General features: G+C 71.1%; 51 protein-coding genes and 1 pseudogene (2 of these 52 running past the window's edge). 30 read left to right on the forward strand and 22 right to left on the reverse strand.

From position 1 onward, the window contains the following. Positions 1-19: the start of a hypothetical protein gene (locus ACH4TL_RS40055; protein ID WP_398328755.1), read on the reverse strand. Its footprint begins 308 nt before the window's first position; only the first 19 of its 327 coding nucleotides appear in the window; its start codon is at positions 17-19; its stop codon lies beyond the left edge, outside the window. Between the two features lie 235 nt (positions 20-254). Here ACH4TL_RS40055 and ACH4TL_RS40060 point away from each other — a divergent pair, with 235 nt between their 5' ends. Further along, on the forward strand, positions 255-1106 hold the full coding sequence (locus tag ACH4TL_RS40060; protein ID WP_398328753.1) for a helix-turn-helix domain-containing protein: 852 nt from the start codon (positions 255-257) through the stop codon (positions 1104-1106). Between the two features lie 11 nt (positions 1107-1117). Beyond that, positions 1118-1327: a DUF397 domain-containing protein gene (locus ACH4TL_RS40065; RefSeq protein ID WP_398328750.1), complete on the forward strand. Its 210-nt coding sequence runs from the start codon at positions 1118-1120 to the stop codon at positions 1325-1327. 12 nt (positions 1328-1339) lie between these two features. Here the strand turns inward: ACH4TL_RS40065 and ACH4TL_RS40070 are convergent. The 8 genes and pseudogenes from ACH4TL_RS40070 to ACH4TL_RS40105 all read right to left on the reverse strand — a co-directional run. Further along, positions 1340-1611, reverse strand: a pseudogene (locus tag ACH4TL_RS40070) (glyoxalase/bleomycin resistance/dioxygenase family protein); the annotation flags it as partial. Between the two features lie 5 nt (positions 1612-1616). After that, entirely contained in the window at positions 1617-2063 is a 447-nt protein-coding gene (locus tag ACH4TL_RS40075; protein WP_398328747.1) for a PIN domain-containing protein, read from the reverse strand. Continuing rightward, the gene (locus ACH4TL_RS40080; protein WP_385446193.1) at positions 2060-2326 is read right to left on the reverse strand and encodes a hypothetical protein; all 267 of its coding nucleotides are present in this window, start codon (positions 2324-2326) and stop codon (positions 2060-2062) included. Before ACH4TL_RS40080 ends, ACH4TL_RS40075 begins: the two co-directional genes overlap by 4 nt. Positions 2327-2393: 67 nt before the next feature. Continuing rightward, on the reverse strand, positions 2394-3824 hold the full coding sequence (locus tag ACH4TL_RS40085; protein ID WP_398328744.1) for a purine-cytosine permease family protein: 1431 nt from the start codon (positions 3822-3824) through the stop codon (positions 2394-2396). Between the two features lie 7 nt (positions 3825-3831). Continuing rightward, on the reverse strand, positions 3832-4770 hold the full coding sequence (locus ACH4TL_RS40090; RefSeq protein ID WP_398328741.1) for an ABC transporter substrate-binding protein: 939 nt from the start codon (positions 4768-4770) through the stop codon (positions 3832-3834). Positions 4771-4797: 27 nt separating this feature from the next. Continuing rightward, positions 4798-5475 carry an ABC transporter permease gene (locus tag ACH4TL_RS40095; protein WP_398328738.1) on the reverse strand — a complete coding sequence of 226 codons (678 nt, stop codon included), beginning with the start codon at positions 5473-5475 and terminating at the stop codon, positions 4798-4800. 1 nt (position 5476) lies between these two features. Then, on the reverse strand, positions 5477-6118 hold the full coding sequence (locus ACH4TL_RS40100) for an ABC transporter permease (RefSeq protein ID WP_398328735.1): 642 nt from the start codon (positions 6116-6118) through the stop codon (positions 5477-5479). Beyond that, positions 6115-7215 (reverse strand): ABC transporter ATP-binding protein, encoded by a 1101-nt coding sequence (locus ACH4TL_RS40105; protein ID WP_398328909.1) that lies wholly within the window; start codon positions 7213-7215, stop codon positions 6115-6117. Before ACH4TL_RS40105 ends, ACH4TL_RS40100 begins: the two co-directional genes overlap by 4 nt. A 163-nt stretch (positions 7216-7378) precedes the next feature. On the opposite strand from ACH4TL_RS40105, the gene ACH4TL_RS40110 reads away from it, so the two are divergent. The 3 genes from ACH4TL_RS40110 to ACH4TL_RS40120 all read left to right on the forward strand — a co-directional run bounded on the left by ACH4TL_RS40110 (position 7379) and on the right by ACH4TL_RS40120 (position 10568). Further along, entirely contained in the window at positions 7379-8989 is a 1611-nt protein-coding gene (locus tag ACH4TL_RS40110) for an aromatic amino acid lyase (protein WP_398328732.1), read from the forward strand. Further along, on the forward strand, positions 8989-9915 hold the full coding sequence (locus ACH4TL_RS40115; protein WP_398328729.1) for a MurR/RpiR family transcriptional regulator: 927 nt from the start codon (positions 8989-8991) through the stop codon (positions 9913-9915). Before ACH4TL_RS40110 ends, ACH4TL_RS40115 begins: the two co-directional genes overlap by 1 nt. An 89-nt stretch (positions 9916-10004) precedes the next feature. Then, the gene (locus ACH4TL_RS40120) at positions 10005-10568 is read left to right on the forward strand and encodes a hypothetical protein (protein ID WP_398328726.1); all 564 of its coding nucleotides are present in this window, start codon (positions 10005-10007) and stop codon (positions 10566-10568) included. Between the two features lie 69 nt (positions 10569-10637). On the opposite strand, the gene ACH4TL_RS40125 is transcribed toward ACH4TL_RS40120, so the two are convergent. Next, the gene (locus ACH4TL_RS40125; protein WP_398328723.1) at positions 10638-11999 is read right to left on the reverse strand and encodes a diaminopimelate decarboxylase; all 1362 of its coding nucleotides are present in this window, start codon (positions 11997-11999) and stop codon (positions 10638-10640) included. A 147-nt stretch (positions 12000-12146) separates the two neighbouring features. Between ACH4TL_RS40125 and ACH4TL_RS40130 the strand changes: the two genes are divergently transcribed. Continuing rightward, positions 12147-13331 (forward strand): RNA-guided endonuclease InsQ/TnpB family protein, encoded by a 1185-nt coding sequence (locus tag ACH4TL_RS40130; protein WP_398328720.1) that lies wholly within the window; start codon positions 12147-12149, stop codon positions 13329-13331. Between the two features lie 185 nt (positions 13332-13516). On the opposite strand, the gene ACH4TL_RS40135 is transcribed toward ACH4TL_RS40130, so the two are convergent. Continuing rightward, positions 13517-14542 (reverse strand): zinc-binding dehydrogenase, encoded by a 1026-nt coding sequence (locus ACH4TL_RS40135; protein ID WP_398328717.1) that lies wholly within the window; start codon positions 14540-14542, stop codon positions 13517-13519. Positions 14543-14695: 153 nt separating this feature from the next. On the opposite strand from ACH4TL_RS40135, the gene hutU reads away from it, so the two are divergent. The 4 genes from hutU (at position 14696) to hutI (ending at position 20302) form a co-directional block, all read left to right on the forward strand. Continuing rightward, complete coding sequence (gene hutU, locus ACH4TL_RS40140; RefSeq protein WP_398328714.1) at positions 14696-16357, forward strand: urocanate hydratase; 1662 nt, start codon at positions 14696-14698, stop codon at positions 16355-16357. Positions 16358-16449: 92 nt separating this feature from the next. Beyond that, positions 16450-17649 carry an allantoate amidohydrolase gene (locus ACH4TL_RS40145; protein WP_398328906.1) on the forward strand — a complete coding sequence of 400 codons (1200 nt, stop codon included), beginning with the start codon at positions 16450-16452 and terminating at the stop codon, positions 17647-17649. Further along, positions 17646-19022 (forward strand): formimidoylglutamate deiminase, encoded by a 1377-nt coding sequence (locus ACH4TL_RS40150; protein WP_398328903.1) that lies wholly within the window; start codon positions 17646-17648, stop codon positions 19020-19022. Before ACH4TL_RS40145 ends, ACH4TL_RS40150 begins: the two co-directional genes overlap by 4 nt. A gap of 83 nt (positions 19023-19105) precedes the next feature. Beyond that, on the forward strand, positions 19106-20302 hold the full coding sequence (gene hutI / locus ACH4TL_RS40155) for an imidazolonepropionase (protein WP_398328710.1): 1197 nt from the start codon (positions 19106-19108) through the stop codon (positions 20300-20302). Between the two features lie 79 nt (positions 20303-20381). Here the strand turns inward: hutI and ACH4TL_RS40160 are convergent, their stop codons facing one another. After that, positions 20382-21329: an RNA polymerase sigma factor SigF gene (locus ACH4TL_RS40160; protein WP_398328707.1), complete on the reverse strand. Its 948-nt coding sequence runs from the start codon at positions 21327-21329 to the stop codon at positions 20382-20384. A gap of 253 nt (positions 21330-21582) precedes the next feature. Between ACH4TL_RS40160 and ACH4TL_RS40165 the strand changes: the two genes are divergently transcribed. From ACH4TL_RS40165 to dacB, 7 genes are all read left to right on the forward strand, one after another. Next, positions 21583-21951: an STAS domain-containing protein gene (locus tag ACH4TL_RS40165; RefSeq protein ID WP_009717368.1), complete on the forward strand. Its 369-nt coding sequence runs from the start codon at positions 21583-21585 to the stop codon at positions 21949-21951. A gap of 183 nt (positions 21952-22134) precedes the next feature. Beyond that, complete coding sequence (locus tag ACH4TL_RS40170; RefSeq protein ID WP_398328704.1) at positions 22135-22644, forward strand: ATP-binding protein; 510 nt, start codon at positions 22135-22137, stop codon at positions 22642-22644. Between the two features lie 198 nt (positions 22645-22842). Then, positions 22843-23634, forward strand: coding sequence for an LPXTG cell wall anchor domain-containing protein (locus ACH4TL_RS40175; protein WP_398328701.1), 792 nt, complete (start codon positions 22843-22845; stop codon positions 23632-23634). Between the two features lie 10 nt (positions 23635-23644). Beyond that, a complete protein-coding gene (locus ACH4TL_RS40180; protein ID WP_398328698.1) occupies positions 23645-24556 on the forward strand; it encodes a hypothetical protein in 912 nt (303 codons plus the stop codon). 8 nt (positions 24557-24564) lie between these two features. Next, on the forward strand, positions 24565-25614 hold the full coding sequence (locus ACH4TL_RS40185; protein ID WP_398328900.1) for a neocarzinostatin apoprotein domain-containing protein: 1050 nt from the start codon (positions 24565-24567) through the stop codon (positions 25612-25614). A 14-nt stretch (positions 25615-25628) separates the two neighbouring features. Further along, entirely contained in the window at positions 25629-27005 is a 1377-nt protein-coding gene (locus tag ACH4TL_RS40190) for a hypothetical protein (protein ID WP_398328695.1), read from the forward strand. A 256-nt stretch (positions 27006-27261) separates the two neighbouring features. Beyond that, positions 27262-28569 carry a D-alanyl-D-alanine carboxypeptidase/D-alanyl-D-alanine-endopeptidase gene (gene dacB / locus ACH4TL_RS40195; RefSeq protein WP_398328897.1) on the forward strand — a complete coding sequence of 436 codons (1308 nt, stop codon included), beginning with the start codon at positions 27262-27264 and terminating at the stop codon, positions 28567-28569. 67 nt (positions 28570-28636) lie between these two features. Here the strand turns inward: dacB and ACH4TL_RS40200 are convergent, their stop codons facing one another. Further along, the gene (locus ACH4TL_RS40200) at positions 28637-30166 is read right to left on the reverse strand and encodes a peptide MFS transporter (protein WP_398328692.1); all 1530 of its coding nucleotides are present in this window, start codon (positions 30164-30166) and stop codon (positions 28637-28639) included. Positions 30167-30524: 358 nt separating this feature from the next. Between ACH4TL_RS40200 and ACH4TL_RS40205 the strand changes: the two genes are divergently transcribed. Then, entirely contained in the window at positions 30525-31205 is a 681-nt protein-coding gene (locus tag ACH4TL_RS40205; RefSeq protein ID WP_123101300.1) for a response regulator transcription factor, read from the forward strand. A gap of 22 nt (positions 31206-31227) precedes the next feature. Beyond that, on the forward strand, positions 31228-32478 hold the full coding sequence (locus ACH4TL_RS40210) for an ATP-binding protein (protein WP_398328687.1): 1251 nt from the start codon (positions 31228-31230) through the stop codon (positions 32476-32478). Between the two features lie 5 nt (positions 32479-32483). On the opposite strand, the gene ACH4TL_RS40215 is transcribed toward ACH4TL_RS40210, so the two are convergent. Next, entirely contained in the window at positions 32484-33023 is a 540-nt protein-coding gene (locus ACH4TL_RS40215; protein WP_398328684.1) for a GtrA family protein, read from the reverse strand. 165 nt (positions 33024-33188) lie between these two features. Here ACH4TL_RS40215 and ACH4TL_RS40220 point away from each other — a divergent pair, with 165 nt between their 5' ends. The 4 genes from ACH4TL_RS40220 to ACH4TL_RS40235 all read left to right on the forward strand — a co-directional run bounded on the left by ACH4TL_RS40220 (position 33189) and on the right by ACH4TL_RS40235 (position 38274). Next, on the forward strand, positions 33189-34328 hold the full coding sequence (locus tag ACH4TL_RS40220; RefSeq protein WP_398328681.1) for a 5-(carboxyamino)imidazole ribonucleotide synthase: 1140 nt from the start codon (positions 33189-33191) through the stop codon (positions 34326-34328). After that, entirely contained in the window at positions 34325-34855 is a 531-nt protein-coding gene (gene purE / locus ACH4TL_RS40225) for a 5-(carboxyamino)imidazole ribonucleotide mutase (RefSeq protein WP_398328678.1), read from the forward strand. Before ACH4TL_RS40220 ends, purE begins: the two co-directional genes overlap by 4 nt. 620 nt (positions 34856-35475) lie before the next feature. After that, positions 35476-36684 (forward strand): dipeptidase, encoded by a 1209-nt coding sequence (locus ACH4TL_RS40230; protein ID WP_398328674.1) that lies wholly within the window; start codon positions 35476-35478, stop codon positions 36682-36684. A gap of 162 nt (positions 36685-36846) precedes the next feature. After that, a complete protein-coding gene (locus tag ACH4TL_RS40235; RefSeq protein WP_398328671.1) occupies positions 36847-38274 on the forward strand; it encodes an alkaline phosphatase family protein in 1428 nt (475 codons plus the stop codon). 48 nt (positions 38275-38322) lie between these two features. On the opposite strand, the gene ACH4TL_RS40240 is transcribed toward ACH4TL_RS40235, so the two are convergent. Both ACH4TL_RS40240 and ACH4TL_RS40245 read right to left on the reverse strand, forming a co-directional pair. Next, the gene (locus ACH4TL_RS40240) at positions 38323-38691 is read right to left on the reverse strand and encodes a VOC family protein (protein WP_398328668.1); all 369 of its coding nucleotides are present in this window, start codon (positions 38689-38691) and stop codon (positions 38323-38325) included. Positions 38692-38764: 73 nt separating this feature from the next. Continuing rightward, the gene (locus ACH4TL_RS40245; protein ID WP_398328665.1) at positions 38765-40105 is read right to left on the reverse strand and encodes a UDP-glucose dehydrogenase family protein; all 1341 of its coding nucleotides are present in this window, start codon (positions 40103-40105) and stop codon (positions 38765-38767) included. Between the two features lie 179 nt (positions 40106-40284). Between ACH4TL_RS40245 and ACH4TL_RS40250 the strand changes: the two genes are divergently transcribed. The 5 genes from ACH4TL_RS40250 (at position 40285) to ACH4TL_RS40270 (ending at position 45566) form a co-directional block, all read left to right on the forward strand. Then, on the forward strand, positions 40285-41448 hold the full coding sequence (locus ACH4TL_RS40250) for an acyl-CoA dehydrogenase (RefSeq protein ID WP_398328662.1): 1164 nt from the start codon (positions 40285-40287) through the stop codon (positions 41446-41448). A 132-nt stretch (positions 41449-41580) separates the two neighbouring features. Beyond that, entirely contained in the window at positions 41581-42270 is a 690-nt protein-coding gene (locus ACH4TL_RS40255) for a GntR family transcriptional regulator (RefSeq protein ID WP_398328659.1), read from the forward strand. 4 nt (positions 42271-42274) lie between these two features. Then, complete coding sequence (locus ACH4TL_RS40260) at positions 42275-42949, forward strand: cyclase family protein (RefSeq protein WP_398328656.1); 675 nt, start codon at positions 42275-42277, stop codon at positions 42947-42949. Continuing rightward, positions 42946-43869, forward strand: a complete 924-nt coding sequence (locus tag ACH4TL_RS40265) for a fumarylacetoacetate hydrolase family protein (protein WP_398328653.1) — start codon at positions 42946-42948, stop codon at positions 43867-43869. Before ACH4TL_RS40260 ends, ACH4TL_RS40265 begins: the two co-directional genes overlap by 4 nt. 11 nt (positions 43870-43880) lie before the next feature. Further along, positions 43881-45566: an MFS transporter gene (locus tag ACH4TL_RS40270; RefSeq protein WP_398328650.1), complete on the forward strand. Its 1686-nt coding sequence runs from the start codon at positions 43881-43883 to the stop codon at positions 45564-45566. 8 nt (positions 45567-45574) lie between these two features. On the opposite strand, the gene ACH4TL_RS40275 is transcribed toward ACH4TL_RS40270, so the two are convergent. Together ACH4TL_RS40275 and ACH4TL_RS40280 are read right to left on the reverse strand one after the other, a co-directional pair. Then, the gene (locus ACH4TL_RS40275; RefSeq protein ID WP_398328647.1) at positions 45575-46351 is read right to left on the reverse strand and encodes a DUF6250 domain-containing protein; all 777 of its coding nucleotides are present in this window, start codon (positions 46349-46351) and stop codon (positions 45575-45577) included. 119 nt (positions 46352-46470) lie between these two features. Next, entirely contained in the window at positions 46471-47784 is a 1314-nt protein-coding gene (locus ACH4TL_RS40280; protein ID WP_398328644.1) for an LCP family protein, read from the reverse strand. 95 nt (positions 47785-47879) lie between these two features. On the opposite strand from ACH4TL_RS40280, the gene ACH4TL_RS40285 reads away from it, so the two are divergent. Beyond that, the gene (locus tag ACH4TL_RS40285) at positions 47880-48443 is read left to right on the forward strand and encodes an acyl-CoA thioesterase (RefSeq protein ID WP_398328641.1); all 564 of its coding nucleotides are present in this window, start codon (positions 47880-47882) and stop codon (positions 48441-48443) included. A 22-nt stretch (positions 48444-48465) separates the two neighbouring features. Here the strand turns inward: ACH4TL_RS40285 and ACH4TL_RS40290 are convergent, their stop codons facing one another. Further along, positions 48466-49908: an LCP family protein gene (locus tag ACH4TL_RS40290; RefSeq protein WP_398328638.1), complete on the reverse strand. Its 1443-nt coding sequence runs from the start codon at positions 49906-49908 to the stop codon at positions 48466-48468. Between the two features lie 211 nt (positions 49909-50119). On the opposite strand from ACH4TL_RS40290, the gene ACH4TL_RS40295 reads away from it, so the two are divergent. Then, positions 50120-51136, forward strand: a complete 1017-nt coding sequence (locus tag ACH4TL_RS40295; RefSeq protein WP_398328635.1) for a glycosyltransferase family 2 protein — start codon at positions 50120-50122, stop codon at positions 51134-51136. A gap of 70 nt (positions 51137-51206) precedes the next feature. Here the strand turns inward: ACH4TL_RS40295 and ACH4TL_RS40300 are convergent, their stop codons facing one another. From ACH4TL_RS40300 to ACH4TL_RS40310, 3 genes are all read right to left on the reverse strand, one after another. Next, positions 51207-52871, reverse strand: coding sequence for an LCP family protein (locus tag ACH4TL_RS40300; RefSeq protein ID WP_398328632.1), 1665 nt, complete (start codon positions 52869-52871; stop codon positions 51207-51209). A gap of 69 nt (positions 52872-52940) precedes the next feature. After that, positions 52941-54629 (reverse strand): LCP family protein, encoded by a 1689-nt coding sequence (locus tag ACH4TL_RS40305; protein WP_398328629.1) that lies wholly within the window; start codon positions 54627-54629, stop codon positions 52941-52943. Between the two features lie 231 nt (positions 54630-54860). Then, a protein-coding gene (locus tag ACH4TL_RS40310; RefSeq protein ID WP_398328626.1) for an LCP family protein crosses the window boundary here: on the reverse strand, positions 54861-55926 show its 3' portion. It continues 56 nt past the right edge of the window; the window shows 1066 of its 1122 coding nt (coding positions 57-1122); its start codon lies off the right edge, out of view — the gene reads right to left on this strand; it ends in the stop codon at positions 54861-54863.

Here is a 55926-nt window from a genome sequence, read left to right on the forward strand (position 1 = left end):
GGGTGTCGGGCGTCTCCATATGAGCCTCCGAGAGGTGCTTGCCGCCCCTTCGGGCATGCCGGTGCCAGGGCAGGGGGCATGGAGGGGGCGGTACGCTTCCGGCTTGGCCGGTCATCCTTGGGTGATGAGCGCGTCACTCAGGGTATGTCATAAGGTTAATCCGTATCAACCTTATGACTAAGCCGGTTGGAACTCGTTGGACCGCCGCGTGGGGGCGCGAGAGACTGTTCGACCGGGCCAGGAGGGGAAGACGCATGCCACCCAGGAACAGCCCCACGGCGCGTCAGCAGCGTCTGGGCGCCGAGCTGCGGAAGATGCGCGAAGCGGCCGGTATGACGGCACGTGAAGCCGCTGACCTGCTCGGGGCCAACGCGATCCAGATGAGCCAGATCGAGACGGGCAAGGCTGGCGTCAGCGAGGAACGTCTGAGGCGGATCGTGTCCCAATACGCATGCCTTGACACGCGATTGGTGGACGCGCTGGTCGGTATGGCGGCGGAGCGCGCCAAGGGCTGGTGGGAATCGTATCGAGGCACGCTCGCGCACGGCGCGCTGGACCTGGCCGAACTGGAGCATCACGCCACGTATATGCGTACGCTCCAAGCGGCCTATGTGCCCGGTCTGCTTCAGACCGAGAACTACGTTCGGGCTCTCATGGCCTACGGCGTTCCCGAACCGCCGCTGGAGCAGCTCGAAGCGCTGGTTTCCTTCCGCCTGCGGCGTCGAGAAGTCCTGCAACGAGATGGGGCGTCTCGCTTCGAGGCGATCATTCACGAGGCCGTGCTGCGAACGCGAGTCGCTGACCGGAAGGTCGCCCGCGAGCAGCTTTCCTTCATCTTGGAGCAGTCCGAGCGGCCGAACGTGACCATCCGGGTGATCCCCTTCGACGTGGACGGTTTCGGCGGAGCCGGGGCGTCCATGCTCTACGTGGGCGGCCCCGTACCCAAGCTCGACACCGTGCAACTCGATGCCTGGCACGGTTCGCTGTGGATGGACGCGGAGTCGCAACTCGCCAGGTACCGCGCGCTGCTCGACAGGGCAGCGCTCTCCTCTTTGGCGGTGGAGGAATCGCGAGACTTCATCCACCGCATCACACAGGAACTGTGAAAGGTCTAGCCGTGGTCAGCTCTGGATTCTGGCGTAAGTCTTCGTTCTCCGGCACCAATGCGGAAAACCACTGCGTGGAACTCGCCGCCCAAGACGGCAAGATCTCACTGCGTGAGAGTGACGACCCGGCGGCGGTCGTCACCACCACCCCCGCCTCGCTGGGGATCTTCATACGCACCGCCAAGCGCGGTGCCCTCGATCACCTGGCCCGGTCTCGGTGACACGCCACGGCGCTATAAGGCTCGGCTTGCGCAGCAGGCGTCGGCGGTTTCGAGTGCCGCGCTCTTGCTCGTCTGGTCGGCGTCGCCCTTCTCCACGTAGACCTCCCAGGGCTCTGGAGGGCGTAGCAGCACGAGGTGTCGTTCTCCTCGAAGGTGGCGGATCCGGCGTCTTGAGGCGGTCGGTGGCGGCCGTGACCCGGTCGGCGGAAGTGAGCGATCAGGATGAGCTTCAGCGGCGGCTCGGTGATCGCGAAGTTGGCATAGCCGGGGCGGCGCTTGGCGGGCCTCGTCAGACCTTCTCGACTCGCACGGGGTGTCCCGCGAGGAGTTGATTCATGTCGTCGGTGTCGGAGGTGAAAAGGGTCGCCTGAGCTCCCTTCGCGGCTTCCTGCCCGGCCACAGCCGCCAGAACGGCGTCGATGGCGTACTTGTGCCCATGCAGCCCGGCTGCCTTCAGCATGTCGCGCGCCATGGCGATCACCCGGTCGTCCGTGTGCACGACGCGGATCCGGGACAGCGTCCAGTCCCACAGTGCCTGCCGCGACGTCTCGCGCGGGTCCCATGCCTCCACGATCGTGAGCGCCGAGGTGACGATCGGGATGTCGAGCCGCGGAGCCGTCTTGATCAGCGCACCCATCTCCCGGTCACCCCGCACCGCCCCGGAGAGGGCTTCGGAATCAAACACGAAGACGCGCTGTCGCGGCCGAACCGGCTTCGCTCGGGCAGTGCGGCTCACGCAGCCTCGCCCGAATGGGATCGCTGCTCGTCATGCCAGCCGTCGATGGCGGCGATGCGGTCCAGCGCTGCTTGCTGCTCGTCGTCCGTTACGGCGCCGTGCTCTTCTTCGAGGCGCTCGGCCAACTCGTGCAGCCGGTCCATGGCGTCTTGATGGGCGGCGGCGGCGGCGATGTAGCTGGACACTCCACGCGCGTCGACGCGCTCCTTGATGGATTCCACCAGCTCTTCCGGCACGGTGATGGTAATCTTCCGGGTTGCCATACTTTGAGTATGCCATGTTTGGGGAGGCGCGGCCTGCCTGGGCAGCACAGGACCGGTGCGGTCCGGCTCACTCCGGCTCGGTGACGTATGGACGGCCGGGCGCCGGTTCCCGGATGAGGATCATGCGGTCCGGGAGGTGGTGGGTGTCGCGGCGGGCCAGGAGCCAGTAGAGGGCGGCGGGGGCGGCCAGGCCGATGAGCCAGGAGATGTCGGCGCCGCCCAGCGGGGTGACGAGGGGGCCGGTGTAGAAGGTGGTGGACAGGAAGGGGAGTTGCGCGAGGACGCCGAGGGCGTAGGCGGACAGGGCCTTCCAGCGCCAGGCGCCGTAGCGGCCGTGGGGGTCGCTGAGCGCGGGGATGTCGTAGCGCTCGCGCGCGATGGCGTAGTAGTCGACGAGGTTGATCGCGCTCCACGGGGTGAAGAAGGTCAGCAGGAACAGCAGGAAGTCCTTGAAGGAGGACAGGAAGCTGTCCTTGCCGAGGAGGGCGACCGCCGTTCCCGCGACCATGATCCCGGCGATGTAGGCGGTCCGGCCGCGCGGGGAGAGGGTGGCCTGGCCGCGGAAGCCGCTGACGCTGGTCACCATCGACATGAAGCCGCCGTAGGTGTTCAGGACGTTGATCGTCAGTTTGCCCAGCGCGATGACGAAGTAGAGCAGCGAGGTGATCACGGCCGCGCCGCCGCCGAGGCCGACGACGTAACTGACCTCGTGGCCGATGAAGGCGTCGCCGGCCGCCGCGGCGGCGAGGGCGCCGAAGGTCATGGACCACTGGGAGCCGAGGACGGTGCCCGCGAGGGTCCAGGAGAAGGTGGCCCTGGCGGAGGTGGCGCGCGGCAGGTAGCGGGAGTAGTCGGCGACGTACGGACCGAAGGCGAGCTGCCAGGAGGCGGAGAGCGACACCGCGAGGAGGAAGAGCGGGAAGTCGAAGCTCCGGTCGTGGAGGAGGGCGGCCAGGTCGGCGCGGTCCAGCAGCCGGGCGCCCAGGTAGACGAAGGCGACGGCGCAGACGGCCCCCGCGATCCGGCCCAGGGTGTGGATCAGGCGGTAGCCGACGGCGGCGGCCACGGCGGTGAGCAGGGCGAAGAGGACGATGCCGGTCGTGTCGCCGAGGTGGGTGAGTTCGCCGACGGCCTGGCCCGCCAGCACGCTGCCGCTGGCGAAGAAGCCCACGTACATGACGATGACCAGCAGCAGCGGGACGATCGCGCCGCGGACCCCGAACTGGGCCCGGGAGGAGATCATCTGGGGGAGGCCGAGCCGTGGTCCCTGGGCGGAGTGGAGCGCCATGACCGCCCCGCCGAGGACGTTGCCGACCAGCAGGGCGATGACGGACCAGAAGGCGCCCACGCCGAAGACCACGGCCAGGGCGCCGGTGACGACGGCGGTGATCTGGAGGTTGGCGCCCAGCCACAGGGTGAACTGACTGAAGGCGGTGCCATGGCGCTCCGCGTCGGGGACGACGTCGATCGAGCGCGTCTCGACCAGGGGTGTGGGCATAGGCCCGCTACTTCTTCGCGAGGCCGTGGTCGGCGGCCCAGTTGGCGGCCACCTCGTCCGGGTCCTTCTTCTCCTTGTCGACGAGCTTGTTGAGCTTGGCCAGCTCATGGGTGGTCAGGGCGACGCCCAGCTTGGCCAGGGCCTTGCGGACCTTGGTGTCGGCCTTGGCGCTGCGGATGACGGGGACGATGTGCTGGGCGGGGATGAGGGCCTTGGGGTCGGCGAGGATGACCCAGCCGTTGCCCTCGATGTCGGGGTCGGTGGAGAAGAGGTTGGCGACGTCGACGTCGCCCTTCTTCAGGGCGCCCTTGACCAGGGGGCCTGAGGCGTCGAGGGCCTTGAACTCCTTGAAGGTGACGCCGTAGCGGTTCTTGAGGCCGACCAGGCCGACGACGCGGTTCTTGTCCTCAGCGGGGCCGCCGAAGACGAGCTTGCCGTTCTGCTTCTTGAGGTCGGAGAAGCTGCGCAGCCCGTACTTGTCGGCGGTTTCGCCGGTGACGCAGAAGACGTCCTTGTCCTCGGCGGCCGCGTACGAGAGGGCTTCGAGGCCGGAGGGGAGGGCGACGGTCAGGGCGTTCTGGAGGTCGCCCGCCTGGGTCTGGGGGGCCTTGTCGTCGAAGTAGAGGAGCAGATTGCCCTGGTACTCGGGCAGCAGGTCGATGTCGCCCTGGCGGAGGGCGGGGAGGACGATCTCGCGGGAGCCGAGGTTGGGGCGGACGCTCGCCTTGACGCCCGCTCCCTTCAGGGCCTCGGCGTAGAGGTAGCCGAGGAGCTGGTTCTCGGTGAAGTTGGCGGTGCCGATGACGAGGCCGCCCGCGCTGCTGCCGCCGCCCCCGCCGCCGTCCGCGCCGTCGCCCTTGAGGGAGGTGATGCCGCCGCTGCACGCGGCGAGGGTGGGCACGGAGGCTCCGGCGAGCAGTCCGCCGAGCAGTTTCCTGCGGTTCATGGGTCGGGTCTCCTTGGGGCCGTGTCGTCAGTGTGCTTGGGAGGGGGCGGGGCGGTTGCGGAAGAGCAGGCGTTGTACGGAGGCCAGGGCCAGATCCAGGGCGATGGCCAGGATGGCGACCAGTACCGCGCCGCCCAGCACCTGCACGAGGTCGCGCTGGGCGAGCCCGTCGAAGACGTAGCGGCCGAGGCCGCCGAAGCTGACGTACGCGGCGATGGTGGCGGTGGCGACGACCTGGGTGCAGGCCAGCCGCAGCCCGGTCATGATCAGGGGCAGGGCGAGCGGGAGCTCGACCTGGAAGAGCAGCTGGTGCCAGCGCATGCCCTGGCCGCGGGCCGCGTCCCGCACCTCGGGGTCGACGGCGGCCATGCCCGCGTAGGTGTTGGTGACGATCACGGGGACCGCGAGGGCGACCAGCGAGACGTAGACCGGCCACATGCTCAGCCCGCTGGCCAGGAAGACCAGGGTGACCAGGCCGACGGTGGGCAGCGCGCGGCCGAAGCCGGAGATGTTGATGGCGAGGAACGCGCCGCGCCCGGTGTGGCCGATGAGCAGTCCCACGGGGAGGGCGATGAGGGCGGCGACGACGGTGGCCAGCAGGGAGTACTGGAGGTGCTCCAGGAGGCGGGTCGCGATGCCGTCCGGGCCGGACCACTGGGCGCCGCTGGTGAGCCAGACGCCGAGGTTCTTCAGCAGTTCGATCATGTCAGGCACGCCTCCTCAGCCAGGGGGTGCACAGCCACTGGATGGCGACCAGGACGGCGTCCGCGACCAGGGCGAGCAGCAGGGACAGGACGACTCCGGCGACGACCGGGGTGGGGTAGTTGCGCTGGAAGCCGTCGGTGAACAGCTGGCCGAGGCCGCCGTAACCGATGTAGCTGGCCACGCTGACCAGGGAGATCGCCATCACGGTTGAGACCCGTACGCCCGCCATGATCACCGGGAAGGCGAGCGGCAGCTCGACCGTGAGCAGGGTGCGCAGCGGGCGCGCGCCCATCGCGGTGGACGCCTCGCGCGCCTTGGCGGGGACGCTGTCCAGGCCCTCGACGGTGTTCCGGAGCAGCACGGTCAGGGTGTAGATCGTGAGGCCCGTGATCGCGGTGGTGCGGGTGAGGCCGGTGATCGGCAGCAGCAGCACGAAGATCGCGATCGAGGGGATGGTGAAGAGGACGTTCGACAGCCCGAGGAGGACGCCGCGCAGCGCCCGTACGCGATGCGCGACGACCGCCAGCGGCACCGCTATCAGCAGCCCGAAGAGGACGGCTGGTACGGCGGTGGAGAGGTGGTCGAAGGTGAGCGTGGTGAGGTCGTCCACGTGGTCGGGGAACCAGCCCCAGTCGACGGTCATGCGGTCACGCTCGCGTCGGGGTCAGGAGCCTGCGGGGTATCCGTACGGCCCGCCTCGGCGTGGCGGCGGCCCGCGTGCTCGTGGATGCGGTCGCGCCCGGTGACCCCGGTCAGCACGCCGTCCGCGTCCACCCGGGCGACCAGCCCGGCGGGGGAGGCCAGCGACTCGTCGAGGGCGGCGAGCAGCGAGTCGCCGTCGCGCAGCGGGCGTACCGGCAGCAGCGGCGCGTTGTCGCCGTCCGGCCCCTCGGTGTCGCGCCAGCCCAGCGGCTCGCCGCTGCCGGAGGTGACCAGCCGCCAGCGGCCCTCGCCGTCGCGGGGCGCGGGCTCCTGCGGAACGTCGGCCAGGGTCGACAGCGAGAGCAGCTTCAGTCCGCGCTCGGCGCCGAGGAAGCCCGCCACGAAGTCGTCCGCGGGGGAGGCCAGCAGTTCGGCCGGGGGCGCGCACTGCACCAGATGGCCGCCGGTGCGGAAGATCGCTATCCGGTCGCCGAGACGGACCGCCTCGTCGATGTCGTGGGTGACGAAGACGACCGTCTTGCGCAGCTCGCTCTGGAGCCGCAGCAGCTCGTTCTGGAGCTGGGTGCGGACGACGGGGTCGACCGCGCCGAACGGCTCGTCCATCAGCAGCACCGGCGGATCGGCGGCCAGCGCCCTGGCCACGCCGACGCGCTGCTGCTGACCGCCGGAGAGCTGGTGCGGGTAGCGCTTGCCGGAACCGGCGGGCAGCCCGACCAGCTCCAGCAGCTCGGCGGCGCGCGCCCGCGCCTTGCGACGGCCCCAGCCCAGCAGCAGCGGGACGGTCGCGATGTTGTCCAGGATCGTGCGGTGCGGGAAGAGTCCCGCCTGCTGAATGACGTATCCGATGCCGCGCCGCAGCTCGGCGGCGTCGGCCTCCAGGACATCACGGCCGCCGACGCTCACCGTGCCGCTGCTCGGCTCGACCATGCGGTTGACCATCCGGAGCGTGGTGGTCTTGCCGCAGCCGGAGGATCCGACCAGGACGGTGATGTCTCCCTCGGGTAGTTCGAGGTTGAGATCGTCGACGGCGGTGGTGCCGTTCGGGTAGTGCTTGCTGACGTGCTTGAAGCTGATCATCCGCTTCCCCTTGCCCTGCCTGCATATAGTCATGCACAGTCATAGTCGAGTGAATAGAAGTCAATAGGTGTGCGTTAATCGCCGGTTACTTCTGCTCGCAATATGGGACGAAAGCGCGTGGCGGCTAGCCCGAAAAGGGTGCGTTCGGAAGGGGTTGCCCTGGATGGTGTCTCACATGCTGGATTCGACGGCGCCTGCCGCGGGTGCTGCCGCGGCGACCGCCGGGGCGGGCGGCCCCGGCCCCACCGGGCCGCGGATCACGCTCGACGGCCACAGCCTGCGCGTCGCCGACGTCGTGCGTCTGGCCGACCGCAGAAACCTACCCTCCGCCCCCGACCCCGCCGCCCTCGCCCTCGCCGAACGCGCCTGGGAGACCGCGGACCGGCTCTCCGCGACCGGACGGGTCTACGGCCGCTCCACCGGCGTCGGCGCCAACCGCACCGAGGACGTCGGCCCCGGCGCCGACCACGGCCTGCGGCTGCTGCGCAGCCACGCCGGGGCCATCGGCGCCCCGCTGCCCGGCCGCGAGGTCCGCGCCATGATGGCCGTCCGCGCCAACCAGGTGCTCGCGGGCGGCGCCGGGCTGCGCCCCTCCGTGGTCACCTCGCTCGTCCAGGCACTGGACGCCGGCGTCCACCCCGTGGTCAACGAGTTCGGCGCGGTCGGCACCGGCGACATCGCCGCGCTCGCCCAGGCCGGGCTCGCCCTCGTCGGCGAACACCCCTGGGACCTCGCCGACGCCGCTCCCGGCGGCCGGGCCCCCGACCCCATCACCCTCGACAGCAACGACGCCCTCGCGCTCATCAGCAGCAACGCGCTCACTCTCGGCCAGGCCGCGCTCGCCCTCGCCGACCTGCGGCGACTGCTGTCCGCCTCGCTCCCCGTCGCCGCGCTCTCGCTGATCGCGGTCGGCGGCTCGTACGAGGCGTACGCCGAACCCGTCCAGCTCGCCCGCCCCCACCCCGGCTCCCTCCGCGCCGCCGCCCTCATACGGGCCCTCCTCGGCGCCCCGGCCCGGCCCACCCCGCCGCTCGGCCGCATCCAGGACCCGTACGGCTTCCGCTGTCTGCCGCAGATCCACGGTCCGGCGCTGGACGCCGCCGACGCGCTGGAGCGGGTGCTGACCGTCGACGTCAACGCCGCCGCCGAGAACCCGCTGATCAGTTCCGAGGACGAGGCCGCCTACCACAACGGCAACTTCTACGTCGCGCACGCCGCCCTCGCCCTCGACCACTTCCGGCTCGCCGCCCTCCAGACCGCCCGGCTGTCCACCGCCCGGCTCGCCGCGCTCAGCGAACCCGACTTCACCCGGCTGCGCCCCTTCCTCGGCGACCCCGCGCCCGCCAGCTCCGGTGTGATGATCCTGGAGTACGCGGCGGGCGCGGCCCTCGGCGAGATGCGGGCCGTCTCCCACCCCGCCTCCCTCGGCCACGCCGTGCTCTCGCGCGGCGTCGAGGAACAGGCCAGCTTCGCCTCGCTCGGCGCCCGCCAGACGCTGCGCGTGGCCGACCACTACCGGCAGGTGCTGGCCTGCGAACTGGTCGCGGCGGTGCGGGCGCTGCGGCAGCGCGGCCTGGAACCGGAGCCGGACGTACCGGCGGCTGCCGCGTACGCGCTGGCGGCGGAAGTTCTCGATCCGCGGATGGAGGACCGGCCGTTGACGGAGGATGTGGCCGATGCGGTGGGTCTGCTGGACTCGCTGGCCGAGGTGTGCGAGGGCGTTGAGCCTGCTGAGGCTCGTGATGGTGCCGTGGCTGAGGGGCAGGAGGACTGATGGGTACGGACAACGGGGTGGCGGATGTGGCGGGTGCGGCTGATGCGGCTGGCACAGCGGATGTGAACGGTGCGGCCGGTGCGGTGAACGCGGGCAGCGCCGCCCGCCTCCAGGCGCTGTTCGAGGGCCACCGCCTCACCCCCACCCAGCGCCGCATCGCCCACTGCATGGTGCGGCGGGCGGCCGATGCCCCGTTCCTCTCCAGCGTCGAACTCGCCGAACTCGCCGGGGTCAGCCAGCCCTCCGTGACCCGCTTCGCCGTCGCGCTCGGCTTCGACGGCTACCCCGCGCTGCGCAAGCACCTGCGCGACGTCGCCCCCGCCGCCGACGAGCGGGCCGCAGGGGACGGGGCGTACAACGAGTACCAGCAGGCCGTGCAGTCCGAGATCGACAACCTGCGCCACCTCGCCGCGCTGCTCGCCGACCCCGAACCGGTGATGCGGGCCGGGCGGCTGCTCGCCGCCTCCCGCCCGCTGCCGGTCCTCGGCCTGCGCGCCGCCTCCGCCCAGGCGAGGGGCTTCACGTACTTCGCGCACAAGGTCCACCCCGACGTCAGGCTGCTGGACGAGGGCGGCACGATGCTCGCCGACCGCATCGACGCCGCCCACCGAGCGGGCGCCACCGCCCTGCTGTGCTTCGCCCTGCCGCGCCATCCGCGGGAGGTCGTGGAGGGCCTGGAGTACGCGCACGAAACCGGCCTGACCGTCGTCACCGTCGCCGACAGCGCCTTCGCCCCGGTCGCCCGCCACAGCGATCTGCTGCTGCCCGCGGCCGTCGGGACGGGGCTGGCCTTCGACACCGCGTGCGCGCCGATGCTGCTGGGGCGGGTGCTGCTGGAGGCCATGTGCGACGCGCTGCCGGAAGCGCAGGCGCGGCTGGAGGAGTTCGACGCGCGGGCGGCCGCGCGCGGGCTGTTCGTGGAGTAGGTCCCCGGGAGCCGCCCCGTCTCACCGAATTCTCAGCCACCCTGACTACAGTCCGCGCTCGATGGCCTGAGACGTCGAGGAGGTCGGCAGTGGCAGGACGCGGTACGCATGCGCTGATACGGGTCGCCGTGATCGTACGGGCCCCCGCCGGGTGGTTGTGGTGGCCGGGCGTCCTGGCCACGGGCATCGGGGCGCTGATCCCCGGCCTCACCGGACGCCGCATCGGGCTGCTGGCCGGGGCGGCGCTCTTCCTGCTCGCGGCCGCGGCCGTCCTCGTCGTACGGCGGGGCCGGTATCTGACGCTCGCCCAGGAGGCCACCCGCGCGGGCACGTCGGTGTTCCTCCAGGACCGCGCGGTGACCCTGCGGAACCGCCGCCGCGCCCTGCGGTGGTGGCTGCTGCTTGCCTTCCTGGCCGCTGTCGGCTCGTCCTTCGCCGTCCCGGCGGCGGGCGGTCTGCTGCTGGCGGGCCTCGGCGCGGGGCTGTGGGCGAAGGCGCTGTGGCTGGGCCGCTGGGAGCGCGCGCACGACGCTTTGCTGTGGGTACGGACGGACTGGGTCCCCCGGGGCCGCCCGGCGGGCCCCGCCGTCCGCGCCTACGAGACGACGGGCCCGGCGGCGGGCGACGCGGCCCCGGGCGGCGCGAAACGGTGACCCCTGGCGGGGTGCGGGTGGGTGCGCTGTGCGTCCGGTGGGTGGTGCCGCCGTCGGCGGCTTTCCGGGCTACAGGGCCGTCAGGCCCTCGGCCTCCGCGCCGCCGCTCTCGGCCACGATCTCCGCGACCGTCTGCGGCTTCCGGACCTCCGCGAAGCGGACGCCGTCGTCGCCGGGTGCGAATCCGTATACGCCCGGCCTGGGCAGGCTGTTGTACGCGAAGTGGTTCGAGAAGTAGTACGCCCCCGTGTCCAGCAGCCCCACCAGGTCGCCCGCCGCCAGCTCCGGCAGGGCCCGGTTCTCGGCCACCAGGTCGCCCGCGAAGCAGCACGGCCCGGCGATGTCCTGGGTGACCGGGCCGCCGGGGCCGGTGCGCTTGGGGCGGCCTTCCGCGTCGTACGTGGCGATCCGCAGGGGCCAGGAGGTGGGGGCGAAGACCGTACGGGTGGCCAGTTGGGCGCCCGCGTGCGTCACGGCGATCGGGCGGCCACCGGCGGACTTCGCGTATTCGACGCGCGCCAGCACCACCCCCGACTTGGCGATCAGGGACCGCCCGAACTCGGTGACCAGGCCGTACCGCCCGTCGAGGAGCCCGGGGACGGTGGTTTTCAGGAGCCGCGCGTACTCGTGGTAGCTGGGCGTGATCTCGTCGGAGGTGAAGTTCACCGGGAGGCCGCCGCCGATGTCGAGGGTGTCGATCTGGCGGCGGCCGATGGTCGCGTTGATCTCTTCGGCGAGTTCGTACGCGGCCTGGACGCCCGCCGCCATCAGCTCCAGCGGGCACCCCTGCGAGCCGACGTGGGCGTGCAGCCGGGTCAGCCAGGGGCGCTCGGCGAAGGCGCGTACGACCCAGTCGCGCGCCCCTACGTCGCGCAGCGCGACCCCGAACTTGGAGGTCTCCGTGGCGGTGCTGAGCGCGCCGATGCTGCCGCCGCCCACCTGCGGATTGACCCGCAGGCCCAGCGGGGAACGGGGCGTGGCCCCGTCCACGAGCGCGTCGAGACGGGCCAGCTCCTGCGGGTTGTCGGCGTTGAGGGCGATGCCGAGGGAGAGGGCTTCGCGCAGTTCGGCGGGGGTCTTGGCGGGGGAGTCGAGGACGATGCGGCCGGGGCCGAGCCCGGCGGCCCGGGCGAGGGCCAGCTCACCGGGGCTGGCCACCTCGCAGCCCAGCCCCTCGTCGGCCAGCAGCCGCAGGACGGGGACGAGCGCGGCGGCCTTCACGGCGAAGGCGTGCAGCACGGGCGTACCGGGCGCCACGACCTCGTCGAAGGCCGCCCGCAGCTCGGCGGCGGCGGCGCGGATGCCGGTGACGTCGAGCAGCCCCACGACGGGCTGCTCGGGGCCGAGCAGCCCCTGCTCGACGGCGGCGCGCACGGCCCGCTCCCGCCGTTCGACGGCGCTGGCCGGGGCCTGAACGGGGTTCGGCGTCATGTGAATCCTCCGAGGAACCCCCGTGTCTTCAGCCGGGGGAGGAACGGGTCCTGTGGAGCCGGGCAGGAGAAGGCTTTCCACGGCGCAGTGGAACGGGGTCCCATGTTGGCCCATGTGCTCACATACCCGCATGTTACTGTGTGAACCATGGCTGGCCACGTGAAGCGGGCTTATCGGTACCGCTTCTACCCGTCAAACGTGCAGGCGACGGAACTGTCGCGCACATTCGGGTGCGTGCGGAAGGTCTACAACATGGCCCTCGCCGCCCGCACGCAGGCGTGGGCACGCCAGGAGCGGGTCACCTACAGTCACACGTCGGCCATGCTGACGGCGTGGAAGAAGACCGAGGAACTGGCGTATCTCAACGAGGTGTCGTCGGTTCCGCTCCAGCAGGCCCTACGACACCTCCAAACGGCGTTCACCAACTTCTTCGCCAAGCGGGCCCAGTACCCTCATCTCAAGTCGAGGAAGAAGTCGCGGAAGAGTGCGGAGTACACCACTTCCGCGTTCCGGTTCCGGGACGGTCAGCTCACCTTGGCCAAGATGGCCGAGCCGCTGAACATCGTGTGGTCCAGGCCCTTGCCTGCCGGGGCCACCCCGTCGACGGTGACGGTTTCGCAAGACAGCGCGGGCCGGTGGTTCGTGTCCCTGCTGTGCGAGGACCCTGCGGTGGCTCCATTTCCCGCCGCCGAGTCGGCGGTCGGTGTGGACTTGGGCTTGGATCACTTGCTGACCCTGTCCACCGGGGAGAAGGTCACCAACCCCCGTTACGAGCGCCGCGACCGCGCGCGGCTGGCAAAGGCTCAGCGGAACCTCGCGCGCAAATCCAGGGGTGAAGGATCGAACCGGGCAAAGGCCCGGCGCGCTGTCGCCCGGATTCATGCCCGAATCGCCGACCGCAGGCACGATTTGCTGCATAAGCTCACCACTCGACTCGTCCGCGAAAACCAAGTGGTCGTCATCGAGGACCTGACCGTTCGGAACATGGTGAAGAACGGTACGCTCGCCCGTGCCATTTCCGATGCGGCGTGGCGTGAGTTCCGCACGATGCTGGAGTACAAGGCCCGGTGGTACGGCCGCGAGGTGATCGTGGTGGACCGCTGGTTCCCCTCTTCCAGGCTGTGCTCGGACTGTGGCACGCTCGCCGAGGCGATGCCTCTGCACGTCCGTACCTGGACGTGCCGCGGCTGCGGCGCGACCCATGACCGGGACGTGAACGCGGCGAAGAACCTTCTGGCCGCCGGGCTGGCGGTGTCTGTCTGTGGAGCCGGTGTAAGACCCCAACGGAGAACTCCGGGCGGGCAGTCGGCGACGAAGCAGAAACCCCTGTAGCGCGAGCCATAGGAAGCCCCTCTTGAGGAGGGGGAAGCCAAGTCCTCAGCCAACCACCAGGGGGCAGCGTGGGGGGCGGATGCCGAGCTGTCGGCCCCAGGTCGTGCCACCGCTTGCGCGGCGTGGCGGCCGCCGGGCCGTCTTGGGTGAGGTGGGGGCCGACGACGGTGCGCTATCGCCGAGCCTCATAGCTCCACCAGCACCGCGCCCAGGTGGCGGCCCTCCAGCAACTCCACCAGCGCGCGCGGCGCTTCGCCGATGCCGGTCAGGCGGGTGTGCGGATACGTGATGGCGCCCTCGCGCAGCGCGCGGCCGAATTCGCGTACGTACGTCGGGGCCGCGTCCGGGTGGTCGTAGGCGCTGATGCCGCGGAGGGTGACGCCGCGGGCGATGAGGGCGAGGGTGCTGATCGGGGTGGTGGCGAGGGCGTCGTCGGACAGCTGGGCTGCGAGCGCGCCGACGAGGGCGAAGCGGGCCTTGCGGCGGGCCAGGGCGAGGGCGGCGCGCAGCTGCTCGCCGCCGACGGTGTCGAACAGGACGTCGATGCCGTCCGGGGCCGCCGCGCGCAGCTGCTCCTCGATGGGGCCCGCGCCGCGGATGACGGCCGCGTCGTAGCCCAGCTCCTCGATCAGCCGGTCGGCCTTCGCCCGGGAGCCGGTGGAGCCGATGACCCGCGTGGCGCCGTGGAGCCGCGCGAACTGCCCGGCCAGCGTGCCGACGCCGCCCGCCGCGCCGGTGACGAACACCGTGTCGCCGCGCCGCACCCCGGCGCCGCGCACCACGCCCAGCCAGGCGGTGAAGCCCTGGGAGAGGTACGCGGCGGGGTCGGGCAGGGCGTCGGGGTCGAGCGGGGGCGCCTCGGCCGGGTCGAGGACGGCGTACTCGCGCCAGCCCGCGTGGTGGCGGACGAGGGCGCCGCGGGTCAGGCCGGTGTCCGGCGGGGCGCTGATCACCTCGCCGAGGGCGGGCCCCCGCAGGACGTCGCCGACCCGGCTGCGCAGCTGCGGCAGGCCCAGGGCGCCGGGGTCGGCCGAGGTCAGGGGCCGCATGGCGGCGGCGACGCTCATCAGCCGGTTCCGTACGAGCACCTGGCCGGGGCCGGGGGTGGGGAGCGGGGCGGTGGCGACCTCGAAGTGGTCGGTGGTGAGCGGCCCTTCGGGCCGGGGCCGGGCGGCGAGGCGCACTTCGCGATGGGTGGCGGGGAGGGGCACGGCAGGACGCTAAGTGCTGGCGCCCGCGCCCCGCGCACGCCTCTCCGGGGAACCACTCGGGTGTATGCCGCAGCCGCCCCTATTGACTAGCTATATTCATCACAGTCAAGATGTGAATAACTCGATCCAGTCGATGGCAGGGAGGCATGGCCCATGTCAGGACCGCGACCCGTACGGGCCCCGCGAGGTACGGAGCTGACCGCCCGGGGTTGGCAGCAGGAGGCCGCCCTGCGGATGCTCCAGAACAACCTCGACCCGGAGGTCGCCGAGCACCCCGACAAGCTCGTCGTCTACGGCGGCACCGGCAAGGCGGCCCGCGACTGGCGTTCGTTCGACGCCATGGTCCGTACGCTGCGCACGCTGAAGCAGGACGAGACGATGCTCGTCCAGTCGGGCCGTCCGGTCGGCGTCATGCAGACCCACGAATGGGCGCCGCGCGTCCTGATCGCCAACTCCAACCTGGTCGGCGACTGGGCGAACTGGGAGGAGTTCCGCCGCCTGGAGGCGCTGGGCCTGACCATGTACGGCCAGATGACCGCGGGCTCGTGGATCTACATCGGCACGCAGGGCATCCTCCAGGGCACGTACGAGACGTTCGCGGCCGTGGCGGCGAAGAAGTTCAACGGGACGCTCGCCGGGACGATCACCCTCACCGCCGGTCTCGGCGGCATGGGCGGCGCCCAGCCGCTCGCGGTCACCATGAACGACGGCGTCGCGATCTGCATCGACTGCGACCCGCGCGCCATCGAGCGCCGCATCGAGCACCGCTATCTGGACGTGCGCGCCGACAGCCTGGACCACGCCCTCCAGCTCGCGACCGAGGCGCGTGACGCCCGCCGCCCGCTGTCCATCGGCGTGCTGGGGAACGCGGCCGAGCTGGTCCCGCGGCTGCTCGCGATGAACGCGCCGATCGACATCGTCACCGACCAGACCAGCGCCCACGACCCGCTGTCGTACCTGCCGATCGGCGTGGACTTCGACGAGATGGCGTCGTACGCGGCCGAGAAGCCCGCCGACTTCACCCGGCGGGCGCGCGAGGCGATGGCCCGGCACGTGGAGGCCATGGTCGGCTTCATGGACGCGGGCGCCGAGGTCTTCGACTACGGCAATTCGATCCGCGGCGAGGCCCAGCTCGCTGGCTTCGAGCGGGCCTTCGCCTTCCCCGGCTTCGTCCCCGCGTACATCCGGCCGCTGTTCTGCGAGGGCAAGGGCCCGTTCCGCTGGGCGGCGCTGTCCGGCGACCCGAAGGACATCGCGGCCACGGACAAGGCGATCCTCGACCTCTTCCCGGAGAACGAGTCCCTGGCCCGCTGGATCAAGATGGCGGAGGAGCGGGTCCACTTCCAGGGGCTGCCCGCCCGCATCTGCTGGCTCGGCTACGGCGAGCGCGACAAGGCGGGCGAGCGGTTCAACGAGATGGTTGCCGACGGGACGCTCGCCGCGCCCCTGGCCATCGGCCGCGACCACCTGGACTGCGGCTCGGTGGCCTCCCCGTACCGCGAGACCGAGGCCATGCTCGACGGCTCGGACGCGATCGCCGACTGGCCGCTGCTGAACGCCATGGTCAACGTCGCCTCGGGCGCCTCCTGGGTCTCGATCCACCACGGTGGCGGGGTCGGCATGGGCCGCTCGATCCACGCGGGCCAGGTGACGGTCGCCGACGGTACGCCGCTGGCGGCCGAGAAGATCCGCCGCGTCCTGACGAACGACCCGGGCATGGGCGTGATCCGCCACGTGGACGCGGGCTACGACCGAGCGGACGAGGTAGCGGCGGAGCGAGACGTCCGCATCCCCATGAGGGAGTCGGGAGAGTGACTGTTGTGGGCAATCGTCCCGCTGGGCGGGACGGGTGGGCACAACCCACCCACGCACCCGCAGCCGCCCGTGAAACCCCGTCGTTCCACGAGATGTGGCGCGACCTGGCCCCCATCGGCCGCCACGCGGAGACCGGCGGCTACCGCCGCTACGCCTGGACCGGCGCCGACACCGACTGCCGCGCCTGGTTCCAGGCACAGGCGGAAACCCGCGGCCTGACCTACGAGCTGGACCGCAACGGCAACCAGTGGGCCTGGCTCGGCGACCCCACCGCGGGCGACGCCATCGTCACCGGCTCCCACCTGGACTCCGTCCCTGACGGCGGCGCCTTCGACGGCCCCCTGGGCGTCGTCTCGTCCTTCGCCGCCCTCGACGAGCTACGGGCACGCGGCGCGCGGCCCACCAAGCCGCTCGCCATCGTCAACTTCGGCGACGAGGAGGGCGCCCGCTTCGGCCTGGCCTGCGCGGGGTCCCGGCTCACCGCCGGGCAGCTCACCAAGGACCGGGCCCACGCCCTCCGCGACGCTGACGGGATCACGCTGCCGCAGGCCATGGAGCGCGCCGGGTACGACCCGGAGGCCATCGGCCCTGACCCGGAGCGGCTGGCCCGCATCGGCGCGTTCGTGGAGCTGCACATCGAGCAGGGCCGGGCCCTGGACGACACGACCGACGGCAAGGACACCCCCGTCGGCGTCGCGTCCGCGATCTGGCCGCACGGCCGCTGGCGGTTCGACTTCCACGGCGAGGCCAACCACGCCGGGACGACCCGTCTGGACGACCGCCGTGACCCCATGCTCACGTACGCGAACACCGTGCTCGCGGCCCGCAAGAAGGCCCGCCTCGCGGGGGCGCTCGCGACCTTCGGCAAGGTCGGCGTCGAGCCGAACGGGGTGAACGCGATCGCCAGCCTGGTGCGCGGCTGGCTGGACTCGCGGGCGCCCGACGAGGAGACCCTGGCCGCCGTCGTCGGCGAGATCGAGCGCGCCGCCGTCGAGCGCGGGCAGCGCGACGGAGTGGACGTCCGGGTCACCCGGGAGTCCTTCACGCCCGTCGTGGAATTCGCCCACGACCTCCGTGACCAGCTGTCGGGCCTGCTCGGCGGCGTTCCGGTGCTCCCCACAGGAGCCGGGCACGACGCGGGCATTTTGTCCGCGTCGGTTCCGACCGCCATGCTGTTTGTAAGGAACCCCACCGGCGTCTCGCACTCACCCGCGGAGACGGCGGGCGAGGACGACTGCCTCGCCGGTGTGGCCGCGCTCGCGCAGGTACTGGAGGGGTTGGCGTGTCACTGACGGCGCAGACCTACTGGGCGGAGTACGCCTGGCTGGACGGCCAGGTGGTGCCGGACGTGGTCATCGTGGTGGCCACGGACGGGCGGATCAAGGCCGTGCGGCCAGGGAGTCCCGCACAGCATCCGGCCGGTTCCGTGACGCTGCGCGGGCTGACCGTCCCCGGCCTGGCCAATGCCCACAGCCACGCCTTCCACCGGGCCCTGCGCGGCATCGTGCAGGCGGGCGCCTCGGCGAACCCGGGGGACGGCGCGGCGCCGGACTCGTTCTGGACCTGGCGCAAGGTGATGTACGAGGTGGCCGACCGGCTCACCCCGGACAGCTACTTCGATCTGGCCCGTGCCGTGTACGCCGAGATGGCCATGGCGGGCATCACCTGCGTCGGCGAGTTCCACTATCTCCACCACGCGCCCGGCGGCAGCCGCTACGGCAACGCCAACGCCATGGGGGAGGCGCTGATCGCGGCCGCGGCCGAGGCCGGTATCCGCATCACCCTCCTCGACACCTGCTATCTCTCCTCCGGTTTCGGCGCGGAGCCCGACGAGCACCAGCTGCGCTTCTCGGACGGCACGGCCGAAGCCTGGGCCGAGCGGGTCTCCGCGCTCAAGGGCGACGGCAACACCCGCATCGGCGCCGCCATCCACTCGGTGCGGGCCGTCCCCGTCGATCAGCTCGCGACCGTCTCCGGCTGGGCCGAGGGACAGGCGGCGCCCCTCCATGTGCACCTCTCCGAGCAGACCGCCGAGAACGACGCCTGCGTGGAGGCGCACGGCTTCACCCCCACCCGGGTGCTCGCCGACCACGGGGTGCTGGGCCCGCGCACGACGGCCGTGCACGCGACCCATCTCACCCCCGGCGACATCCGGCTGCTGGGCCACTCGGCCACCGGCGTGTGCATGTGCCCGACCACCGAGCGGGACCTCGCCGACGGCATCGGCCCGGCCGCCGAGCTGGACCGGGCGGGCTCACCGCTGTCCCTGGGCAGCGACAGCCACGCCGTGATCGACATCCTCGAAGAGGCCCGCGCGATGGAGCTGGACGAGCGGCTGCACACCCGCACCCGCGGCCACTGGACCGCCGCCCAGCTGCTGCGCGCCGCCACCGCCGACGGTCACGCCGCGCTCGGCTGGGGCGCGGACACGGGCCGGATCGAGGTGGGCGCGCTCGCCGACCTCACCACGATCGCGCTGGACTCGGTCCGCACGGCGGGGCCGCCACCCCGGCTGGCCGCCGAGACGGCGATATTCGCGGCGACCAACGCCGACGTCCGGCACACCGTGGTCGGCGGCCGCCATGTCGTACGGGACGGGGCCCACCAGCTCGTCCCGCGCGTGCCCGAAGCACTGGCCGACGCCATCGCGGCCCTGCACGGCTGACCAGGCCCACCAGGCCGATCACGCCGATCACATTGACCACGCCGACCAGGCCGAGCCGGCTGATCAAGGAGAACGCCCCCACCATGACCACCGCAACCGACACGGTCACGACCCCCACCACGACGGCCCTCGTCCACATCTCCAGCCTCGTCACCAACGACCCCTCCCTCGGCGAAGGCCCCCTCGGTCTGATCCAGGACGCGGCGGTCGTCATCGACGGTGACCGCATCGCCTGGGTCGGTGAGACAAGCAAAGCACCCGCCACCGACAACCGGGTCGACGCGGCGGGCCGGGCCGCCATTCCGGGCTTCGTCGACTCCCACTCCCACCTGGTCTTCGCGGGCGACCGCACCGAGGAGTTCAACGCCCGGATGTCAGGCCGGGCCTACAGCGCGGGCGGCATCCGCACCACCGTGGCCGCCACCCGCGCCGCCTCGAACAACGTGCTGAACGCCAACGTCGCCCGCTATGTGGTGGAGGCCCTGCACCAGGGCACCACCACCATCGAGATCAAGTCCGGCTACGGCCTCACCTCGGAGGACGAGGCCCGCGCCCTGTCCATCGCGGCCGCCCACACCGACGAGGTGACGTTCCTCGGCGCGCACATCGTCGCCCCCGAGTTCGCCGACGACCCCGCCGCGTACGTCGACCTGGTCACCGGCCCGATGCTCGACATGTGCGCCCCGCACGCCCGCTGGGTCGACGTCTTCTGCGAACGGGGCGCGTTCGACGGCGACCAGGCCCGTGCCGTCCTCACCGCGGGGAAGGAGCGCGGGCTCATCCCGCGCGTCCACGCCAACCAGCTCTCGTACGGCCCGGGCGTGCAGCTCGCCGTCGAGCTGGGCGCGGCCTCCGCCGACCACTGCACCCATCTCACCGACGCCGACGTGGACGCCCTCGCGCAGGGCGAGACGGTCGCCACGCTGCTGCCAGGGGCGGAGTTCTCGACCCGCTCGACGTATCCGGACGCGCGCCGGCTGCTGGACGCGGGCGCCACGGTCGCGCTGTCGCCGGACTGCAACCCCGGCTCGTCCTTCACCAGCTCGATGCCGTTCTGCGTCGCCCTGGCCGTACGGGACATGGGGATGACCCCGGACGAGGCGGTCTGGGCGGCCACCGCGGGCGGGGCGCGGGCGCTGCGCCGCGACGACGTGGGACGGATCGCCCCCGGTGCCCGGGCCGACCTCGCGCTGCTGGACGCGCCCTCGCACGTCCACCTCGCCTACCGCCCCGGCGTGCCGCTGGTCTCGGCGGTGTGGCGCGCGGGCACGCTCGTCTGACCGCATATCAGAGGAACAGGGCGCGAATAAGGACCCGTCCCGGCGAGCGGGGGCGGGCCCTTATCCGTCTGCGGAAGCGTTACTCCTCGATCATCAGGCCCTTGCGGAGCCGACGGAGGGTGCGCGACAGCAGCCTGGAGACATGCATCTGGGAGATGCCCAGTTCCTCGCCGATCTCCGACTGCGTCATGTTGGCCACGAAGCGCAGGGAGAGGATCTGCTTGTCCCGGGCGGGCAGATCGGCGATCAGCGGCTTCAGGGACTCGACGTACTCGATGCCTTCGAGCCCGTGGTCCTCGTAGCCTATGCGGTCCGCCAGCGCGCCCTCGGAGTCGTCCTCCTCCGGCTGGGCGTCCAGCGAGCTTGCGGTGTACGCGTTGCTCGCGGCCATGCCCTCGACGACCTCGGCGGTGGTGATGTCCAGCCGCGCGGCCAGCTCGCCCACCGTCGGCGCGCGGTCCAGCCGCTGGGCCAGCTCGTCACCGGCCTTGGCCAGGTCGAGCCGCAGCTCCTGGAGCCGCCTGGGCACGCGCACGGACCAACTGGTGTCCCGGAAGAAGCGCTTGATCTCGCCGACGATGGTCGGCATCGCGAAGGTGGGGAACTCGACGCCCCGGCCCGGCTCGAACCGGTCGATGGCCTTGATGAGGCCGATGGTGCCGACCTGGACGATGTCCTCCATCGGCTCGCTGCGGGAGCGGAAGCGGGAGGCGGCGAACTTGACCAGGGCGAGGTTCAGCTCGACCAGGGTGTTGCGGACGTAGGCGTACTCGTGGGTGCCTTCTTCGAGCACCTCGATGCGCTCGAAGAGCGTCTTCGAAAGGGCCCGCGCATCGACCGGACTCACCGTCTCGAATGAGGGGATTTCCGGCAGATCGGACAATTCCGTCAGTTCGTCGAAGGAATATCCGGCGATCTCCTGGGCATCCGCATCAGGGACGAGCTGTTCGGGTACGGGAGTCGACGAGACGGTGGCCCTGGTACTCCAAGACGGGTCGGTACGCGAGTCGTCGAGCTGGGGTGACATAGTCTCCTCCGTCGTTCTCGGCATATGGCTGCCGATGCCATGACGTTGCTGCTCCGGTGAGCGGCGCCTCCAAAGCCGGTCCGTGTTCGGATGTGTTCCTACTACGCCTACCCGTATTCACTGGTGCGTGGCAAGTCCACGTTGTCCATATTTGCCGAACTATGCGAAATGTTCGGCTACCGGAGGACCGGTCAAAGGCGTAAGGTTCATTGCGCGCAATCGAAAGCAACGAGACGCCAGAAGAGGTGCGCACATGGACCGCGGGATGGTCGGCAGCGCCAGCAAGGGCCGGCTCCAGGTCGAGGTTCGGCACCATGGGGCGAGCGCGGTCGTGACACCGACGGGTGAGCTGGACCACCACACCGCCGAGGTGCTGCGGGAACCGCTGGAGCAGTGCGTGGAGGGGGGTCGCGTGCGGCTGGTCGTGGACTGCTCGCATCTGGAGTTCTGCGACTCCACCGGCCTCAATGTGCTGCTCGGCGCCCGACTGAAGGCCGAGGCCGAAGGCGGGGCGGTCCATCTTGCCGGAATGCAGCCGGTCGTTGCCCGCGTGTTCGAGATCACGGGCGCGGAGGCCGTCTTCACGGTCCACGAATCCCTCGACGCAGCGCTTGTCGAGTGATCTCCGCCACTCCTGTTTCCGGTGCGTCGGCAGCATGTCATCGGGGCGTTGTCCGCGTCACACGAGCCGTACCGGAGAAGTGGGTGTTCTCACGCTTTGGCCGGGCAGGAGACAGGCTGAAACTGTTGAAGAGATCAGGTATCCCTTGTCCCTGAATCGGTGAATCGGTGAGGTGAAGCGCTGATGAGCACCACCCGGCCGTATCCGCCGGGCGACCGCGGCCCGGATCCGGACGGCCCTGCCGCTTCGGCTGCCCCACCGGCCACTCCACCCCCCGGGCGGGTTCGTCAGCTCCGCAGGCTCCATCTGATCGGGGCCAGCGGCGCCGTGCCGCGCGCTCGGGACTTCACGCGCGAGGCGCTGCGTGACTGGGGCTGGCTTCCGGCCGCGACCGCCGACCAGCGGGCCGCCGCGGAGGATGTGCTGCTCGTCGTCTCCGAGCTGGTCACCAACGCCTGCCTGCACGCCGACGGCCCCGAGGAACTGCGGGTCAGCTGCAACGCGAAGGTGCTCCGCCTCGAAGTCGTGGACCTCGGCACCGGTACGCCCGCCCCGCGCACCCCGCACCGCGCCGGTCGGCCGGGCGGCCACGGGATGTTCATCGTGCAGCGGCTGTGCCTCGACTGGGGGGTCGTGCGGAACGCGGAGGGATCCGGCAAGACCGTCTGGGCCGAGCTGGCCGCGCCCGCCTGAAGAGCACGGCCCCGGCCCCTCCCCACGCGGGTGCCCTCCCTGCTCGGGCGCTGACCGCCCTGAAGCGGTCATCCTTTTCACGTCGATTCGGCGTGCTCTTTGTCTTCCCTCGTCAAGGTCCCCGGCGTACTGTCGGCGCCCGATCTGATGTGCCGTCAGTTACATTCGGCTGCGGCGCTTGACGAGAGGGGATCTCAGGTGTCCCAACCACAACGCCGTGCGGCCGGCCGTGGCGGCGCCCTCGCGTTGGCCGTGGCCGTTGCCGGTTCGGCGGTCCTGCTCACCGCTCCGGCCGCGCACGCGGCCACGGTGGACGTCAACTATCAGTGCAAGACGCCGATCGGCGACAAAAGCGCCGTATCACCCATCGACATCAAGGGCGCTCCGAGCGGCAGCGCCTACAAGCTCACCATGTCGTTCGAGAAGGGCGTCTCCTCCAGCCCCGTCGAACTCGGCAAGGGGGCCATGCACCCGAGCGCGCTCATCAAGCTGGGCGGCGCGGAGACCGGCACGGTGTCGGTGTCCGGTCCCGCCAACGACAAGGCCATCCCCGCCGATACGCCCATCAAGATCAGCACGCTGACGGGCACGTACACCCCCAAGAAGAGCGGCAAGGTCACCTTCACCGCGTCGACCCTGACCATCAAGGCGCTGGGTACGACCACGACCTGTACGCCGGGCAACAGCCCCAAGCCCTCGCTGACCCTGGACGTCAAGGCGGCGGGCGGCTCCGGCGGCTCCGGCTCCACCGGGGGCACCAGCGGCAGCGGTGGTACGAGCGGCAGTGGCGGCACGGGGAGTACGGGCGGCACCGGCAGCACCGGCGGTACGGGCAGCACGGGCGGTACCGGCAGCACCGGCGGCGGCCAGCTGCCGCAGACCGGACCCACCGACTCCGCCATCGCGCTCGGCACCCTCGGCGGCACGGTGCTCCTCACCGGAGCGGCCGGGGCGCTCTGGCTGACCCGCCGCCGGCGGGCCACCCCCTAGAGCTGCGGGCATGCCGTCCCGTACCGGCGCCGCGTTACGCGCGGCCGCCGCACTCGCCGCTGCGACGGCGCTGCTGGGCGTACCCGCGCTGCCCGCGCAGCCCGCGACGCCCGCCGCTGCCGCCGCGCCCGGCTGGTCGGCGGCGCCCGCGCCCGGCGCGGGCAGCGCGCCGGACGCCGCCGACCGGCCGTACTTCTACCTGGAGGGGCGGCCCGGCACCGTCCTCCAGGACAGGCTCGCGGTCACCAACAGGGACAAGCGCTCCCGCACCCTGCGGCTCCGGGGTGAGGGGGCCGAGGGCGCCTGGATCGCGTTCTCCGCCCGTACGGTGAAGGTTCCGGCCCGCACCCGCGCCGATGTCCCCTTCACCGTCACCGTTCCGCCCGACGCGGCGCCCGGCGACCGTTCCGGCGCGCTCGTCGTCACCGGCGGCGGCCACCGGACCGGCGTACGGATGCATCTGCGGATCAGCGGCGCCACGCTGTCCGCGCTCTCCGTCGAGGACGTGACGGTCGTACGGAACGGGGGCGGCGGCGGGGCGGCCATCCGCTACGCGGTCGTCAATCGCGGCAACACCGCGCTGACCCCGCGGCTGGCCGTACGCGCCGACGGTCTCTTCGGCGCGGTGCTGCGCCGGGACGCCCGCACCCTCCCCGTCCGGGTGCCGCCCGGCAAGCGGGTGCGGCTCACCGAGCGCTGGCCGGACGCCCCCGCCCTGGACGCGGTGGACGTGAGGCTCACCGTCACCGCGGGCGGCGGGGCGCACGCGGCGGCCTCCGCCACGTACACCGCCGCCCCCGGGTGGCTGCTCGCCGCCGCGGCGGTCACGGCACTGGGCGCGGCGGGCGGAGGCGGCACCTGGCTGGTGCGCAGACGCAAACGGAACCGGATGGACGGCACGGAGTCAGGAGCGAGCCCGTGAACGCCGCAATGCGCCCCCGTCGGTACGCCGGGCTGCTGGCCGCCCTGCTCACCGCGCTCGCCCTCGTCGTACCGCCCTCCGGGCCCGCCGCCGCGGCCGACGGACGCCCGGCCGCGAAGGTGTCCCGGGCGCAGGCGGGCACGGGCGGCACGATCACCGTGAGCGGCACCGGCTGGCGGCCGCGCGCCCTGCTCACCCTGCTCATCTGCGGTCAGAACATGATCGGCGGCACCAACTCCTGCGCCAACGCCGACGGCAGGGCGGTCACGACCGGAGCGGGCGGCACCTTCAAACGAAAGCTTCCGGTCGCCGAACCGCCCAAGCCCTGTCCCTGCGTCGTCCATGTCGCGACCGTCACCGGCGAAGCCGCCGCCGCGGACGTGGCGTTCAAGGTCGCCGGGCATCCCGTCGCGCCCCTGCCCGAACAGCGCACCGGCGGTGAACGGCTCAGCGCGCTCTCCGCGCGGCTCGACGGCTCCAGCGGGCTGCTGACCTGGTTCGGCGCGCCCCCGCAGCGACGGCTCGTCGTCACCGTCGGCAATCTCGGCTCGACCCCCGCCCGCGATCCGGTCTTCCAGGTGGGCACCGCGCACGGCGTCTTCGCCCCCGACTGGGAGGAGCAGCAGTGGCGCGGCACCATCCAGCCGGGGAAGAAGGCGCAGGTCAAGCTGCCCGTCGAGCTGTCGGCGGGCGCGCACGGCGACTACCAGGTGTCGCTCCGCTACGGGCGCAAGGTGCTCGTCGAGCAGCCGTGGGGCGTGGGGCGGCCCTGGGGCGTCACCCTCTTCTGGATCCTGCTGTGCGTCGTCGTCCCGGCGGCGGTCTTCCGTATCGGCATGGCCGTCGTGGACAAGGTACGGCCGCGCACACCCCCGGCCCACAAGGCCACCCCGTCCGCCCCGGCCACCGCTCCCGCCGCCGCTCCCGCCGCCGCGGCGAGCGCGGCGGGCGGCACCGCCCTGCCCTGGTTCACCCCGGACACGCTGCCGGGGACATCGAAGCACCACCTTTCCGCACCGTCCGAGGAGAACCGACCGAACCCGAAGGGAACGACGTGAGGACGCAACGAAGAGTGAGTGCGGCCGCCGCCGCACTGCTGCTCGGCGGTGCGGGCGTGCTGTTCGGCGCGAGCACCGCATACGGCGCCGAGGTCTCGTACCAGACCGAATGCCTGCCGCCGCCCATCTCCGGACTGCCCCCGGTGGAGGGCACCACGACCGTGGACGTGCAGGCCCCGGCGACGGCCAAGGTCGGCGACGAGGTCGAGGTGGTGTGGAAGACGGTCCAGGCCGCCTCCAAGAACCCGCCGATCCTCGACATCGCGGAGAACACCGTGAAGCCCACCGGCACGCTCACGGTGGGCGGGGCGCAGACCGGTGAACTGGCCATGGAGGGGCCGCGGGAGAATCCGGCGATCCCCAAGGACAGCCCGATGAAGCTGTCGGACATGACGGCCAAGCTGAAGCTGACGAAGGCCGGTGAGGTCACGCTGACGCCCGGCGGGTACAACATCAACGTCAGCGAGCCGCTGTCGACCGACACCAAGTGCACGGCGAAGGAGGCCGTGAAGGCGTCCGCCACCATCAAGGTGACGGACGGCAGCACCTCGGGCGGCACCACCAGCGGTACGACGTCCGGCACCACAGCGGGCACCACGAGCGGTACGACGTCCGGAACCACCTCCGGAACCACGTCGGGCACGACGAGCGGCACCACGTCCGGCACCACCTCCGGAACCACCAGCGGGACCACCACCGGTGGCGGCAACGGCGGCGGCGACTCGTACACCGGCAAGGAGGTGCAGGTCCAGTACGCCTGCAAGACGCCCATCGGCGACAAGACCGCGACCTCCCCGGTCCGCATCGACGCCAAGAAGAGCGGCGGCAGCTTCGACCTGACCGTGAAGTTCGGCAAGTCCGTGATGGACAGCCCGGCCGACATCCCCGCGGACTCGGTCAAGCCGTCCATGGACGTCAAGGTCGGCGGCGCCGACAAGGGCACCGTTTCCGTGCAGGGCCCGACCAACAAGGGGCCCATCAAGTCCGGTGACCCGATCGAGATCCCGGATCTGACCGGCACCTACAAGCCGGGCGCGAGTGGCAAGGCCACGCTCACTCCGGGCGTGCTGACGGTCAAGGCGCTGGGTACGACCACCACCTGTACCCCCGCCAAGGACCCCGGCGCCTCGCTGGAGCTGGACACCACGGCCCAGCCCGGCGGCACCACGGGAGGAACCAGCACCTCGGGCGGCACCACCACCTCCGGCGGCACCGGGACATCGGGCTCGACGAGCAGCGGCACCAGCGGCACCAGCGGCGGCCTCGCCGAGACCGGTGCGGGCGACCACGGCGGCCTCACGGCGCTCGGCCTGATCGCCGGTACGACGATCCTGCTCGGCGGCGCGATCTTCACCCTCACCCCGTGGCGCAAGCTGCGCGGCACCCGCTGAACGAGCCCGCCTCGCCCCGCCGCACACCGCGCGGCGGGGCGAACGGCTGTGCCGCAACGCTGCGTTAGCGGGACGTTAGGCGGCGCCGTCTAGCCTGTGGCCTGCACGAGCGCATCGTTGGGCTGGTCGAGCACCCGCCCGGTCGCTCTCCCCCACAGCCCAACAGGAACTTCATATGGACGCCGTACGCACCGATCCAGCAACCCCCTCCGCCCCGCACGCTCCCGGGCGTCACCGGCACCGCAAGCCCAAGGCGATGAGCGTGGCCGCCCGCCGCGCTCTCGTCATCGCCGCGACCGCGCCGGTGGCCGGGGCAGTGTTCGCCGGTCCTTCGGCCTTCGCCGCCGACCAGAGCGCCGCCGCGGCCACCACGGTCGGCTCCCCGGACGCCGCGGGGCCGCTCAGCGACGCCGACCAGGTGATGGCCGCGAAGCTCGGTGAGCGCATCAACAACCCGAGCCTGATCAACAACGGCAGCAGCGTCAGCGGCGTGGTGCTGGACGCCGCCTCGGACCAGGTGATCTGGGGCCATGACGCCTCGACCGCCCTGATGCCCGCCTCCAACGCCAAGCTCGCCACCGCCACCGCGGCCCTGAACGACCTGGGCCCGCAAGCCCGGTTCACCACCAAGGTCGTCTACAGCAACGGCACCCTCACCCTCGTCGGCGGCGGCGACCGCACTCTGAGCAGCGACGATCTCGGCGAGATGGCGCAGACGGCCGTCGCCGGGCTCAAGGCGGCGGGCGTGACGAACGTCAAGGTCCGCATCGACGACAGCCTCTTCCCCGAGCCCACCATGGCCGAGGGCTGGCGCCCGGACTACTACGACGACCAGGTCGCCCCCGTACGCGCCCTGTCGGTCGACCAGAAGCTCTCCCAGGACACCGCCCTGGACGCCGGGAAGGTCTTCGCGGGCAAGCTCGCCGAGAAGGGCGTCACCGTCGACGGCGACGTCACGCGCGGGGTGGCGGGCGGCGGCGATGTGCCGGTGGCGCAGAAGCTGTCGCCGACGGTGGCCGAGCTGGTCCGTACGATGCTCAAGACCAGCAACAACGACATGGCCGAGACGCTGCTGCGGATGACCGCCGTCAAGGCGGGCCAGCCCGCCACGTTCGAGGGCGGCACGGCGGCCGTCCGCGCGGCGCTGGAGCGGTACGGCATCCCGCTCGGCAACGTCGTACTGCACGACGGCAGCGGCCTCTCCCGCGCCACCCGGATACCGGCCGCCACCATCGCGGCCATCCTGGACAACGCCACCGAGCCGCGGAACCAGGCCACGCTCGGGCCGATCCTCGACGGCCTCCCGGTCGCCGGTGAGGCGGGCAGCACCCTCGGTCCCGAGTACGCCCGCTTCGACGACCCGGACTCGAAGTGCGCCGTGAACAAGGTGCGGGCGAAGACCGGCACCCTGACCGGCGCGATCGCGCTGAGCGGGGTGACCCAGGGCAAGGACGGGCGCTGGAAGGTCTTCTCCTTCATCGAGAACAACTCCACCGCCGCGAACTCCAAGATCACGGACGCCATGGACGGCCTGGCCGCCACGGTCAACGGCTGCTGGGCATAACGACAAGAAGGGCCCGGCCCCGAACCGACGACGGTTCGGGGCCGGGCCCTCTGTCGTTACGACTGCCTCAGTGCACGTCGGCCATGAGCGCCACGACCTTCTTGCGGTACACGAAGACCCCGATGCCCGCGAGCGCCGCCGCGGTCGCCTCCAGCGCGATCACGCCAGGACCGCTCAGGTCGACCCCGGCGATGGACAGCATCCCGGTGACACAGTCACCGGCGGTCACGGCGAGGAACCACACGCCCATCATCTGGCTCGCGTACTTCGCGGGCGCCATCTTGGTCGTCACCGACAGGCCGACCGGGGAGACGCACAGCTCACCCATGGTCTGGATCAGGTAGATCGACACCAGCCACAGCGGGCTGACCTTCGTCCCGTCCGAGGCCGCCTGCATCGGCAGCACGAAGACGAAGAACGAGAGACCGATCATGACCAGGCCGAAGGCGAACTTCAGCGTGGTGTTCGGCTCCCGGTCACGCCGTGCGAGCCACAGCCACAGCCAGGCGAAGACCGGGGCCAGCGCCATGATCAGCAGCGGGTTCACCGACTGGAACCAGGAGGACGGGAAGTCGAAGCCGAAGATCGTGGTCGCGGTCTTGACGTCGGCGAAGGCGGCCATCGTGGAGCCGCCCTGGTCGTAGATCATCCAGAACACGGCCGCGGCCGCGAAGAACCAGATGTAGCCGCTGACCTTCGTCTGCTCGACCTCCGACAGCTCCCGGTCCCGCTTGATCCGCACCAGCACCCCGATCGGGATGATCAGGCCGAGCAGGGTGATCGGGACCAGCGCCCAGTTGAGCGTCCACTGGCCGCTGAGCACCACGCCGGTGTAGAAGACGGCGGCGACGGCCAGCCAGATCAGGCCCTTGCGCACCCAGGACCGGCGCTCCTCGGCCGCCAGCGGCGTCGGCACGGTGCTGCTCTCGGGGCTCAGGTGACGGGTGCCGATCAGGAACTGGACCAGGCCCAGCGCCATGCCCAGCGCCGCGAGCGCGAAGCCCAGGTGCCAGTTGTACGACTGGCCGACGGTGCCGATCACCAGCGGAGCGGCGAACGCGCCGAGGTTGATGCCGATGTAGAAGATGGTGAACCCGCCGTCGCGGCGCGGGTCCTGCGGTCCGTCGTAGAGCTGGCCGACCATCGTGGAGATGTTGGCCTTGATCAGCCCGGAGCCGAGCGCGACCAGGGCGAGTCCGACGAAGAAGGTCGCCTGACCGGGCACGGCGAGCGCCAGATGACCGGCCATCACGATGCCGGACGCCACCACGACCGTCTTGCGCGGCCCCCAGACCCGGTCGCCGAACCAGCCGCCCGGCATGGCCAGCAGATAGACCATGGCCAGGTAGACCGAGTAGATGGCCACCGCGTTGCCCTCGGACATCCCGAGGCCGCCGCCCTGACCGCCGTCCTTGGCGTCCGGGCCGCCGGAGATCAGATAGACGACGAGGAGCGCTCTCATGCCGTAGAAGCTGAAGCGCTCCCACATTTCGATCATGAAGAGCGTGGCGAGGCCGCGAGGATGGCCGAAGAAGGTCTTGCCACCGCTGGCAGGGTTCTCCTGCGCGGTCGCGCCCTTCGACATACTGGACGCCATGTGGGGGTTCCTTAACAGAGCTCAGGGGTGCACTGCCGCGCGTCAACACGCGTAGAGGGCGCCCGTGGGGGTGGCTGAGCGCCGGGCGGCCCGCTGGTCGTTGCCGGCTCCGTCCGTTCCGCTGACTCCCCGATGTCCGGTGATTCCGGTGTCCGGGCCCGGGCATGAGAGAGACCTTCGGCGCGTCGAACCCACCAAAGGTCCCGGAGGAGTGCTACAGACGTTGTTTCACCATACGACACGCACTTGACACTCTTGAGTGAGACATGGATCACGTAGTGCGCGTGCAACCGGTCGTGCTCCCTGCGTCACCACCTGCGCGCCCCGTGCGCGAACCCCGGCGGACTACCATCACCTCATGACCCGAGTTTTGCTCGCCGAGGATGACGCATCGATCTCGGAACCCCTGGCCCGCGCCCTGCGCCGCGAGGGGTACGAGGTGGAGGTGCGGGAGGACGGACCCACCGCGCTCGACGCCGGTCTGCAAGGAGGCGTCGATCTGCTCGTCCTCGACCTCGGACTGCCCGGGATGGACGGGCTGGAGGTCTGTCGCAGGCTGCGCACCGAGGGCCATGGCTTCCCTGTGCTGGTGCTCACCGCGCGCGCCGACGAGGTCGACACCGTGGTCGGCCTGGACGCCGGTGCCGACGACTACGTCACCAAGCCCTTCCGCCTCGCCGAGCTGCTGGCCCGCGTCCGGGCCCTGCTGCGCCGCGGCGCCGTCGAGACCCAGGCCCAGGCGCCCGCGACCCACGGCGTCCGCATCGACGTCGAGTCGCACCGCGCGTGGATGGGCGACGAGGAGCTCCAGCTGACCGCCAAGGAGTTCGACCTGCTGCGGGTCCTGGTGCGGGACGCGGGCCGGGTCGTCACCCGCGACCAGCTGATGCGCGAGGTGTGGGACACCACCTGGTGGTCCTCCACCAAGACGCTCGACATGCATATCTCCTGGCTGCGCAAGAAGCTCGGGGACGACGCCGCCAACCCCCGTTACATCGCCACCGTCCGGGGCGTCGGCTTCCGGTTCGAGAAGAGCTGACGGTGGCTGACACGGTAGGACCATGCGCCGTCGCCTGATCAACTCCACGCTCGCCGTGGTGCTCGTCGTCATCGCCGTCTTCGGCGTCTCGCTCGTCATCGTGGAGACCCGGACCATCGAGAACAGCGCCCAGGAGAGCGTCAGCTCGGACGCGGTGCGGCTGGTCAGCATCGTGGACAGCAGGCTGCTCGGCGGCGAGGGCGTCACCCACAAGGTGCTGCGCGAGCAGATCGAACCCGGGCGCTACGCCCTGATCACGATCCCGCACCACCCGGACGTCGAGATCGGCAAGCGCCCCCAGGGCAGCGTCATCTCCTCCCAGGAGCGCGGCGAACAGGGCGAGACGGTACGGGTCGAGGCGTCCCGTACGACGGTGAGCCGGGAGATCGGCCGCACCATGCTGATCATCCTGGCGGTCGCGCTGCTCGCGGTCCTCGCCGCGGTCTTCCTCGCCGTACGGCAGGCGCACCGGCTCTCCGCGCCGCTCACCGACCTCGCCGAGACCGCCGAACGGCTGGGCTCCGGTGACCCGCGCCCGCGCCACCGCCGCTACGGGGTGCCCGAACTGGACCGGGTCGCCGATGTCCTGGACGCCAGCGCCGAGCGCATCGCCCGGATGCTCACCGCCGAGCGGCGGCTCGCGGCCGACGCCTCGCACCAGCTGCGGACGCCGCTGACCGCGCTGTCCATGCGGCTGGAGGAGATCACGCTCACCGACGACCCGGACATCGTCAAGGAGGAGGCGTCGATCGCGCTGGGCCAGGTCGAGCGGCTCACCGACGTCGTCCAGCGGCTGCTGACGAACTCGCGCGACCCGCGCAGCGGCTCCGCGGTCGCCTTCGACCTCGACGAGGTCGTCAAGCAGCAGATCGAGGAGTGGCGCCCGGCCTCCCGCAGCGAGGGGCGCGCGATCGTGCGCTCCGGCAAGAAGGGGCTGCGGGCGGTCGGCACCCCGGGCGCGGTCGCCCAGGTGCTCGCCACCCTCATCGAGAACTCGCTGATGCACGGCGACGGTACGGTCGCGCTGCGCACCCGCGTCACCGGCAACCAGGCCGTGGTGGAGGTCACCGACGAGGGCCCGGGCGTGCCGCCCGACCTCGGCGCGCGGGTCTTCGAACGGACGGTCAGCGGACGGAACTCCACCGGGCTCGGCCTCGCGGTCGCCCGCGATCTGGCGGAGGCGGACGGGGGGCGGCTGGAGTTGCTTCAGCCGTATCCGCCGGTGTTCGCGCTCTTCCTGAGCCGCGTGGCGGAGGACGTCCGGCCCTCCTGAGCTGCTTACTTACGGATCGGCTGCTTGTCGTTGTTGCGGCGGCCGGGCCTGGCCGGTGGCGCATCCGCGAGGATCGCCTCCGCGCTCTCCACCGCCTCCCGCGCGGGCAGCGCCCGGAACACCCAGGTCCGGTAGGACCAGAAGCGGAAGAGGGTGCCGATGCCGATGCCGAGGAACTTGAAGACGTTGCTCGCGAGCGAGCTGTCCCAGCCGAAGCCGTACGTCGCCGTGTAGAGCACACCGTTCTCGATGACCAGGCCGATCGCGCTGAACAGCAGGAACAGGCTCAGCTCCTTGGTGCGCCCCTGCTTGTCCCGGTCGCGGTAGGTGAAATACCGGTAGCCCACGTAGTTGAAGCAGGTCGCGACCACCGTCGCCACGATGCTGGCCCGCACCACCGGCAGCTCGGTGACGCTGCGGACCAGGTTGAAGACGGCGAGGTTGACGAAGACGCCGGCGCCGCCGACCACCCCGAACTTCGCGATCTCCCGGGCGAGCCGCCCCACCTGGGTGCTCAGCCCGCCGAGCATGCGTCGTTCACTCATGGTGACCGTTCAGCCCCGTTTCGTCAGCATCGACAACATCTCCCCATGCTAACCAGCGGTGGGGACGCACGCCGGGAGGCCGCGAACAAGAGTCCGGTATGAATATCTGGAGGATCATCCAAGCGCAGGTCAGGGGCGGTCGTGGCGAGAAGTTACCCTTGGAGGGTGACATTTCCGGTAGTCGGCATGGTCGGCGGCGGCCAGCTCGCCCGCATGACCCACGAGGCGGGTATCCCCCTCGGCATCAGGTTCAAGCTGCTCAGTGACACTCCTCAGGACTCGGCAGCCCAAGTGGTCAGCGATGTCGTCGTCGGCGACTACCGCGACCTGGAAACGCTTCGTGCGTTCGCACAAGGCTGTGATGTGGTCACGTTCGACCACGAGCATGTCCCGGCCGAGCATCTGCGCGCACTGGAGGCGGACGGCGTCGTCATCCGCCCCGGCATCGAGGCGCTGCTGCACGCGCAGGACAAGGGCGTGATGCGGGAGCGCCTGCGCGCGGCCGGGGTGCCGTGCCCCCGCCACCGCATCGTGGCCGACCCGGAGGATGTGGGGCGTTTCGCCGAAGAGGGCGACGGCTTCCCCGTCGTCCTCAAGACGGTGCGCGGCGGCTACGACGGCAAGGGCGTGTGGGTCGTCCGTAATACGGAGGACGCCGCCGACCCGTTCCGGGCCGGGGTGCCCGTCCTCGCCGAGGAGATGGTCGACTTCGCGCGCGAGCTGGCCGCCAACGTCGTGCGCTCCCCGCACGGCCAGGCGGTCGCCTACCCCGTCGTGGAGTCGATACAGGTGGACGGCGTCTGCGACACCGTCATCGCCCCCGCCCCCGGTCTCTCCGAAGCGCTCTCCGCCCAGGCGCAGGAGCTGGCGCTGAAGATCGCGGCGGACCTGGGCGTGGTCGGCCACCTCGCGGTCGAACTGTTCGAGACCCGGGACGGCCGCATCCTCGTCAACGAACTGGCGATGCGCCCCCACAACTCCGGCCACTGGACCCAGGACGGCGCCGTCACCTCCCAGTTCGCCAACCATGTGCGCGCGGTGCTCGACCTGCCCCTCGGCGCCCCGAACACCCGGGCGACCTGGACCGTCATGACCAACGTCCTCGGCGGCGACTACCCCGACATGTACGCGGCGTACCTGCACTGCATGGCCCGCGACCCCGCGCTGAAGATCCACATGTACGGCAAGGGCGTGAAGCCCGGCCGCAAGGTCGGCCACGTCAACACCTACGGCGACGACCTGGCCGACGTCCGCGAGCGCGGCCGCCACGCCGCCGACTACCTCCGAGGGACCATCACCGAATGAGCGCTCCAGTGCCCGCGATCGGCATCGTCATGGGCTCCGACTCCGACTGGCCGGTCATGGAAGAAGCGGCCAAGGCCCTCGACGAGTTCGAGATCCCGTACGAGGTGGACGTCGTCTCGGCGCACCGGATGCCGCGCGAGATGGTCGCCTACGGAGAGAACGCCGCGCCCCGCGGCCTCAAGGCCATCATCGCGGGCGCCGGCGGCGCGGCCCACCTCCCGGGCATGCTCGCCTCGGTGACCCCCCTGCCAGTGATCGGCGTCCCGGTGCCCTTGAAGTACCTGGACGGCATGGACTCCCTCCTCTCCATCGTCCAGATGCCCGCGGGTGTCCCGGTCGCCACGGTCTCCATCGGCGGCGCCCGCAACGCGGGCCTCCTCGCCGCGCGCATCCTCGCCGCGCATGACGCGGAGCTTCAGGGGCGGATGCGGGAGTTCCAGGACGAGCTGAACGAGCAGGCCACAGAAAAGGGCAAGCGCCTCCGCGCCAAGGTGGACGGCTCCCCGTCCTTCGGTTTCGGCCACTGACCCCCGGGGGCGCTGCCCCTCGGCGTTTCGCTCCCGGCCGCGCCCGGGTGGGCCGCCTGGGGCGGTGCCCCTTGGGGTTTCGCTCCCGGCCGCGGCCCGGTGGCCGGGTTGTGCCCACCCGTCCCTCCCCCCAGCTACCGCTGGGAGGTGCCCCCTCTGCGGAACGATTGCCCACAACGGGGTCGCATCCTGCCCCCCGACGCCGCGGCGCCGGGGCTTTCCCCACCCCGCCCCTTCCCGAACCCGGGGGCAAGCCCCCGGCCCCCGCCGGGGCTGCGCCCCGGACCCTGGGTGCCACCCACCGTTGCGGGGCGCGTCCGGCGGGGTGGCAGATGTTCCCCACCCCGCCCTTTCCCGGAACCGGGGGCAAGCCCTCCCGGCCCCCGGGCTTCACCTCGTCCGGAGATGCGCCACATTCCAGCCCCTCCGGCGATTGAGGAGCGGGGTCCAGGGGCGGAGCCCCGGCGGGGGTTCGGGGGCGGAGCCCCCGAGGGGGCTGGGGCGCAGCCCCAGTTGGGGTCCGGGGCGGAGCCCCGGTTCGGGAAGGGGCGGGGTGGGGAAGGCCCGCCGCAGGCGTCCGCGCGCGTGACTTCGGGCGGGGGGCGGGTGAAAATGCGCGGATGACCGATCACCTCGCGCACGCCCGCGAACTGCTGTCCGCCCACCCCGTCGTGGACGGCCACAACGACCTCCCCTGGGCCCTGCGCGAGCAGGTCCGCTACGACCTCGACCGACTCGACATCGGCGTCGACCAGAGCGAGCGCACCCACACCGACATCCCCCGCCTCCGCAAGGGCGGCGTCGGCGCCCAGTTCTGGTCGGTGTTCGTACGCTCCGACCTCAGCGGGGACGCCGCCGTCAGCGCGACCCTCGAACAGATCGACGTCGTGCGCCGTTTGACCGAGCGATACCCCGACGACCTCCGGCTGTCGCTCACGGCCGACGACATGGAGGCGGCCCGCGCCGAAGGCCGGATCGCGTCGCTCATGGGGGCGGAGGGCGGGCACAGTATCAACTGCTCCCTCGCGACCCTCCGCGCCCTGTACGACCTCGGGGTGCGCTACATGACGCTCACCCACAACGACAACACCCCATGGGCGGACTCGGCGACGGACGAGCCGAGGGCGCACGGCCTCACCCGCTTCGGCGAGGAGGTCGTCCGCGAGATGAACAGGCTCGGCATGCTCGTCGACCTCTCCCACGTCTCGGCGGACACGATGCGCGACGCGCTGCGGGTGAGCGAGGCGCCGGTGGTGTTCTCGCACTCCTCCGCCCGCGCGGTCTGCGACCATCCGCGCAACATCCCGGACGACGTCCTGGCCGCGCTCCCGGCCAACGGCGGGGTGGCGATGGCGACGTTCGTGCCGAAGTTCGTGCTGCCGGAGGCGGTCGCCTGGACGAAGGCGGCGGACGAGAACATGCGCGCGCACGGCCTGCATCCGCTGGAGCTGACGGAGGCCGCGAAGGAGGTGCAGCGCGCGTTCGAGGAGGCCCGTCCGCGCCCGATGGCAACCGCGGCCACCGTCGCCGACCACCTCGACCATATGCGCGAGGTGGCGGGCGTCGACCACATCGGCATCGGCGGCGACTACGACGGCACCGCGTTCACCCCGTCCGGTCTGGACGATGTCGCCGGCTACCCGAATCTCGTCGCCGAACTCCTCGACCGCCGCTGGTCCGAGGCCGAACTCGCCAAGCTGACCTGGCAGAACGCCGTCCGGGTGCTGCGCGACGCCGAGTCCGCGGCGCGCGGTTTGCGCGCGCTCCGGGGGCCGTCCATCGCGACGATCGACCAGCTCGACCAGCCGGACGCCGCCCCGGAATCCTGACCCCGGGGGCATCTCCCCAACGACCCCTTTACCGGGGCTTGGTGGCTTTGCGATGTGTTGATGCATCGTTCATGTAATTCGTCTCTTCCCCGTCGCCGTCATGGCGAGAGAGTCGACAGCGGTCTGACGATCTCTCATGCACAGAAACGGGAAAGAGGCGTAATGCCCGACTTCACCCGCCGTAGACTCCTTGGTGCCGCCGCCGGTTCGCTGGGCGCGGGCGTGGCCATGACGCTTCTGCCGCCGAGCGTGCAGCAGGCGATAGCCGCCGGGCCGCCGAAGGGCGGCTCGCTCGACGACATCGAGCACGTCGTCCTGCTGATGCAGGAAAACCGCTCGTTCGACCACTACTTCGGCACCCTCAAGGGAGTACGCGGGTTCGCCGACCCGGACGCCCTGAAGCTCTCCACGGGCAAGTCGGTCTTCCACCAGCCGGACGAGGAGAACCCGGACGGCTACCTCCTCCCGTTCCACCTGGACACCCACTCCACCAGCGCCCAGGCGATCCCCTCCACCAGCCACGCCTGGTCGGTGCAGCACGAGGCGTGGAACAACGGCGCCATGGACAAGTGGCTCCCGGCGCACCGCAAGGCGGACGGCGAGAACGGGCCGTACGTCATGGGCTACCACACCCGTGAGGACATCCCGTTCCAGTTCGCCCTGGCCGAGGCGTTCACCGTCTGCGACAACTACTACTGCTCGGTCTTCGGCCCCACCTGGCCCAACCGGCTGTACTGGATGACGGGCACGATCGACCCGGCGGGCATCAAGGGCGGCCCGGTCCTGGAGAACAAGGCGCCCAAGCCGTACCGCTGGACGACGTACGCGGAGCGCCTGCAGAAGGCGGGCGTCAGCTGGAAGGTCTACCAGGAGGAGGACAACTACGGCTGCAACCTCCTGGAGGAGTTCCAGCAGTTCCAGGACGCCCGCCCTGGTGACCCGCTGTACGACCGCGGCATGGTGCACAGCCCCGCCGGGACGTTCGAGGAGGACGCGCGCAACGACCGGCTGCCGACCGTCTCCTGGATCATCCCGACCGCCGAGGTCTCCGAGCACCCGGACTACCTCCCGGCGGCCGGTGCCGACTACGTGGCGTCCAAGATCGAGGCCATCGCGTCCAACCCGGAGGTGTGGCGCAAGACCGTCTTCATCCTCAACTACGACGAGAACGACGGCCTGTTCGACCACGTGCCGCCGCCCACCCCGAAGGCCGGGACCGTGGACGAGTTCGTGGGCGGCCTGCCGATCGGCGGCGGCTTCCGGGTGCCCTGCCTCATCGTCTCGCCGTGGACGGTGGGCGGCTGGGCCGCGGGCGAGGCGTTCGACCACACCTCGGTGCTCCAGTTCCTGGAGCGGCTGACGGGCGTCAAGGAGCCCAACATCAGCCAGTGGCGCCGCCGTACGTTCGGCGACCTCACCTCGGCCTTCGGCTTCGGCAGCGCCGCGCCGAAGCCGCCGAAGCTGCCGGACGACACGGCCGAGCAGCTGGAGAAGGCCAAGGAGGAGGTCGAGAACCTCCCCAAGCCCACCCTCCCGGGCGCCGGCCAGAAGCCCCCGAAGCAGGAGAAGGGCCGCCGCCCGCGCCGCTGAACACCCCTCTCCGCCCCCACCGGACGCCCCCGGTGGGGGCGGGACGTTTCAGGGGCGGATGAGGCAGAAGGGATGCCCCGCCGGGTCGGCGAAGACGCGGAAGTCCCGCTTTCCGCCGTCGTCGTCGAGGTCCAGCGCCTTCGCCCCCAGCGCCAGCACCTTCTCCTGCGCCTCCGCCATGTCGGTCACCCGCAGATCGAAATGCAGCTGCTGCGACTCCTTCGCCGACGGCCAGCTCGGCGGGACGAAACCTGGCGCCTCCTGGAAGGCCAGCCTGTCCCCGTCGGGCAGGAAGAGGTCGACCCAGGTCTTGCCCTCGTTCTTGATCTCCCCGCCCAGCACCTGCTGGTAGAAGCGGGCGAGCGCGGTGGGGTCGGGGCAGTCGACCGCGGTGACGGTCAGTGTGGCGATGGCCATGGCTCCTCCTCGGGTCCCGGCCCGGGTTACCGGCCCGGGACCCGCCAAACGGTTCGGCGAGCCGGGGAGGCGCTTACGCCATCGGGCGGCCCAGCGCGCGGTACGTCCACCCGGCGTCGCGCCAGTAGTCGGGGTCGAGCGCGTTGCGGCCGTCGAGGATGCGGCGCTCGGCGACCATCTCGCCCAGGCCCACCGGGTCCAGCTCGCGGAACTCGCGCCATTCGGTGAGGTGCAGCACCGCATGGGCCCCCCGGGCCGCCTCCAGGGCGGTGGGGGCGTAGGCGAGGGTCGGGAAGAGGGCGCGGGCGTTCTCCATGCCCTTGGGGTCGAAGACGGTCACCTGGGCGCCCTGGAGCTGTATCTGCCCGGCCACGTTGAGCGCGGGGGAGTCCCGTACGTCGTCGGAGTCGGGCTTGAACGTGGCGCCCAGCACCGCGACCCGCTTGCCGAGGAAGCTGCCGCCGACCGCCTCGCGGGCCAGCTCGACCATGTGGCCGCGGCGCCGCATGTTGATCGAGTCGACCTCGCGGAGGAAGGTCAGGGCCTGGTCCGCGCCCAGCTCACCGGCGCGGGCCATGAAGGCGCGGATGTCCTTCGGCAGACAGCCGCCGCCGAAGCCGATCCCGGCCCGCAGGAATTTCTTGCCGATCCGCTCGTCGTAGCCGATGGCCTCGGCGAGCTTGACCACGTCGCCGCCCGCCGCCTCGCAGACCTCGGCCATGGCGTTGATGAACGAGATCTTCGTGGCCAGGAAGGAGTTCGCCGAGGTCTTCACCAGCTCGGCGGTCGGGAAGTCGGTCACCACGAACGGCGATCCCTCGGAGATCGGCGTCGCGTACACCTCCCGCAGCACCTTCTCCGACTTGTCGCTGGTGACGCCGACCACGATCCGGTCCGGGTGCAGCGTGTCCTCGACGGCGAAGCCCTCGCGCAGGAACTCCGGGTTCCAGGCCAGCTCGGCGTCCGCCCCGGCCGGGGCCAGCTCGGCGAGCCGGGCCGCGAGCCGGTCCGCGCTGCCGACCGGGACGGTGGACTTGCCGACGACCAGCGCCGGGCGGCGCAGATGCGGGGCGAGGGATTCCACGGCGTTGTCGACGTAACGCATGTCACACGCGTACTCGCCGTGCTTCTGCGGAGTGTTCACACAGATGAAGTGGACGTCGCCGAACTGCCCGGCCTCCTCGTAGGAGCTGGTGAAGCGCAGCCGCCCGGTCGCGCCGGGGACGCCCGCCACATGCCGCTTCAGCAGATCTTCCAAGCCCGGTTCGTACATGGGCACCCGGCCCTCGGAGAGCATCGCGATCTTCTCGGGCACGATGTCCAGGCCCAGCACCTCGAAGCCCAGCTCGGCCATGGCCGCGGCATGGGTCGCGCCCAGGTAGCCGGTGCCGATCACGGTGATCTTGAGGGCCATGCGGTGCTCCAGAAGCGTCGGTCTCAGATGCGCTGACTGAGCATAGTCGGCCCCTCCGACAGGGCTCGGCGGCTTCCTGTCGGGTAGCTCACGTATACGGGGCGCGGCAGCGGCCCTAGAATTCTGTTACTTAACGGTAGTTAGCACAGCAGGCAGCATCACAGGGGAGTGAGAAGACCTTGGCGTCCTCGGGAAACGCAGACTTCGACCTGTACCGGCCGTCCGAGGAGCACGACATGCTCCGCGACTCGGTCCGCTCGCTCGCCGAGGCGAAAATAGCCCCCTTCGCGGCCGAGGTGGACGAGGAGGGCCGCTTCCCGCAGGAGGCGCTGGAGGCCCTGGTCGCCAATGATCTGCACGCGGTGCACGTGCCCGAGTCGTACGGGGGCGGCGGCGCCGACGCGCTCGCGACCGTGATCGTCATCGAGGAGGTCGCCCGGGTGTGCGCCTCCTCGTCCCTGATCCCCGCGGTCAACAAGCTGGGCTCGCTGCCGGTCATCCTGTCCGGCTCCGAGGAGCTGAAGAAGAAGTACCTGGGCCCGCTCGCCAAGGGCGACGCGATGTTCTCGTACTGCCTCTCCGAGCCCGACGCGGGCTCCGACGCGGCCGGGATGAAGACCAAGGCGGTCCGCGACGGCGACTTCTTCGTCCTCAACGGCGTCAAGCGCTGGATCACCAACGCCGGGGTCTCCGACTACTACACGGTGATGGCCGTCACCGACCCCGAGAAGCGCTCCAAGGGCATCTCCGCCTTCGTCGTGGAGAAGTCCGACGAGGGCGTCTCCTTCGGCGCCCCGGAGAAGAAGCTCGGCATCAAGGGCTCCCCGACGCGCGAGGTCTACCTCGACAACGTCCGCATCCCCGCCGACCGCATGATCGGCGCCGAGGGCACCGGCTTCGCCACCGCCATGAAGACCCTCGACCACACCCGCATCACCATCGCCGCCCAGGCCCTCGGCATCGCCCAGGGCGCCCTCGACTACGCCAAGGGCTACGTCCAGGAGCGCAAGCAGTTCGGCAAGGCGATCGCCGACTTCCAGGGCATCCAGTTCATGCTCGCCGACATGGCCATGAAGATCTCCGCCGCCCGCGCCCTGACGTACCAGGCCGCCGCCGCCTCCGAGCGCGGCGACGCCGACCTCACCTACCAGGGCGCCGCCGCCAAGTGCTTCGCCTCGGACGTGGCGATGGAGGTCACCACGGACGCCGTCCAGCTGCTCGGCGGCTACGGCTACACCCGCGACTACCCGGTCGAGCGCATGATGCGCGACGCCAAGATCACCCAGATCTACGAGGGCACCAACCAGGTCCAGCGCGTCGTGATGGCCAGGAACCTGCCGTAGCGGACCCGCGCAACCGCACCGCCCCCGGCGCCCGCCGGGGGCGGTTTTGCGTGGGCGAGGGGTGGAGAGGGGCGGACGGCAAACCTGTCATGAGCATTGTGGCATGCCTGGTGTGCCTGGTATACCACTTCCATGACGTCTTGGAGCGCAGCGACCACCACCCCTTCGAGCAGCACCGACGAGGCGTATCTGCGCATCCGGGAGCGGTTGCTGTCGGGCGTCCTTCCGCCCGGGACCCAGCTGTCGGAACGGCAGCTGGCGGCGGAGCTGAGCGTGAGCCGCACCCCGGTCCGGGAGGCGCTCACCCGGCTGGAGCGCGACGGTCTGGTACTGCGCGGGCGGGGCGGCGTGGTCGTCGCGGGCCTGAGCGCCGCCGAGGTGCGCCACGTCTACCAGTGCCGCGAGGTGCTGGAGGGCCTGGCCGCCGAGCTGGCCGCGGCGCGCTCACGCGACGGTGAGCTGCCCCGGGTCCAGCTCACCGAGCTGACCGAGCGCGCACAGGCGGTCCAGGCGTCCTCGGCCGAGGGGGACCAGCGCGGTGCCTCGGCGGCCAACCTCCGTTTCCACCAGTGGATCTGCGAGCTCGCCGCGAACCCGTACCTGGCCGACGCGCTGAACCGGCTGTGGGACCGGATCGAGGTGTCCAGCCTGAGCAACCTCATCGCCGACCCAGCGTGGAGCGAGGAAGTCCACGGCCACCACCAGGAGTTGTGCCGCGCCATCACCGAGGGAGACCCCGAGGCGGCCGCGGTCGCTGCTCGCCATCACATCCACCGTGCCGCCGAGGTCTACAGCGGCAGCCACCCCCAACCAGAGAGGTGAGCCCATGGATCTGATCGAACTCAGCGTCGAGGTGACCGCCGGCACCCCCGGCCCGCCGTCGACCAGCCTCACCCTGGAACTGGAAGAACACCACCGTGGCCCCGGGTTCTGGCAGGTGAGCACCGCCCGGGTGATGCCCATCCACCTCGGCACCCACATCGACACCCCGCTGCACGTGTACGAGGACGGCGGCACCACCAGCGACCTGGCCCTGTCCGACATCTGCGGCGAGGCCGCCCTGTTCGGCCTGACCCATACGAACGCGGGGGAGCCGGTCACCGACGAGGACCTGGCCAAGGCCGACCCGGGCCTCATGGCCGGGCAGGTCGCCGTGCTGCACACCGGATGGTCGGACAGGATGTGGGGCACCTTCCCCGACTACTACACGACCTCCCCGTGGCTGGCCGAATCGGCCGCGTACTGGCTCGCGTCCCGCCGCCCGCGCGCGGTGGTCTTCGACTTCTTCGAAGAGGAGTGCGCGCGGAACCACGACTTCACGTCCGAGGAGTTCGTGGTGCACCGGATCCTGCTCGGTTCCGGGGTCTACCTGGTGGAACACGCCACCAACCTGGGGGCGCTCGGCGGCCGCCGAGCGACCGTCTATCCCGCCTTCACCCGGCTCGGAAAGCTCGAGGGCGCCCCGGCCCGGCTGTTCGCCGTGACGGAGGACCGCCGATGAGGCTCGCCACCATCCGTCACGGCGACGGCACCTCCGCCGCCGTGGTCACCGGCGACACCGTGGCCCCGGTGCGCGAACTGCCCGGCCGGGACGACGCCACTGACGTCTCCGCGCTCATGACCCGCCCACTGACCCCGGAGGAGACCGCCGCCCTGCGGAGCCCCGGCCGGGGCCGGGCCGTGGACGACACGGTGTGGCTGCCGCCGCTGCCCCGGCCGCCGAAGAACCTGTTCTGCGTGGGCAAGAACTACCGGGAACACGTGGCGGAGGGTGCGCGCGCCGAGGGCCGTACGACGGTCACGATGCCCGCCGAACCCATCTGGTTCACCAAGCCCCGCACCGCGCTGCTGGGCCACCGCGGCACCCTCGTCGCCGATCCCGCCTTCACCCGGGCGCTGGACTACGAGGGCGAACTGGTCCTGGTCATCGGCAAAGAGGCCCGCCACCTGACCCCCGGCAACGCGCTGGACCACGTGTTCGGCTACACCATCGGCAACGACATCACCGCGCGGGACGTCCAGCAGAGCAGGACCCAGTGGTTCACCGGCAAGGGCGCGGACGGCTACGCCCCGCTCGGCCCGTGGATCGTCACCCCCGACGCCCTCCCCGACCCGCGGAACCTGCGTATCCGCACCCGCGTCAACGGGGCCGTGCGGCAGGACGACACCACGGCCAACATGCTGTTCGGCCCGGCCGACCTGCTGGCCGACCTCACCCGGACCATCACCCTGGAACCGGGCGACCTCGTCGCCACCGGCACCCCCCAGGGCGTCGCCTGGGGCATGAGCGAACCCGCCTACCTCCGGCCCGGGGACACCGTCGAGGTCGAGATCGCGCACCTGGGCATCCTCAGCACCACCATCGCGGCCCCCGCGGCCGCGCGGCACAGCACCTCCACACCGGGCGGCAGACCACGATAGGACGGCCCCGCATGGCAACCATCGTCGCCGGCGCTCCGATCCGCGATCGCCACCGCCAGACCACGAAACTGGCGATGTTCGGAGTCCTCCTCACGGCCTACATCGTCAACGCCATGGACCGCCAGGTCTTCCCCGTCCTGCTGCCCGACGTCCGCTCCGAATACGGCTTCAGCCCCGCGGACGCGGGCCTCCAGTCCACCATCTTCGCCCTGGGCATGGGCCTGTTCGGCATACCGGCCGGTCATCTCGTCACCCGCGTCCGCCGCCGGACCCTGGTACTGACCGGCACCCTGGTGTTCTCCGTGGCCACGCTCCTGACCACCGTCTCCACCGGGTTCTGGGACATGCTCCTGTGGCGGACCCTGTCCGGCGTCGGCGAAGCGATGCAGCTCACCGCGCTCCTCGCCATCGCGGCGACCGCCTTCCACCGCTACCGCGGCACGGCCGTCGGGACCATCAACGTCGCCTTCGGCGCGGGCGCGTTGATCGGCCCCGCCATCGGCGGACACCTGCTGGCCTACGCCACCTGGCGGGTCCCGATGCTGCTCTTCGGCGCCCTCGGGATACTCGCCGCACTCGTGGTCCTGGCCACCGTCCGCCTCCGGTTCACCGAGAACCGCGAACAGTCCGGCACCGAACCCCGCCACATCGGCGGTGCGACACGCCTGATGAACCGCAACACCGTCACCCTCACCGTGGCCACCGTGGCCGGAGGCCTGATCGAATTCGCCTACATCGGCGTCTACCCGACGTTCCTCCGCGATCAGCTCGGCTACAGCCCCGGACAAGCCGGGTTCGCCGTCGGCCTGGCGGGTCTGGCCGCCATGCTCTCCAGCCTCGGCGGCTACCTCGGTGACCGGTACGACCCACGTCTGGTCCTCGGCGGGTGCTACCTGTTCAGCGCCGCCGCCGCGGCCGCCCTCTTCGCGGGCCCGGCCGCCCTGTGGTGGCAGTCGGCCTGGTCCTTCGTCCTCGGCGCGGCCTTCAGCGCCGGTGCCTTCGTCAACCTCGCCGGCTGCCTCATCACCTCCGTACACACCGACCTCTCAGGCCGCACCTCCGGGCTGTTCATCACCGCGATCTACATCCCGGCAGGGTTCGCCGGCTACGTCCTCAGCTGGCTCGCCGAGCAGACCAGCTGGAAGGCGGCGGGCCTGCTGCAACTCTCCGCACTGTCCGTCCTCGCCGGGCTGCTGTGCGCGCTCGGCCTGCGGCCGGAGAGATTCAGCCGCCCCGCCGCCCCGTCCTCGGCCACCGCACGAAGACATCCACCCCAGAAGAGGAGTCTCACCATGCAGTTCGTCACCGCCGGGGCCGACCCCGACGAGATGCCCTTCTCCCCGGCCATCGTCTCCAAGAGAGGCCAGGACGTATGGCTGTCCGGCGCGACCGCCTACCCGCTGGTCCACAAGCACCCGCACGACGAGGAAGAACTCCGGGTTCCCGACGGCATCGCCGACCAGACCCGGGCCTGTCTGGCCAACCTCCGCACCGCGCTCGAAGCCGCCGGGGGGACGATCACCGACATCGTCGAGGTCACCATCTACAACACCGACATGACCGCCCAGGACGAGGTCAACGCGGTGTACATGGAATTCTTCGGTGACCACCGGCCCACCCGGACCCATATCGGCGTCAACGCGCTGGTCGGCCCCGCGCTGAAGATCGAGATCAGCGCCCACGCCGTGCTCGCCTAGTCGCCCGGCTACGGCCGCCAGACCGAGAAGTCCGCCAGGCGGAAGTGGCTGGCGACCGTACGGAAGCCGAACCAGCCGCTGGTGTACGGCTCCGGGTCCCGGTAGTCGCAGAGCAGCGCGCCGTTGCTCCAGTACTGGACCCGGTGCCCGGCGGACACCAGCCGGACCCGGTGCGGGGCGTTCGGGGTGAGCAGCGGCTCGGTGAGGTCGAACAGCAGCGGGCGGTTGCCCGCCTCGCCGACGTAGCGGCGCATGCGGGTCGTGGTGTTGAGGTTGGCGCCGTAGCCGATGTAGTACGTCTTCAGTAGGTCGTAGTCGGCGAAGGCGCCGCTGCGCGTCGTGGCGAAGAGATCGCCGGGGGAGCGGACGTCGCGGGCGTTCCAGAAGGCGTTGAGGTCGGTCACATGGTCGTTGGGGCCGCCCTCCGCGACCGGGGTGGCGGTGTACTCGATCACGTACGGGCCGGTCAGCTCGCGCGTGAACCAGACCGTGGCGCCGCCCGGTACGTCGACGTCGAGCACCCCGTGCCTGGCCCGTACCGTCCCGCCGCTCTCCAGCTCGGCGGCCCACTGGCGGGTGCCGTGGCGGAAGTCGTCGTGGGCGATCCGGGTCCACCGGCGGCGGTCCGCGGCGGGCGCGGCGGCGGTGGCGGGCGCGGCGGGCGCGGCGGCGGTGGCGGGCGCGGCGAGGGCGGCCGGGACGGCGGCGGAAGCGGCGGTCGTCGCTGCGGCGAGGGCGAGGCCGCGGAGGAGCCGTCTGCGGTCGGGGGCGGGGCGGTACGTCATCGTGGTGCGGTTCCTTCCCGGATGGTTGAACCGATTCAATCCGTAGCGCGGGACGAACCTAACAGACGACCGCCGCCGGGCGCTCGGCCCGGCGGCGGTCGTCTGTGACGGGGGAACGGTCAGTTACCGGAGACCGTGACCTTCTCGTCGTTCTTCAGCTCGCCCACCAGCTGCTTGACCTTGGGCATGTCCCACTGGACCGCGCTGCCCTTGGGGGTGGGCAGACCGGGGTTGGAGACGGGCATGTTCATCTGCTTGCCCTCGCCGTTGGACACGCTCTTCATCGCGAAGAACATGTCCTTCAGGTCCCACAGGCTCATGTCCTTGTCGACGACCAGGCTGTCCAGGCCGGCGCCCAGCATCGGGTAGAGCTTGAAGGGGTTCATGACCGTGCTCGGTGTCGCCGCCTTGTTCGCGAGCGCGGCCAGGAACCGCTGCTGGTTCTTGGTGCGGTCCAGGTCACCGCCGGCCAGGCCGTGGCGCTGGCGGACGAAGGCGAGCGCCTGCTGTCCGTCGAGCGTCTGCTCGCCCTTCTTGAAGTCGGCACCGGAGAACTTGTCGTTCATGTCCTGCGGGATGTTGATGTCCACCCCGCCGACCCCGTCGACGATCTTGGCGAAGCCGTCGAAGCCGATCTCCGCGTAGTGGTCGATCTTCAGGCCGGTGTTGTACTCGATGGTCCGGGTGAGCAGCTGCGGGCCCTCGGAGGAGTACGAGGCGTTCAGCTTGTTCTGGCTCGCCGGGATCCGGTTGCCGCTCGACGAGCCGGTGAAGGCCGGGATGGTGACCCAGGAGTCACGCGGGAGGCTGACCATGGTGTTCCCGTTCTCACCGACGTGGAGCAGGATCATGGAGTCGGTGCGGCGGCCCTCCGCGGAGCCGGTGTGGAGCTTCTTCTTGTCCTCGGCGGACATGCCCTCACGGCTGTCCGAACCGACGATCAGGTAGTTGGTGCCCTTGCCGCCGGTCGGCCGGTCCTCGACCTTGCTGAGGTCGACGTCGCGCTTGAGCTTGCCGTCGGCCCAGAAGTAGGTGCCGATACCGACCGCGAGCAAGAGGACGACCAGGGTGACCAGGCCGATGGTTATCCGGCGCTTCCAGTTCACAGGTCCTCCCGCCCGGCCCCCACGGCCGCCCCGCCCACCGCTGCCAGGACCGCCGGGACCACGGCCGCCGCCGTAGACCTGTCCGGTGTTGTAGCCGTCGTCGCCATGGCCGCCGTAGTCGTCGTAGCCCGGTGAAGGCCGCGGTACGTTCCCCCGCGGCGACATCTCAGGGGGCAGCGGCGGCTCTGCGGGCTGCTGCCCGCCGCCACCCGGCGCCGCCCGCCGTACCTGCGGCATGGAGCGGGCCCCCTCTGGCTGGGAGCTACCGCTGCCGCGTCCGTACCGGTCGTTGCGGTCACCGGTGTAACCCTGGGGCCATTCGCTCATGCAGGGAAGTGTGCCTGGTCGGACCCGCTGTCTTACAGGGCGGGTGCCGGATCGCGGCATGGCTGTTGCAGAGCTGATAAGAACGTGGTCCGCATATGGTGGACGGCATGACCAAACAGGCCCAGGGCGCCGAAGTGGATCTTCCGGGCAAGCCCACCGCCGCCTCGCGCACCACGCTGTCGCACATCATGACCGGCAATGACACCAACCTCCTCGGCACCGTCCACGGCGGCGTGATCATGAAGCTCGTCGACGACGCCGCCGGGGCGGTCGCCGGACGGCACTCCGAGGGCCCCGCGGTCACCGCCTCGATGGACGAGATGGCCTTCCTGGAGCCGGTCCGCGTCGGCGATCTCGTCCATGTGAAGGCCCAGGTCAACTGGACCGGACGGTCCTCCATGGAGGTCGGCGTGCGGGTGCTGGCCGAGCGCTGGAACGAATCCACCCCCGCCACCCAGGTCGGCAGCGCCTACCTGGTCTTCGCCGCGGTCGACGCCGACGGCAAGCCCCGCCCCGTACCCCCGGTCATACCGGAGACCGAGCGCGACAAGCGGCGCTACCAGGAGGCCGAAATCCGCCGCACCCACCGGCTGGCCCGCCGCCGCGCGATCAAGGAGCTGCGCGCCCGGCGCGCCGCGGAGGCCCCCGAGGAGCCGTAGTGCGCCGCGGTCAGCGGCACCCCTACGCGCAGGCGACCTCGTCGCCGGTGACGGCCTCGATGCCGGGGCGGTCCCGGCGCGGGTCCTCGGTGCGCACCGGGCGGACATCCTTGTAGTCCGCGCCGACCGTGACCTGCATCACCCCGCCCTGTCCCGGTACCGGCTTCAGCTGCGCGCCGGGCAGGGCGGCGGCCAGGGTGCGCACCGAGCGGTTCCAGACCGGGTCGTACGTGACGACCGTGCGCGCCAGGTCCTGGGTGGCCGCGTCGGCGGGGGAGCCGGTGGTGGCGAAGCCGGTGGCGTGCAGCGCCCGGTCCGCGCGCCGGGCGAGCCCGGCCGTCCCGGTGCCGTTGAGGACGTGGACCCGGACCTGCTGCGGGGCGACGTCGACCACGGTGGCCTCGGGCCGTGCGTGGTGTGCGGTCAGCGGCCGGTCCTGGCGGATGGCGTCGAACAGCCGCGCGGCCTTGGGCTCGTCCCAGTGCAGCGTGGAGCCGATGCCCTTGAGCCGCTTCCCCGGCAGGATCACCGGGACCGAGGCGAACTCGGCGGAGGCGGGGGTGAGGCCGTTCACGGCCCGGCCCAGGGACATCAGGTCCTCCGCGCCGAGGCCGTGGTCGGCGCGGACCGAGCCGAGCAGGGTGGTGGCGACGGTGTTGAAGCGCACCGGGTTCAGCAGGATGCCGCTCGCCGTCGTCTGGTGGAGCACCGAGGCCAGGAAGCGCTGCTGGCGTTGGATCCGGCCGAGGTCGGAGGTGCCGTCGGTGTGCCGGGAGCGCACGTACTGGAGCGCCTGGCCGCCGTTCAGGACATGGCTGCCGGGCGGCAGGTCGAGGCCGGTGTGGTCGTCCTTGAGCCGCCGGGACGTGCACACCTTCACCCCGCCGACCACGTCGACGGTCTTCATGAAGCTGGTGAAGTCGACCTCCAGATAGTGGTCGATGTGCACCCCGGTCGCGTGCTCGACGGTGCGCACGGTCAGGCTGGGCCCGCCCTCGGCGTACGCGGCGTTGAGCCGCTGCGGATGGGCGTCGCGCCGCTTCCCGGTGCGGTCGGTGTACGCGGGGATCACGGCGTACGAGTCGCGGGGCAGGCTGACCACGGAGGCCCGGCGGCGGTCGGCCGACAGATGGACCAGGATGACCGTGTCGGTGCAGTGGCAGGGCGCCCCGCCGAGCCGGTACAGCGCCTTCTCCTGCGGGGTGATCCGGTCCCGGCCGTCGGTGCCGACCACGAGGAAGTTGACGCCGCCGGCCGCGCTCTTCGGCCGGTTGTCCAGGCCGCCGAAGGCGTCCACCCGGTGGATGCCGGATTCCAGCTCCCGCACCAGCAGATGCCCGATCGCGCTGACGGCCAGCACCAGGCACGCGACGAACAGGGCGATCCGCAGCCCCCAGCGGCGGCGTCGGCGGCCGGAGCGGGACCGGGGGCGGGGTGTGCGCGTCGATCGGGCCGGTGCACTCACCGAAGGAGACCTCCGTGAACGGGCCCCGGCGGGGCGCTGGCGGGTCGGGACCGCTGTCACGGTAGGGCCATACGATGAGCGTCCCGGCGCCCCACGCCGCCCGTAGCGCCCGGTGCCACCCGGGCGGCGCGTTCCGGTGCGGCCATTCGCGGTAACGTGGCCCCGCTACTGCAGTCTCCTGGGGGCACGGCCCCCGAAACCCCGAGGTGCCATGCCCCCGCATCAGCTCCCGGCCGTCTCCGTGATCATGCCGGTGCTCAACGAGGAACGCCATCTGCGCAACGCCGTGCGGCACATCCTGGAGCAGGAGTACGACGGTGAGATGGAGGTGGTGATCGCGGTCGGCCCGTCCGAGGACCGCACCGAGGAGATCGCCGCCCAGCTGGCCTCCGAGGACCCCCGGGTGAACACCGTGCCCAACCCCACGGGCCGCACCCCTGCCGCGCTGAACGCCGCGATCAAGGCGTCCCGCCACCCCGTGGTGGTGCGGGTCGACGGGCACGGCATGCTCTCGCCCGACTACATCGCGACCGCCGTGCGGCTCCTGGAGGAGACCGGCGCGCAGAACGTCGGCGGCATCATGCACGCCGAGGGCGAGAACGACTGGGAGAAGGCCGTGGCCGCCGCCATGACCTCGAAGATCGGCGTGGGCAACGCCGCCTTCCACACCGGCGGTGAGGCGGCCCCCGCGGACACCGTCTACCTGGGCGTCTTCCGCCGCGAGGCGCTGGAGCAGCAGGGCGGCTACAACGAGGAGTTCATCCGCGCCCAGGACTGGGAGCTGAACTTCCGGATCCGTGAGGCGGGCGGGCTGGTCTGGTTCTCGCCGGACCTGAAGGTCTCGTACCGGCCCCGGCCGAACGTGCGGGCGCTGGCCAAGCAGTACAAGAACTACGGGCGCTGGCGGCACGTCGTCGCCCGCTTCCACCAGGGCTCGATCAACGCGCGCTACCTCGCCCCGCCGACCGCCGTGGTGGCCATCGCGGCGGGCGCCGTGGTGGGCGCGGCCGTCACCCCGTGGGGCTTCGTGATCCCGGGCGGCTATCTGGCGGCCATCGTCGCCGGCTCGTTCCCGGCCGGGAAGGGGCTCCCGGTGGGGGCCCGGGTGCGGATTCCGCTCGCGCTCGCGACCATGCACATGTCGTGGGGCTGGGGCTTCCTGACCAGCCCCCGTTCGCTCGCCAAGAAGGTCATCGCCAGCCGCCGCCCGGCGGTCATGGCGCAGTAGACACGCTCGTACGAAGTACGGCTACGCCGAAGGGGCCGGACCGCGATGGTCCGGCCCCTTCGGCGTGCGCTCAGAACGTGTAGTTCGGGTTGATCTTCATGCACGCCTTCTTGTCCTCGCCGTTGAGGGCGTCGGCGCTCTCCGGGGTCTTGTCGTCGTCGGTCGCCCCGGCCTTCGGGTAGGTGGTGCCCGCGCGCCAGTCGTTGCCGACCACCACGGTCACGTCCTGCACCGACTTCGAGGACTTCACCGCGCTCTTGGGCAGCCCGAGGGCCTTGGCCACGGCGAGCGCGTCGCCCTGCTCGGCCTCGTTCGGGTAGGACACGGTGGTGTCGGCCTGCGCGATGAGCACCGTGTTCGCGGCGGCCTTGGTGTAGCCGAGCCGCAAGAGCTCATTGGTGATCACACCGGCGCGGCCGGAGACGGGCCCGTACACCATGGAGGCGGTGCCGTTCTGCACGACGACCGGGATCTCGCTCTTGGGCGCGGTGGGGGCCGGGGTCCGGTCCGGCTTCTTCTTGTCCTTGCCGTCCAGTGCCGTGTCGTTGCGCAGCAGCGCGAAGGTCTGCTCGGCGTCCCCGGGCTTGGGCTCCACGAACTGCTCGTCCGCGCTGTACTGCCAGGGCATCGTGACCATGGTGGTGCGCTCGGTCGGCACCCGCTTCAGGTCGTTGCCCAGGTTGTACAGCTTCTTGACGTCGCCGAGGCCGTGGTCGACGGTCAGCGCGTCGGTGGCCGCCTCCGCGAGGTCCATCAGCTTGCCCGGGTCGCTGAGCTTGGTGCCCTTCTTCAGCTGGCGGATCATCGAGCTCATGTACATGTGCTGGGCCTTGGCCCGGCCGATGTCGGTGTTGTCCTCGAAGCCGTAGCGGGTCCGCAGCCACTGGAGGGCCTGGACGCCCTTCACGGAGTGGGTGCCCTCGGTCAGCCGCAGCCCCGAGCCATGGCCCTTGCTGTCGTGCGAGTAGACGTTGCCCTTCACGCACACCGGGACGCCGCCGACGGCGTCCGCCATGGAGACCACTCCGCTGAAGTCGATCATCATGAAGTGATCGATGTATATGCCGGTCAGTTCCTTCCAGGTGGCCACCGTGCAGCCCGGACCGCCGTGCTGGAGCGACTGGTTGATCGCCGCCTCGGTCTTCGGGTAGACGCGCTTGCCGTCCGGGTCGGTGCACCGGGGGATGGTCACCCGGGTGTCGCGCGGGATGCTGACCACCGACATGTTGCTGCGGTCGGCCGAGACGTGCACCAGCATCTGCACATCGGCCAGCGGCTTGCGGTCGGCGTCCTGCTTGGCGCCGCCGAGCTTCACGTTCTCGGCGGTGTTACGGCTGTCCGAACCGATGAGCAGGATGTTCAGAGGGGTCTGGCCCGCCGCGTTCGGCTCGGGCTTGCCCAGCTTGCTGTCGCCGAGGTCGAGCGCTTCCTTCTTCAGATTGCCGTTCAGGTGGTTGTAGTACAGGTAGCCGCCGGCTGCCGCGCCCAGTACCAGCACGGCGAGCACCAGCGCGCTCCACCGCACCACCCGTAACGCCCGGCCGCCGCGCTTGGCTTCCGCGCGCCGACCGCCACCGCGGCCCCCGCCGCCGTCGCTGCCCCCACCGCCGTCGCGGCGCCCCGCGCCGTCGGGCGCGGGGCCTTCCGCTCCGGGCGGGCTGTCATCCTCACCGGTGCTGCGGGGTTCGGGCACGGCTTGCCGCCGTCCCTCCCCCCGCACACTGCTCTGTCGCATCGGGCCCCTCCCCGTACTTCCGTGCTCGTCCGGACCGATGGGCGAGGGTGCTCCGACGGCCGGGGGTGGTCACTTGGCGCAGACGTTCTTGTCGTCGGCCTCGACCTTCTGAATGTCCTTCGGCGCCTTGGCCGGAGCGGAGATGGGAGTGCCCGCGCCCTTGAAGTCCGCGCCGAGCGTCAGCGTCATCTCCGCCCTGGGGGCGGCGTCCTTGGTGCCTTCCTTCATCGCGGACGCGGGCAGCCCCATGCTGTCGGCCAGCTTGCGCGCTTGGTCCGCCTGGTTGGGAGCGTACTCCAGAGTGGTCTTCTCAAGATCTGCCGGAGCGTTTCCGCCGTTGCTGGTGAGCGGCATCCCCTCGATGTTCTGCATCCACTCCAGGGTCTCCTGGGCGGCTCCGGTCTGCCCGCTGCCGTTCAGCACCTTGGCCCGGACCTCGGACGCGTCGGCCTGCGGGCCCTTGAGCCGCGCCGCCTGCTTGTCCTTGGCCGCCTTCTCCTTCTTCTTCACCTCGGTCAGCGACACATCCTGCTGGACCATGGAGAACAGCGGCTCGGCCTTGGTCTTGTCGAGCAGCACCGTCGCTCCGTCGGTGTTGTCGACGACCGGAACCGTCGTGAAGGTCATGTTCTTCAGGTCGACCTTGCCGAGCGCCTTCCCCAGTGAGACCAGCTTGTCGACGGTGCCGATGCCGGTGTCCACGGTGAGCGCCTTGGTGGCGGTGTTGGCCAGGCCCCACATCTTGCTCGGGCTGCTGAGCGTCCCGTTCCCCTTCATCTTGCGCATCATGGAGCTGAGGAACTGCTGCTGGAGCTTGATCCGGTCCAGGTCGCCGCCGAAGCCCACGGAGTGCCGGGTCCGGACGAACGCCAGCGCCTGCTCGCCCTTGACGTTGTGCTTGCCCGCCTTCAGGTTCAGATGCGACTTGGGGTCGTTGATGTCCTTGGCGAGGCAGATGTCGACGCCACCGACCGCCGTGGACATCGACTTCACGGCGTTGAAGTCGGCCATCATGAAGTGGGTGATGTCCAGCCCGGTGATCTTCTCGGCCGTCTTCATGGTGCAGCCGGGGTCGCGCCCCTCCTGCCCCAGGCTCGTGTTGAAGCGCGCCTCCGACTCGCCCGGGATGACCTTCTCCGAACCGTCCTCCTGCTTGGTCGGGCAGTCCGGGATGTCCGTGATCATGTCGCGCGGGATCGACAGCACCGTCGCGTTGGTCCGGTCCTCGGAGACATGCATGACCAGGGTGGTGTCGGCATGGCCGACGCTACCCGCGTCACCGTAGCCCTCGTTCCCCTTGCCATCGCGCCGGTCGGTGCCGATGAGCAGGATGTTCATCGGGCCGTCGGTGACCGCGGCGTTGTTCTCGCCGATGTCGACCTTGCTGATGTTGCCGTTGAGGTGCTCATAGACGAAGTACGCCGCGGCCGAGCCACCGACCAGCACAAAGGCCAGGGTGCCACTGCCCCAGTACAGAGCCTTCTTCGTCTTCGACTTCTTCGGCTTCGGCTTGCGCCTGCTCGCGGGAGTCGCCGCCTTCTCCGGCTCCCGCTTGCCCGCCGCCCGCCTGCGCCCCCGAGGCTCGGGTTCTGGGGCGCGGCGGCGGCCCGTGGTTCTGGGGGCCGCGTGGGGCTCGGCGGCCGAGGCCGTCTCCCCAGCGGGGTTCAGCCGCAGCTCATAGTTGCCGGTGTTCGGGTCGAACACCCACTGATCGGCGGGGTCGATGTCACCGTCCCGCCCATGGCCTTGCGCGTCCACGGTCGCCTGTGTCCTCCGTCGGTGCCACGCGGGCGCCTCCCCCTCAAGGCGCTCGGTCCGTCTTCATATACAGTGCGCGGTCACCTCTCGGAGCGCACCGGATCGCTCACACTATCCGCCCGGATCCGCGTCACGCGCCGCCGGTGACAAATTCCACTTCCCTACAACTGGGCAATCTGCCCAATCCTTTCGAGATTCTTCACGAGTGAGGGCCCCCGCCATTGCCGGTCTTTACTGACAGATGTCACGCGCCGCCGTGGTCCCCTCGTACGGAGCGCGGTCCACGCCCTTGGGATCCTCGCCGTGCGCGGCCGTGACGGCGCGGGTCACCGACACCGGGCGATCCAGGCGGAGTTGGCGGAACAGCCGGTCGGCATCGGGCTGGACGAGTTCATCACGATTCTTGTTGTACGTATACGGCTGTCGCGGAATCGTAAGGAAACGGATCTTCTCACGCGGGATGTCCCGCACCCCGCGCACCAGCCCGTACAGATCCTTGAGGGTGTCCAGGCCCGGATCCGTGGTCAGTGCGGAGGTCGCCGCGCTGAGCACCGGATACAGCTTCGCCGGATTGAGCAGCACACCATTGCTCTGCACTTTCTTCACAAGGGAGCTGAGGAACTCCTGCTGCCGGGCGATGCGCTCGGTGTCGCTCCCGTTGCCGATCGAGTAACGGGCGCGGACATAGCCGAGCGCCTTCTCGCCGTGCAGGACCTGACGGCCGGCGGGCAGCCGCAGATGCGCGTCGTCGTCGTCGACCGGCTCGGTGAGGCACACCTCCACGCCCCCGACCGCGTTCACCAGCTTCTTGAACCCGGCGAAGTCCACGATCACATGGTGGTCCACCCGGATCCCGGTGAGCTTTTCGACGGTACGGATCGTGCAGGCCGCGCCGCCGAACTCGAACGCCCAGTTGAACTGCTCGAACCGGGCCGCCAGTCGGCCCCCGCCCTTCGGCCGGTCGCATTCGGGTACGTCCACCATCAGGTCACGCGGGATGGAGACGGCGGTCGCGCTCTTCCCCCCGGCCTGGAGGTGCAGCAGGATCGTGGTGTCCGAGCGCTGGGTGCCGGTGTCCCGGCCGTACTTGCCGTTCCCCTTGCCGCCCCGGTTGTCGGAGCCGATCACCAGGATGTTCTGCGCGCCGCGCACCACCGACACCGGCCGCTCGGCCTCGTACTTCCGCAGCTCGTCGGCGGTCCGGGTATCGGTGCGGATGTTGCGGTCGAGGCGTTCGTAGAACCACCACCCCGTCCCGGCGGCCGACAGCACCAGCAGGGTCGCGCCCAGCGCGGCC

This window comes from Streptomyces sp. NPDC021115, from assembly GCF_044333065.1.
GTDB lineage: Bacteria > Actinomycetota > Actinomycetes > Streptomycetales > Streptomycetaceae > Streptomyces.

Bases quoted from the DNA above. Each gene is read 5' to 3' on its own strand.
- ACH4TL_RS40260 (WP_398328656.1), top strand. From the start codon at position 42,275: ATGGATCTGATCGAACTCAGCGTCGAGGTGACCGCCGGCACCCCCGGC.
- ACH4TL_RS40125 (WP_398328723.1), bottom strand. From the start codon at position 11,999: ATGACGCCGAACCCCGTTCAGGCCCCGGCCAGCGCCGTCGAACGGCGG.
- ACH4TL_RS40115 (WP_398328729.1), top strand. From the start codon at position 8,989: ATGGGTACGGACAACGGGGTGGCGGATGTGGCGGGTGCGGCTGATGCG.
- ACH4TL_RS40300 (WP_398328632.1), bottom strand. From the start codon at position 52,871: ATGCGACAGAGCAGTGTGCGGGGGGAGGGACGGCGGCAAGCCGTGCCC.
- ACH4TL_RS40245 (WP_398328665.1), bottom strand. From the start codon at position 40,105: ATGGCCCTCAAGATCACCGTGATCGGCACCGGCTACCTGGGCGCGACC.
- ACH4TL_RS40235 (WP_398328671.1), top strand. From the start codon at position 36,847: ATGCCCGACTTCACCCGCCGTAGACTCCTTGGTGCCGCCGCCGGTTCG.
- ACH4TL_RS40080 (WP_385446193.1), bottom strand. From the start codon at position 2,326: ATGGCAACCCGGAAGATTACCATCACCGTGCCGGAAGAGCTGGTGGAA.
- ACH4TL_RS40275 (WP_398328647.1), bottom strand. From the start codon at position 46,351: ATGACGTACCGCCCCGCCCCCGACCGCAGACGGCTCCTCCGCGGCCTC.
- ACH4TL_RS40270 (WP_398328650.1), top strand. From the start codon at position 43,881: ATGGCAACCATCGTCGCCGGCGCTCCGATCCGCGATCGCCACCGCCAG.
- ACH4TL_RS40215 (WP_398328684.1), bottom strand. From the start codon at position 33,023: ATGAGTGAACGACGCATGCTCGGCGGGCTGAGCACCCAGGTGGGGCGG.
- ACH4TL_RS40255 (WP_398328659.1), top strand. From the start codon at position 41,581: ATGACGTCTTGGAGCGCAGCGACCACCACCCCTTCGAGCAGCACCGAC.
- ACH4TL_RS40180 (WP_398328698.1), top strand. From the start codon at position 23,645: ATGCCGTCCCGTACCGGCGCCGCGTTACGCGCGGCCGCCGCACTCGCC.
- hutU (WP_398328714.1), top strand. From the start codon at position 14,696: ATGTCAGGACCGCGACCCGTACGGGCCCCGCGAGGTACGGAGCTGACC.
- ACH4TL_RS40295 (WP_398328635.1), top strand. From the start codon at position 50,120: ATGCCCCCGCATCAGCTCCCGGCCGTCTCCGTGATCATGCCGGTGCTC.
- ACH4TL_RS40200 (WP_398328692.1), bottom strand. From the start codon at position 30,166: ATGGCGTCCAGTATGTCGAAGGGCGCGACCGCGCAGGAGAACCCTGCC.
- hutI (WP_398328710.1), top strand. From the start codon at position 19,106: ATGACCACCGCAACCGACACGGTCACGACCCCCACCACGACGGCCCTC.
- ACH4TL_RS40110 (WP_398328732.1), top strand. From the start codon at position 7,379: ATGGTGTCTCACATGCTGGATTCGACGGCGCCTGCCGCGGGTGCTGCC.
- ACH4TL_RS40285 (WP_398328641.1), top strand. From the start codon at position 47,880: ATGGTGGACGGCATGACCAAACAGGCCCAGGGCGCCGAAGTGGATCTT.
- ACH4TL_RS40100 (WP_398328735.1), bottom strand. From the start codon at position 6,118: ATGACCGTCGACTGGGGCTGGTTCCCCGACCACGTGGACGACCTCACC.
- ACH4TL_RS40280 (WP_398328644.1), bottom strand. From the start codon at position 47,784: ATGAGCGAATGGCCCCAGGGTTACACCGGTGACCGCAACGACCGGTAC.
- ACH4TL_RS40230 (WP_398328674.1), top strand. From the start codon at position 35,476: ATGACCGATCACCTCGCGCACGCCCGCGAACTGCTGTCCGCCCACCCC.
- ACH4TL_RS40090 (WP_398328741.1), bottom strand. From the start codon at position 4,770: ATGAACCGCAGGAAACTGCTCGGCGGACTGCTCGCCGGAGCCTCCGTG.
- ACH4TL_RS40165 (WP_009717368.1), top strand. From the start codon at position 21,583: ATGGACCGCGGGATGGTCGGCAGCGCCAGCAAGGGCCGGCTCCAGGTC.
- ACH4TL_RS40210 (WP_398328687.1), top strand. From the start codon at position 31,228: ATGCGCCGTCGCCTGATCAACTCCACGCTCGCCGTGGTGCTCGTCGTC.
- ACH4TL_RS40170 (WP_398328704.1), top strand. From the start codon at position 22,135: ATGAGCACCACCCGGCCGTATCCGCCGGGCGACCGCGGCCCGGATCCG.
- ACH4TL_RS40185 (WP_398328900.1), top strand. From the start codon at position 24,565: ATGCGCCCCCGTCGGTACGCCGGGCTGCTGGCCGCCCTGCTCACCGCG.
- ACH4TL_RS40265 (WP_398328653.1), top strand. From the start codon at position 42,946: ATGAGGCTCGCCACCATCCGTCACGGCGACGGCACCTCCGCCGCCGTG.
- ACH4TL_RS40060 (WP_398328753.1), top strand. From the start codon at position 255: ATGCCACCCAGGAACAGCCCCACGGCGCGTCAGCAGCGTCTGGGCGCC.
- ACH4TL_RS40085 (WP_398328744.1), bottom strand. From the start codon at position 3,824: ATGCCCACACCCCTGGTCGAGACGCGCTCGATCGACGTCGTCCCCGAC.
- ACH4TL_RS40240 (WP_398328668.1), bottom strand. From the start codon at position 38,691: ATGGCCATCGCCACACTGACCGTCACCGCGGTCGACTGCCCCGACCCC.
- ACH4TL_RS40145 (WP_398328906.1), top strand. From the start codon at position 16,450: ATGTGGCGCGACCTGGCCCCCATCGGCCGCCACGCGGAGACCGGCGGC.
- ACH4TL_RS40095 (WP_398328738.1), bottom strand. From the start codon at position 5,475: ATGATCGAACTGCTGAAGAACCTCGGCGTCTGGCTCACCAGCGGCGCC.
- ACH4TL_RS40205 (WP_123101300.1), top strand. From the start codon at position 30,525: ATGACCCGAGTTTTGCTCGCCGAGGATGACGCATCGATCTCGGAACCC.
- dacB (WP_398328897.1), top strand. From the start codon at position 27,262: ATGAGCGTGGCCGCCCGCCGCGCTCTCGTCATCGCCGCGACCGCGCCG.
- ACH4TL_RS40160 (WP_398328707.1), bottom strand. From the start codon at position 21,329: ATGTCACCCCAGCTCGACGACTCGCGTACCGACCCGTCTTGGAGTACC.
- ACH4TL_RS40105 (WP_398328909.1), bottom strand. From the start codon at position 7,215: ATGATCAGCTTCAAGCACGTCAGCAAGCACTACCCGAACGGCACCACC.
- purE (WP_398328678.1), top strand. From the start codon at position 34,325: ATGAGCGCTCCAGTGCCCGCGATCGGCATCGTCATGGGCTCCGACTCC.
- ACH4TL_RS40130 (WP_398328720.1), top strand. From the start codon at position 12,147: ATGGCTGGCCACGTGAAGCGGGCTTATCGGTACCGCTTCTACCCGTCA.